Source organism: Herpetosiphon giganteus (assembly GCF_016907925.1).
GTDB lineage: Bacteria > Chloroflexota > Chloroflexia > Chloroflexales > Herpetosiphonaceae > Herpetosiphon > Herpetosiphon giganteus.
This window is the reverse complement of the sequence record NZ_JAFBCZ010000036.1, coordinates 1-57671: the sequence shown is the minus strand read 5'-3', so window position 1 is coordinate 57671 and position 57671 is coordinate 1. Positions and strand designations below refer to the sequence as shown.

Annotated in this window: 46 protein-coding genes and 1 tRNA gene (1 of these 47 running past the window's edge); 26 read left to right on the top strand and 21 right to left on the bottom strand. The window is 51.2% G+C overall.

Going from position 1 to position 57671, the window contains the following annotated elements:
• The 5 genes from JOD20_RS23105 to rpsF all read right to left on the bottom strand — a co-directional run.
• On the bottom strand, positions 1-650 hold the 5' portion of the coding sequence (locus JOD20_RS23105; RefSeq protein ID WP_204757540.1) for a PH domain-containing protein. The gene continues 265 nt to the left of window position 1, outside the view; 650 of the gene's 915 nt are visible here — the first part of the coding sequence; the start codon lies at positions 648-650; its stop codon lies beyond the left edge, outside the window.
• A 69-nt stretch (positions 651-719) separates the two neighbouring features.
• Complete coding sequence (locus tag JOD20_RS23100; protein ID WP_204757539.1) at positions 720-2120, bottom strand: SurA N-terminal domain-containing protein; 1401 nt, start codon at positions 2118-2120, stop codon at positions 720-722.
• A 97-nt stretch (positions 2121-2217) separates the two neighbouring features.
• Positions 2218-2478 carry a 30S ribosomal protein S18 gene (gene rpsR / locus JOD20_RS23095; RefSeq protein ID WP_012192483.1) on the bottom strand — a complete coding sequence of 87 codons (261 nt, stop codon included), beginning with the start codon at positions 2476-2478 and terminating at the stop codon, positions 2218-2220.
• 40 nt (positions 2479-2518) lie between these two features.
• Positions 2519-3016, bottom strand: coding sequence for a single-stranded DNA-binding protein (locus JOD20_RS23090; RefSeq protein WP_204757538.1), 498 nt, complete (start codon positions 3014-3016; stop codon positions 2519-2521).
• A 19-nt stretch (positions 3017-3035) separates the two neighbouring features.
• Positions 3036-3341, bottom strand: a complete 306-nt coding sequence (rpsF, locus tag JOD20_RS23085) for a 30S ribosomal protein S6 (RefSeq protein WP_164689323.1) — start codon at positions 3339-3341, stop codon at positions 3036-3038.
• A 755-nt stretch (positions 3342-4096) separates the two neighbouring features.
• Here rpsF and JOD20_RS23080 point away from each other — a divergent pair.
• From JOD20_RS23080 to JOD20_RS23070, 3 genes are all read left to right on the top strand, one after another.
• Complete coding sequence (locus tag JOD20_RS23080; protein WP_204757537.1) at positions 4097-5518, top strand: aspartate ammonia-lyase; 1422 nt, start codon at positions 4097-4099, stop codon at positions 5516-5518.
• Between the two features lie 193 nt (positions 5519-5711).
• On the top strand, positions 5712-6953 hold the full coding sequence (locus tag JOD20_RS23075) for a WGR domain-containing protein (RefSeq protein WP_204757536.1): 1242 nt from the start codon (positions 5712-5714) through the stop codon (positions 6951-6953).
• 23 nt (positions 6954-6976) lie between these two features.
• On the top strand, positions 6977-7570 hold the full coding sequence (locus JOD20_RS23070; RefSeq protein ID WP_204757535.1) for a hypothetical protein: 594 nt from the start codon (positions 6977-6979) through the stop codon (positions 7568-7570).
• 343 nt (positions 7571-7913) lie between these two features.
• Here the strand turns inward: JOD20_RS23070 and alr are convergent, their stop codons facing one another.
• The gene (alr, locus tag JOD20_RS23065) at positions 7914-10460 is read right to left on the bottom strand and encodes an alanine racemase (RefSeq protein ID WP_204757534.1); all 2547 of its coding nucleotides are present in this window, start codon (positions 10458-10460) and stop codon (positions 7914-7916) included.
• A gap of 215 nt (positions 10461-10675) precedes the next feature.
• On the opposite strand from alr, the gene JOD20_RS23060 reads away from it, so the two are divergent.
• On the top strand, positions 10676-10888 hold the full coding sequence (locus JOD20_RS23060; protein WP_110515608.1) for a helix-turn-helix domain-containing protein: 213 nt from the start codon (positions 10676-10678) through the stop codon (positions 10886-10888).
• Positions 10889-11058: 170 nt separating this feature from the next.
• On the opposite strand, the gene JOD20_RS23055 is transcribed toward JOD20_RS23060, so the two are convergent.
• Together JOD20_RS23055 and JOD20_RS23050 are read right to left on the bottom strand one after the other, a co-directional pair.
• Positions 11059-11826, bottom strand: a complete 768-nt coding sequence (locus JOD20_RS23055) for a DUF3800 domain-containing protein (RefSeq protein ID WP_204757533.1) — start codon at positions 11824-11826, stop codon at positions 11059-11061.
• Positions 11827-11957: 131 nt separating this feature from the next.
• A complete protein-coding gene (locus JOD20_RS23050) occupies positions 11958-14225 on the bottom strand; it encodes an ATP cone domain-containing protein (protein WP_204757532.1) in 2268 nt (755 codons plus the stop codon).
• A 634-nt stretch (positions 14226-14859) separates the two neighbouring features.
• On the opposite strand from JOD20_RS23050, the gene JOD20_RS23045 reads away from it, so the two are divergent.
• Positions 14860-17157, top strand: a complete 2298-nt coding sequence (locus JOD20_RS23045; RefSeq protein WP_204757531.1) for a sensor histidine kinase — start codon at positions 14860-14862, stop codon at positions 17155-17157.
• Here JOD20_RS23045 and JOD20_RS23040 read toward each other — a convergent pair.
• Together JOD20_RS23040 and JOD20_RS23035 are read right to left on the bottom strand one after the other, a co-directional pair.
• Positions 17154-21596 carry a GAF domain-containing protein gene (locus JOD20_RS23040; RefSeq protein WP_204757530.1) on the bottom strand — a complete coding sequence of 1481 codons (4443 nt, stop codon included), beginning with the start codon at positions 21594-21596 and terminating at the stop codon, positions 17154-17156. The genes JOD20_RS23045 and JOD20_RS23040 overlap by 4 nt on opposite strands.
• 134 nt (positions 21597-21730) lie before the next feature.
• Positions 21731-22408 carry a class II aldolase/adducin family protein gene (locus JOD20_RS23035; protein ID WP_204757529.1) on the bottom strand — a complete coding sequence of 226 codons (678 nt, stop codon included), beginning with the start codon at positions 22406-22408 and terminating at the stop codon, positions 21731-21733.
• 195 nt (positions 22409-22603) lie between these two features.
• Between JOD20_RS23035 and JOD20_RS23030 the strand changes: the two genes are divergently transcribed.
• The 6 genes from JOD20_RS23030 to coaBC all read left to right on the top strand — a co-directional run bounded on the left by JOD20_RS23030 (position 22604) and on the right by coaBC (position 29097).
• On the top strand, positions 22604-23167 hold the full coding sequence (locus tag JOD20_RS23030) for a hypothetical protein (RefSeq protein WP_204757528.1): 564 nt from the start codon (positions 22604-22606) through the stop codon (positions 23165-23167).
• A 5-nt stretch (positions 23168-23172) separates the two neighbouring features.
• Positions 23173-23868, top strand: coding sequence for an STAS domain-containing protein (locus JOD20_RS23025; protein ID WP_204757527.1), 696 nt, complete (start codon positions 23173-23175; stop codon positions 23866-23868).
• Positions 23869-24045: 177 nt separating this feature from the next.
• The gene (locus tag JOD20_RS23020; protein WP_204757526.1) at positions 24046-25497 is read left to right on the top strand and encodes an FAD-binding protein; all 1452 of its coding nucleotides are present in this window, start codon (positions 24046-24048) and stop codon (positions 25495-25497) included.
• A 398-nt stretch (positions 25498-25895) separates the two neighbouring features.
• Positions 25896-26057: a hypothetical protein gene (locus JOD20_RS23015; RefSeq protein WP_160319538.1), complete on the top strand. Its 162-nt coding sequence runs from the start codon at positions 25896-25898 to the stop codon at positions 26055-26057.
• 12 nt (positions 26058-26069) lie between these two features.
• A complete protein-coding gene (locus tag JOD20_RS23010) occupies positions 26070-27821 on the top strand; it encodes a M61 family metallopeptidase (RefSeq protein ID WP_204757525.1) in 1752 nt (583 codons plus the stop codon).
• 73 nt (positions 27822-27894) lie between these two features.
• Positions 27895-29097, top strand: a complete 1203-nt coding sequence (coaBC, locus tag JOD20_RS23005; protein ID WP_204757524.1) for a bifunctional phosphopantothenoylcysteine decarboxylase/phosphopantothenate--cysteine ligase CoaBC — start codon at positions 27895-27897, stop codon at positions 29095-29097.
• A gap of 92 nt (positions 29098-29189) precedes the next feature.
• Here the strand turns inward: coaBC and JOD20_RS23000 are convergent, their stop codons facing one another.
• Together JOD20_RS23000 and JOD20_RS22995 are read right to left on the bottom strand one after the other, a co-directional pair.
• Complete coding sequence (locus JOD20_RS23000; RefSeq protein ID WP_204757523.1) at positions 29190-30902, bottom strand: proline--tRNA ligase; 1713 nt, start codon at positions 30900-30902, stop codon at positions 29190-29192.
• Between the two features lie 120 nt (positions 30903-31022).
• A complete protein-coding gene (locus tag JOD20_RS22995; RefSeq protein ID WP_204757522.1) occupies positions 31023-32513 on the bottom strand; it encodes a DUF4153 domain-containing protein in 1491 nt (496 codons plus the stop codon).
• Positions 32514-32765: 252 nt separating this feature from the next.
• On the opposite strand from JOD20_RS22995, the gene JOD20_RS22990 reads away from it, so the two are divergent.
• Complete coding sequence (locus JOD20_RS22990) at positions 32766-33188, top strand: GNAT family N-acetyltransferase (RefSeq protein WP_204757521.1); 423 nt, start codon at positions 32766-32768, stop codon at positions 33186-33188.
• Positions 33189-33235: 47 nt separating this feature from the next.
• On the opposite strand, the gene JOD20_RS22985 is transcribed toward JOD20_RS22990, so the two are convergent.
• Positions 33236-34315, bottom strand: a complete 1080-nt coding sequence (locus tag JOD20_RS22985) for a s-methyl-5-thioribose-1-phosphate isomerase (RefSeq protein ID WP_204757520.1) — start codon at positions 34313-34315, stop codon at positions 33236-33238.
• A gap of 111 nt (positions 34316-34426) precedes the next feature.
• Between JOD20_RS22985 and JOD20_RS22980 the strand changes: the two genes are divergently transcribed.
• From JOD20_RS22980 to JOD20_RS22970, 3 genes are all read left to right on the top strand, one after another.
• On the top strand, positions 34427-35035 hold the full coding sequence (locus JOD20_RS22980; RefSeq protein ID WP_204757519.1) for a YdcF family protein: 609 nt from the start codon (positions 34427-34429) through the stop codon (positions 35033-35035).
• Positions 35036-35114: 79 nt separating this feature from the next.
• Positions 35115-36005: a hypothetical protein gene (locus tag JOD20_RS22975; protein WP_204757518.1), complete on the top strand. Its 891-nt coding sequence runs from the start codon at positions 35115-35117 to the stop codon at positions 36003-36005.
• A 121-nt stretch (positions 36006-36126) separates the two neighbouring features.
• Positions 36127-38109, top strand: coding sequence for an amidohydrolase family protein (locus JOD20_RS22970; RefSeq protein WP_204757517.1), 1983 nt, complete (start codon positions 36127-36129; stop codon positions 38107-38109).
• A 63-nt stretch (positions 38110-38172) separates the two neighbouring features.
• On the opposite strand, the gene JOD20_RS22965 is transcribed toward JOD20_RS22970, so the two are convergent.
• Positions 38173-39051 carry a LiaF transmembrane domain-containing protein gene (locus tag JOD20_RS22965; RefSeq protein WP_204757516.1) on the bottom strand — a complete coding sequence of 293 codons (879 nt, stop codon included), beginning with the start codon at positions 39049-39051 and terminating at the stop codon, positions 38173-38175.
• 14 nt (positions 39052-39065) lie between these two features.
• Positions 39066-39632 (bottom strand): PspC domain-containing protein, encoded by a 567-nt coding sequence (locus JOD20_RS22960; RefSeq protein WP_204757515.1) that lies wholly within the window; start codon positions 39630-39632, stop codon positions 39066-39068.
• Between the two features lie 312 nt (positions 39633-39944).
• Here JOD20_RS22960 and JOD20_RS22955 point away from each other — a divergent pair, with 312 nt between their 5' ends.
• Together JOD20_RS22955 and pssA are read left to right on the top strand one after the other, a co-directional pair.
• Complete coding sequence (locus tag JOD20_RS22955; RefSeq protein ID WP_054536559.1) at positions 39945-40607, top strand: phosphatidylserine decarboxylase; 663 nt, start codon at positions 39945-39947, stop codon at positions 40605-40607.
• A complete protein-coding gene (gene pssA / locus JOD20_RS22950; protein WP_204757514.1) occupies positions 40604-41296 on the top strand; it encodes a CDP-diacylglycerol--serine O-phosphatidyltransferase in 693 nt (230 codons plus the stop codon). The genes JOD20_RS22955 and pssA overlap by 4 nt, the downstream gene beginning before the upstream one ends.
• 56 nt (positions 41297-41352) lie before the next feature.
• On the opposite strand, the gene JOD20_RS22945 is transcribed toward pssA, so the two are convergent.
• From JOD20_RS22945 to JOD20_RS22930, 4 genes are all read right to left on the bottom strand, one after another.
• Positions 41353-42351, bottom strand: coding sequence for a patatin-like phospholipase family protein (locus JOD20_RS22945; RefSeq protein ID WP_204757513.1), 999 nt, complete (start codon positions 42349-42351; stop codon positions 41353-41355).
• Positions 42352-42437: 86 nt separating this feature from the next.
• Positions 42438-42932 (bottom strand): cyclic pyranopterin monophosphate synthase MoaC, encoded by a 495-nt coding sequence (moaC, locus tag JOD20_RS22940; protein ID WP_204757512.1) that lies wholly within the window; start codon positions 42930-42932, stop codon positions 42438-42440.
• Between the two features lie 15 nt (positions 42933-42947).
• The gene (locus JOD20_RS22935) at positions 42948-43445 is read right to left on the bottom strand and encodes a hypothetical protein (RefSeq protein WP_204757511.1); all 498 of its coding nucleotides are present in this window, start codon (positions 43443-43445) and stop codon (positions 42948-42950) included.
• Positions 43438-44325 carry an STAS domain-containing protein gene (locus JOD20_RS22930; RefSeq protein WP_204757510.1) on the bottom strand — a complete coding sequence of 296 codons (888 nt, stop codon included), beginning with the start codon at positions 44323-44325 and terminating at the stop codon, positions 43438-43440. The genes JOD20_RS22935 and JOD20_RS22930 overlap by 8 nt, the downstream gene beginning before the upstream one ends.
• Positions 44326-44465: 140 nt before the next feature.
• On the opposite strand from JOD20_RS22930, the gene speB reads away from it, so the two are divergent.
• The 4 genes from speB to JOD20_RS22910 all read left to right on the top strand — a co-directional run bounded on the left by speB (position 44466) and on the right by JOD20_RS22910 (position 52033).
• Entirely contained in the window at positions 44466-45368 is a 903-nt protein-coding gene (gene speB / locus JOD20_RS22925; RefSeq protein WP_204757509.1) for an agmatinase, read from the top strand.
• A gap of 159 nt (positions 45369-45527) precedes the next feature.
• The gene (locus tag JOD20_RS22920; protein WP_204757508.1) at positions 45528-49376 is read left to right on the top strand and encodes a CSLREA domain-containing protein; all 3849 of its coding nucleotides are present in this window, start codon (positions 45528-45530) and stop codon (positions 49374-49376) included.
• A gap of 168 nt (positions 49377-49544) precedes the next feature.
• Entirely contained in the window at positions 49545-51263 is a 1719-nt protein-coding gene (gene recJ, locus JOD20_RS22915; protein ID WP_204757507.1) for a single-stranded-DNA-specific exonuclease RecJ, read from the top strand.
• Entirely contained in the window at positions 51260-52033 is a 774-nt protein-coding gene (locus tag JOD20_RS22910) for a hypothetical protein (protein ID WP_204757506.1), read from the top strand. Before recJ ends, JOD20_RS22910 begins: the two co-directional genes overlap by 4 nt.
• Positions 52034-52083: 50 nt before the next feature.
• Here the strand turns inward: JOD20_RS22910 and JOD20_RS22905 are convergent, their stop codons facing one another.
• Positions 52084-52827 carry a phosphoribosylaminoimidazolesuccinocarboxamide synthase gene (locus JOD20_RS22905; RefSeq protein WP_204757505.1) on the bottom strand — a complete coding sequence of 248 codons (744 nt, stop codon included), beginning with the start codon at positions 52825-52827 and terminating at the stop codon, positions 52084-52086.
• An 85-nt stretch (positions 52828-52912) separates the two neighbouring features.
• Positions 52913-53491 carry a TetR/AcrR family transcriptional regulator gene (locus tag JOD20_RS22900; protein ID WP_204757504.1) on the bottom strand — a complete coding sequence of 193 codons (579 nt, stop codon included), beginning with the start codon at positions 53489-53491 and terminating at the stop codon, positions 52913-52915.
• Between the two features lie 109 nt (positions 53492-53600).
• On the opposite strand from JOD20_RS22900, the gene JOD20_RS22895 reads away from it, so the two are divergent.
• The 5 genes from JOD20_RS22895 (at position 53601) to JOD20_RS22875 (ending at position 57554) form a co-directional block, all read left to right on the top strand.
• A complete protein-coding gene (locus JOD20_RS22895; RefSeq protein ID WP_204757503.1) occupies positions 53601-54479 on the top strand; it encodes an MBL fold metallo-hydrolase in 879 nt (292 codons plus the stop codon).
• A 404-nt stretch (positions 54480-54883) separates the two neighbouring features.
• Positions 54884-55255, top strand: coding sequence for a DUF1304 domain-containing protein (locus JOD20_RS22890; RefSeq protein ID WP_204757502.1), 372 nt, complete (start codon positions 54884-54886; stop codon positions 55253-55255).
• Between the two features lie 79 nt (positions 55256-55334).
• On the top strand, positions 55335-56183 hold the full coding sequence (locus JOD20_RS22885) for a dioxygenase family protein (RefSeq protein WP_204757501.1): 849 nt from the start codon (positions 55335-55337) through the stop codon (positions 56181-56183).
• 462 nt (positions 56184-56645) lie between these two features.
• Positions 56646-56722: transfer RNA gene (locus tag JOD20_RS22880), tRNA-Arg, on the top strand.
• Between the two features lie 58 nt (positions 56723-56780).
• On the top strand, positions 56781-57554 hold the full coding sequence (locus JOD20_RS22875; protein WP_204757500.1) for a DUF554 domain-containing protein: 774 nt from the start codon (positions 56781-56783) through the stop codon (positions 57552-57554).
• Positions 57555-57671 lie beyond the last annotated feature (117 nt).

Genomic DNA, 57671 nt, shown 5'->3' with positions numbered 1-57671 from the left:
ACCGCAAAATTGAGCAACAGCCCAACAACTAATGTCCAACGGACTGCGTTATTCAGCCAAAAATCGTAGGCGATGCGGCTTGAGCGCACCACACCTTCGCTTTGAACCTGCACAACCCCCAAGTTGAGCCGACTTTCAAGCTCTTGGATAAAGCTCTCGCGTTGGGCTGGGGTAATGACATAGCTGCCGCCAGTTGTGCGCAAAAGCAGGGCTTGAGCGGCTGGCTGCGTGCTGAAGAAATTCAACACATGGTCATCAGCAGCTTGGCCAACCCCGGTTGTATAGGCAAATCTGGTCAAAAGGCCGGGCTTTTGTTTCACGCTGACACTTGGCTCAACCGCCGTAATCAAGTTCATCGGCACAACGGCGGTATTGCCAAGCCAGTGAATCGTTAAGGCATTGCGGTCGACCCGATAATGCAAGGTTAAGGCGCTACCAACCCGATAGAGCATAATTAAGCTAATCAAAAAGCCCGAAACTGCGCTTGCAAACCAAGCAAAGGTTGTTAAATCGATGCGCCATGACGTTGCAGCACCGCTGATATCGGCGAGTAATTGTGTGGTTGCCCAAATTGTTGCCGCAATTACTAGCAGCGTAATCACTAGCGCAACCCAGACTCGCAAAGTTCGTTTGGCCCACCATCGATTCATGGGAACTCCTCAGCTTAAACAACAAGTGGCGGGTCGGCATTGACCCGCCACTATTCTACCTGTTTTTGCTTATGGTGTTGGCGTTACGACAGGAGTTGAGGTCGTTGCGCTGGCAGGGGTTGCCGTTGGCGTAGCTTCGCTTGCTGGCGTTGCCGTTGCCGCCGCCGGATCGGTGGTTGGCTGCGGAATCGTGGTTGGAATTGGCTCAATTGTTGGAGGAATGGTGGTAGCGGTCGGTTCTGGGAACTGCTGCACATTCGATGTAGCTCGTTTCTCCTCGACCCACTTCGTCACCGCTTCATCACGCTTGGTTGCCAAATCGCTTTGGCTTGGGCGTAATTCGCGTTGATGCACCAACACAATGTGCCAACCTTCAGCTGATTGATATGGCTCACCAATGACCCCAACCTCTTGGGTTGAAATTGGCTCGGTGATGCCCAAGGCTGCATATTGGGTCAGTGGTTGCATCCCAGTGGTTGGATTATCGGTTGCATTATCGGTAGTATTCAACAACTGCACATCGGTAAAGACCTCAGTGCTGGTCAATTGAGCAGCAACATCATCGATTTTGGTTTTGGCTTGCGCCCACTTGGTCACCGTCAAGGGGTCGGTTGGATCGGTGATATTGGCGGTTACGAAAATTTGCTGGGCATCAGCATAAATTTCCTTGGTTGCCTGATCTTCGGTTACCAACTTTTCGCCTAGCTTTTTGCGGAGCAATTGTAAGCGTTCTTGATGCAACACAAAATCTTTGAAGGCAGCGCGATCGAATGGCAAGGTAGCCAAGCCATAGCTTGAAGTTTCTTCAATAAATTCGCGCAACGTGCCAAAGTAGGTCGTAATGGCTGAGTCAACCCGAGCGCTTGCTTCGCTCAAGGTTGGAGTTGGCGTTTGCGTTGGGGTCAACGAAGCGGTATCAGTCAAGCCATTAGTTGAGGTAACTGGGGCAACTGGGTTCATCACTTCGTTGGCGGGTGCAAACTTGGCGGCCAAACTTTGTTGCAATTCTTCGTCGCTTACGGTGATACCTTCAGCGGTAGCATTGCTTTCAAGCACCTTATCGTTGATTAACTGATTGAGCACAGCATAATCAAGCGGGGCATTTTTATCTTTCAAGCCAGCAATATAATTGGTCACATCAGTTGCAAATTGCTCGGTGCCTTGCAATTGATATTGAGCATATTGCTGAATTTGCTGCGCCAAGTTAACTGCTTGCTGCGCTTGCATAATTTGGCGATATTGTTGATATTCAGCGTTGCTAACTTCAACCCCAGCGACGCTAGCCACAGTTTTGTTGGGCACAATCACCTTTTGGATGACCAAGCCAATCCCAATTAACAACACAGCCAAGCCAACTGCGGCAGCGGCAATTAGCAATACCTGTGAGCTTTGCTTACGTTCTTGATCCCAGCGCGCTCGTTGCCGTTTGGTCATGGGCTTTGCGGGCTGCACGTTATCGTTCTTTGCCATAATCCTTGCCTACTCCAATGGGGGGTAATCTAAAGTAAAGCAGGCACAGCGCGGATCTCGCGACTGTGCCTGAGCTTCGTTAACCAACGACGCAGAATTAACCGCGGGTATTTTCTGAAACGAATGGCAACAGCGCTAAGTGACGGGCGCGTTTGATTGCAACATTCAATTTGCGTTGATATTTAGCACATGTGCCAGTGCGGCGGCGGGGCAAAATCTTGCCACGATCGGAGACCATGCGTTGCAAGCGTTTGATATCTTTGTAATCTGGCACAATACCTTCAGCCGTGAAGACACACACTTTGCGACGTGGTGTGTATTTGCGGCGACCTGCCGACTTACGGCGTTGATCTGACATGCGAACGGCTCCTTGTATGTTCTAGTAAGTGAATTTCAAATTAGAATGGGATATCGTCATCGCCGATATCTGGCTCGTTGGTGTAGCCACCGCCATAGTTACCGCCACGATTATAATCATTGGCGGAGTTATCGCGTGGCGGGCGGGCATTGCCGCCAGCTTGGTAGCCACCGCTGCGCGCTTGGCCTTGGCCCTGTTGCTGGTCGCTGCGATCAAGAATGATCATATCGCTAGCAACCACTTCGGTGCGAAAGCGCTTTTGGCCGCTATCGTCGTCCCACGAGCGGGTTTGCAGCCGACCCTCGATATAGACGCGGCTGCCTTTGGTCAGATACTGATTACAGATCTCGGCCAATTTGTTCCAGACCACGACCGAAAACCATTCGGTTTCATCGCGGGTCTCGCCATTGGGGTCTTTCCACTGACGACCAGCGGCGACAGTGAAGTTGGTCACGGGTGTTCCTTGAGGCGTAAAGCGCATTTCAGGATCTTTGCCCAAGCGACCAATAATCATCACTTTATTTAAATCTTTCGCCACGGTTTCCTCCCCGTTGGTTTTAGCGCTTGGTTTCGTCGCGGATCAACAAATAGCGCAAGATTTGTGGAGCCAATTTCAAGTGGCGTTCCACTTCGGTCACGCGATCTGCGTTCAAGGTGAAGTGGGTCAAGAAGTAAAATCCTTCGGTGTAGTCGTCGATTGGGTAGGCCAATTTGCGACGGCCCCAAGGAGCGCCTTGTTCGGTGCTAGCTACTTCGCCGCCTTGGGCTTTGATGTAGCTTTGGATGGTCTCGATGGTCGTGTTGAGTTCTTCCTCGCCACCCAAATCAGGGCGCAGGACGGTCATCATTTCGTATGCACGCACGATGTTTTCACCTACATGAAACATTAAATGCCACCGTTTCATGGCACGGGGCCGCCAATATCCAATTGAGTTATATGCATGGAGTCAAGGTGTTGCCAAGGCAACAAGCACCCAAGGGTGCGGGGAGGGTTCGCATGGAACCACTCGAAGACTCCTTCCTTCGGGTTTGCCCCGTTTTGGCGTTGGGTTTGGTGGCCGCAAGCCTACGGAGCAGAAAGGCCGCAGCAGTATAGCATAAAAGTTGCACCTAAGCAATGAGAACATAGAGCATAAGGATGAAGGATGAATGATGAATTATGAGGGATGAATTATGAGGAAGTAGGATTCAGGGCTTTGGGCTTTGGGCTATTGAAAAATAATTATTCGTGGCTAAAAATAAAGAACATAGAACATAATCCCACAAATCTGTGTCAATCTGTGGCTAAAAAACAAGCCTTCGAGCAATTCGTGGATCACTATTTTAACGCAGAGGCGCAGAGAAGAGTATGGCTATTGTCTATTGGCTTTTGGCTAGCGGAATTTTAGAGTGTGAGACCTAATCCTTCGTTCTATAGCCAATAGCCTAGAGCCAATAGCCTGAACTTCGTGCCCTTCGTGGATCAAAATTCACACCCAATCCCCAGCCCCCAACAACCGATCCCCACCATGTACGTGGTCAAACCCGCCACTTTTGCTTGGTAACTATCGACCAGCATTGTGAAAAGCATCGCGTATAATAGGCACACTATTGATTCGAGCTTTCACGTGGAGGTTTTATGTCGGCTGAGTTTCGTGTGGAGAAAGATTCGCTCGGTGAGGTACAGGTGCCAGCGTGGGCATTGTATGGAGCACAGACTCAACGAGCAGTGCAGAATTTCCCAATCAGCGGCCTGAAACAGTACCCTGCATTCATTTGGTCAATGGCGACAATCAAAAAAGCTGCCGCCCTTGTCCACCAAGATTTGGGCTTGCTAGATGCCAAAATGGCCGAAGCGATTGTGCAAGCAGCAGATGAAGTGATCGCTGGCAAATTGAATGATCACTTTGTGGTAGACCCATTCCAAGCTGGCGCTGGCACATCGCACAACATGAATATCAACGAAGTGATCTCAAATCGGGCTAACCAAATTTTGGGCTTCGACATCGACGATCCCAAAAAGCCAGTCAACCCCAACGATCACGTTAATATGGCGCAAAGCACCAACGACACCATCCCAACCGCCTTGCGCTTGGGTGCATTGTGGCGCTTAGATGAGTTGGTCAACACGGTTTTGGGCTTGGCCGATGTTTTGGCTGCCAAAGGCCAAGAATTCGACCACGTGGTTAAATCGGGCCGCACCCACTTGCAAGATGCAGTACCAGTGCGCTTGGGCCAAGAATTCAATGCCTATGCCAAAGCTGTACGCCTCGATGCCAAACGCATCCAAGCTGCTGGCGATCGCTTGCGCGAACTTGGCATCGGCGGCACGGCCACCGGTTCGGGTTTGAACGCGCACCCAGAGTATCACGCGCGTATGGTCACCAAACTGATTGGCCTGACCGGCATTGAATTGCAAACCTCAGACGATTTGTTTGAACGTATGCAAAGCATGGGCGACCAAGCCGATTTCTCAGGCTCAATGCGCGCCTTATGTGTCAGCCTGATTCGGATTGCCAACGACCTGCGTTTGTTGGCCTCTGGCCCAGCTACTGGCCTAGATGAAATTCGCTTGCCAGCGGTGCAGCCAGGTTCATCGATTATGCCTGGCAAAGTTAACCCAGTGTTGGCCGAAATGCTTAACCAAGCCTGTTTCCATGTGATGGGCAATGATCACGCTGTGACCTTGGCCGCCCAAGCTGGCCAATTGGAACTCAACGTGATGATGCCAATCATTGGCTATAACATTTTCCAAATGATGGATGTGCTGATCGGCGCAGTTAAAGCCTTTACCGAAAAGTGTGTCTTGGGCATTCAAGCCAACGAAGAAAAAGCCACTGGCTGGCTGGCCAAGAACGCGATTTTGGTAACGGCACTCAACCCAACGATTGGCTATCTCAAAGGCGCTGAAGTGGCCAAAGAAGCCATGGCCACCAACCGCACCATCCGCGAAGTGGTGGTTGAAAAAGGCTACCTAAGCGCAGAAGAAGCCGATACACTGCTCGACGTTCGGGCCATGACCGAAGGCGGTATCTTCGGTGGCGGCGGCGCTGGCGGCTAAACCGCAGCCCAAAATCAAATAGCATTGAACCCTTGCTTGAATTGAGCAAGGGTTTTTTTATTGCTGGACGCAAACATAAAACTGTGACTTTGTTTGACACAGCGGCTTGCTAAAGTAAGGCCAGCAAAACCAAGTGGCACAATGCACAGGTTTGAGCGTTAGACGATGGTTTGAGTATATGCGAGGTGCAATTGTGGGTACTGCAATCGGTGCTCCCCAAGGCGAACCAACCCAGCGCCGCAAATTCCAGCTGACCAACCTAGATGGCAATAACAACAAATACTATCTGGTTGAAATCTGGCAGCTTGCAGCGAATGATGTTTTTTTTCGCGCCACCTATGGCCGCGTTGGCTCCGCCGCCCAAGTGGATGAGAAAGTGACGAACCACGAATGGATCGAGCGCAAAATTCGCGAAAAGGTCAAAAAAGGCTATCACGAGGTGGCATTACACCGCCCAAGCGTTGTGGCAGCAGCACCAGAGCCGGTTGTGACCTTGGCCGAGCCAATTCGCAAGGTGATTGATTATATTTTCGATGAGGCTGGCGAGGGCATTGCTTCGTACTTGGCAGTTGGCCTCGATGCAATTTCGGCTGAGCAAATTGAGCATGGCCGCAAGTTGCTCAGCCTCGCCCATTTGCAACATAGCACATGGCAGCAAAGCCAAACGCCAGCAAATTTGGCCTTGCTCAGCAGCACAGTTCAACATTTTTATAACACTGTGCCAACCAAATTACCCAGCAAGATCAAGCGCGAAACTGTGGTCGAGAATTTTTGCAACGACTTCGACGAGCAAGAAACACGCTTGCATCAATTAGAAGCAGCAATCGCCACCATGACCGCCCAACAGCGCAATCCGCAGGTTTCACGCTACGAAACCTTGGGCGCTGAGCTGGATCTGCTGGCCCAAAACGATGATCGCTATCGCCAAATTTGCGATTACGTGGATCGCACCAGCGTCCATGGCTACAAAGTGTGGGTCAACAGCATTTTTACGCTCGATATTGGAGCCGAGCGCCGTAACTTTGAGCAAAATCAGCTTGGCCGCAGCAATACCCAATTGCTCTTCCACGGCACAGCGGGCCAAAATGTGCGCCACATCTTGCGCAGTGGCTTGGTTTGCCCACGCACGCCATCGAATGGCCGTATGTTTGGCCACGGGATTTATTTTGCCAATAAAGCCACCAAATCAACCAATTATTGCTCGGTCCGGCGCAATCGCCCGCTGTTTCTCTTTTTGGCTGATGTGGCGGTGGGCAAGCCCTTCGTTGCGCCAACTGCCCAAAGCGATTTTCGGGCAGCGCCCAAGGGCTTTGATTCGGTTTGGGGCAAGGCTCAGCACACCACTGCTTGGGGTGGCAAATTGCAATACGATGAATTTATTGTCTATCAATCAGCCCAACAAAGTTTGCGCTATTTGGTGCTTTTCGATCGCTAGCTTATTAATTTTTGGAGGCTTATATGCAACTCGGTGATTGGGTTGAATTTGAAATTATTGTCAGCAAACAATCAAAAGGCCCAGGCAGCAGCCCATCAACCCAAAATATGGGTCGGGTACGGCGGGGCATGGTGATTGGCGTGCGCAATGTGTATGATGTGGTTGGTGGCAATCCGCCCCAATTAGCCAACCCCCAGCCAGTTTTGATTGTGGCGGTTTCGTTGCATCGCGCGTATCGGGTTTTCCCCCATGATGCGACTCCAACCAGCCCACCAACGCCGCGCCGCAGCCGTCAACGGCGGGTTGCCTCGCCCCCAAACCAACCTGTGGCGATGAGCAACGACGACGACGATTGGCACGCGGTTGATGATCAACAATTAAGTTTATTAATTGCCGAGCAAATTGGCACATGGATCACCGCAGGCCAAATGTTTACGGCCTATGACATTACGATGGCGCTGCGTACGGCCAACCCACGCTTGATCATCAAGCATGATCGGGTACGACCACTGGTGCATAGCGTCATGAATTCGGCGGTGGTCAGTGGCTTGTACGAACGCGAAAGCGCCTCATTTAACACCAACCAAGCCACGCGCTACTTGCCAATCGAAGCCTAAGCAAAAGGATGAAGTATGAGGGATGAGGGATGAAAGCCAGAACAAAGAACAAAGAGCATAGAGCATAGAACATAGGAGTTGGGGATTGGGGATCGGAAATTTAACCCTGCGCCGCTGCGTTAAACGAACAGGTATTTAATGCAGCGGCGCAGAGCTTTTTTAGGATGGAGGCTAAACGAAAGAACATAGAACATAAGGAGTGGTTATAGGCTACAGGCTCTTGGCTAGCGGAACATTTTGTGGTGTTGCAATAGCCCATAGCCCATAGCCTTCTCTTCGTGCTCTTCGTGTCCTTCGTGGTTACCAACTCCTAGCTCCCGATCCCTGAACCCTAGCCCCTCGTTTAGCGCTCGGCAAAATGCTCAACTGGCTCACGTGGCACGCGCGGCAAGATCGCCGAAACCACTTCATAGGCATTTGTGCCCAACCACTCAGCCACTTCTTCGGCGCGAATCCGATCAGTGCCCTGTTGACCAATCAGCACCACCTGGTCGCCACGCTGAACATGATCAAGCTTGGTTACATCGATCATCGCGTAATCCATACACACCCGACCAACGACTGGCGCTCGTCGGCCATGAATCAGTACTTCGCGCCACGGCTGAGGCGCACGCCGAAAGCCATCGGCATAGCCCACCGGAATCGTCGCAATCTGCGAGGGGCGCTTGGTAACGAAGGTGCAACCATAGGAAATTGGGCTGCCAGCCGCCAATTGGCGCACTTGGGCGACTTCGGTCTGAAATTCCAAAACTGGTTGTAAGCCCAAACGCACATCGCTGCTTGGGTCGATGCCATACAAGCCAATGCCAGCCCGCACCATATCGTAGCGCGCACTAGGATGAACCATCGCTGCGGCACTATTGGCGGCGTGCACCACTGGCGGGCGTAATCCGCGCTCAGTTAATTGATCAAGCACATGCTGAAAGCGCTGTTGTTGCAGTTCAAAAAAGCTGGTATCAGCTTCATCGGCATTGGCAAAATGGGTGAAAATACCCACAACTTCAATGCCCGCCAAGCCATTCAGCCATGCGATAAAATCCACAGCGTGCTCGATCACCAAACCAAGCCGCGCCATGCCAGTATCAATTTTGACATGAACTTGGGCTTTAATCCCCAAGGCTAGGGCTTGTTCGTGCAACGATTGAGCAACATGACGATCAAACAGGGCCACGCTAATCCGATTGAGCAACACTTCGCGCATTTGCCAAGCTGGCGTATAGCCCAAAATCAAAATCGGCGCAGCAATATCTGCTTGACGCAAATGCAAGGCTTCGCCCAAAGTTGCCACTGCCAATTCACTTGCGCCATGCAACAACACCGTGCGCGCTGAACGCACTGCGCCATGGCCGTAGGCATCGGCTTTGAGCACCGCCATCAACGGCACACCAGCAGCTTGGCGAATCGCCTGCACGTTGCTCGCCAAGGCATCAAGATCAATTCGCACGGTTGTTGGCCGATCGGGTAGGCCAATTCGCACGTTGCGCCAGACATGTTCTTGCCGCACCAAGACTTGGCGCGGATCGCTTGCTGCAGACAATAATCCAGCCACCACATGTTCCATACGAGCTTCAGCAGCACCCTTAACCAGCACCAAATCGCCTGCGCCAAGATCGCTTGGCACTGCGGCAAGCGCTGCCGCCGCACTATGCACGCTAATGGTGTTAATTTGATAACCGTTGGTTAAGCTTAGTTCACGTGCCCGATTGGCCGCGAGCGCAGCTTGATCGCCTTTGGTAATTAATAGATCAACATGCTCGGCGGCGATTTGGCCCACTTGTTGATGAAAATGAGGACTGGCAACACCCAATTCAGCCATATCACCCAGAATTGCAATCCGGCGGCGGGCTGGCAACGAACCAAGGGTTTGCAGCGCAGCATACACCGATTCGGGGGCTGCATTAAACGTGTCATCAATAATTGTTGCGCCATTGCGACCAGCCACTGGGTTGAAACGACCATGAGCTGGCGCTAAATCGGCTAGGGCTGCCTTCATTTCGACCAAACTCAGGCCTGCAACATAGCCAACCGCAATTGCAAACGCCGCCGCCTGCACACTTGGCACGCCACTTGCTGAAAGGTGAATGCGTTCAGGGGCATGTTCAGGTATGTGGATAGTAAAACGGGTTGTCTGAACGGTGCTGGTCACATCGCTCCAACGAATTTCACACGCTGCATTCTGCCCAACCCGCAGAAGGCGAGCGTGCGTTTGTTCAGCCATCGCAGCCACAAGGGGATCATCGCCATTCAAGATTGCGTAACCGTGGGCGGGTAACTGTTGAATAATAGCGGCCTTTTCGTGGGCAATTGCGGCTTGTGAGCCAAAGGCCCCAATATGTGCCGAACCAACATTGGTGACAATGCCAATCTCGGGGGGAAACAGCTGACAGAGCTGGCGAATCTCGCCTGGATGATCGGCCCCAAACTCCAAAACTGCCCATTGCTGGGCCTCAAGCTCAGCCATCGTTACCGACAAACCTAAATCGGCATTGAACGAGCGCGGGCTACGCAGCACTGCGTAACGGCTCGCTAAAACTTGGGCAATCGCCCGTTTGGTCGAAGTTTTGCCAACGCTGCCAGTAATCGCCACTGTGCGCGGCGCGTGTTTGGCAAATTGGGCTTTGGCCCAACGCTGTAACAAGCCCAACGGATCATCACAAGTTAAGACGCTGATTGATGCAGGAATGGCGCTTGGTGCATATTGACAGACCACGCCGCTCGCACCAGCGGCAATTGCATCGCGAATAAATCCATGACCATCAGCCCGCGCTGTTTGCAGCGCAATAAATAGATCACCAGTTCGGGCGAGACGCGAGTCATAGGCCCAACCTGACCATTGTATTTGGTCGCCAGCCTGCGCTAGGTGCGCTCCGGCGGCGATTAAATCACTCATATGAATCATGAAATTCCTACTCAACATACAACCCAACCTGTGTGGTTGGGCTAGCAAGCAACAGCCGCGTATCCCACATGGCTTCCCTACTTATGGGGATGCATTATAGCCAAAATTGGCGACCTTCGTCCTATCAGGATATGTGCATAGCGCCAAGTAGAACGGTTGTATAATCGCAGTGTGTGTTGGTATTTTATCTCGTGGAGGGATGTTTTATGCAACGGATTCGAGTAGTGCTACGCGAAGTGGCGCAACAAAAGGGTTTCAACATCACATCACTAGCCGACGCAGCCAAAGTCAACCCCGAAACGGTTCGCAAACTGTGGCACGATGAATCGAAGCGCATCGACCGCGAGAACCTTGAGAAAATCGCGAATGCGCTCCAAGTTAGCCCGCTGATGCTTCTCTCAGTCGGCGGTAAAGACTAAGAAACAATGAAGGTCGGGATAACCCGACCTTCATTGTTTCTAGTAGTAGAATATTCAACACATTTCATTGACAGCGAGGGGTAGCCATGCTATGATCGCAGTATCTAAAAAATTTGCTCCATTATATGCGAAAGTCGGCTCCATGCCGTGCGCTCGGTAAACGAGCCTAGCTATAATGGAGCAATTTTATTTAACTCAAAACTATTTTTTCGATCATAAAATTTTTCACGTTCTCTTGCTTTTGTATCGTATAAATCGAAAATGAGGCTAATTTTTGAACGAACAATATCAATATACCGAATTTCACTGTAGATAAATGCTCGCTGCACAGCCCAATTCATATAATCAATAATTGATAAACAAGGCTCAGCACTAGGAGTTTGCGCATAAATCTGGCGTTGATTCTGCATAATTCGATTATTTTTCTGCTCAAACCTTGTAACTGCTTCGTTAATGGCACTATTGAGTGGCTCTTGGCGGGTACTGGAACCACGCTGAGAAAAATAAATATGATTTGTACGATGCAGATGCAAATTATTTTGAAATAAAACGCTAATAAGGTGATGATAAAATTGTGTTTCTTTGGCTTGAAAGTTATTGCGGAAAACTTTTTCTACCTTCCGCGCAACCACAAACTGGGCACTAAATTCCATCGTCGCAATTTCTTCGAAAAAGCTATTGCGAATTTGGGCCACATCATTTTTTGCATGCAGTGCCTTCTTGGTTTTAGCCAATGATGGAATCTGCTGATACTCAGGCTTATTCACAACAGACTGCTGAAATTGCTGAACATGGCTGCGCAATCGTGCTGGATCATCGGTTTTGATGAAACCAAGCAGCAATATTTTAGAACATCCCTGTTCACCAACAATTAAGTTACCGCGTTTATCGTAAAAAGTCGGATCGCCAGATTCATCCACGAAAAAAATAACAATCATTTGCTTTCATTTCGTCCATCCTCGTAATTCGATCGTTTACAATCATAGCTAAAGTTGCGGGCTGAACAAGCTATAGTTGTAACCCATAGTCATTCAGCCCGCAAAAAATTCAATTCAGTAGTATATTCAGCTTAAAGGAAATCGATTTCGCACGCACCTGACATACAGGCCAATTCTTGCGCTGCCGTGGTCAAATCTTCTTCTTCGTAGCGATAGACTTTCGAGAAGTCGATTGGCGGGAATTCTGCCGCCAGCTTTTCGTATTCTTCGCGGCCAATTTCCACATATGGCATTTGGGCATAATTGGCATCAAACGATGGCAAGAAGGCCATCCCACCAATTACTTCGCGATTTTCCCAAATCCACTTCATCACTTCCATCACTTCATCGGGCTTGTAGGTAATCGTCACCGATGGATTGTGCTCAGTCCAATTGAGTTTGTTTTGCAACCAATAGTTACATTGCTCAATCGCGCCCCGACTGTTGCGCGTGATGGCATTTTCTGGCGCTTTGACTGGGAAGTGCACAACCCAGGTCGTTGCATCATCACGGGTCTGTCCGTTTTCAGGGTCCATCGGCACGCCAGCATCACGCAACACTTTGTAAATTGGCGAGTGCGTACTGACCCGCACGTTGCGAATGTAATATGGTGCCCAGCGTGAGTGCAAACCTGAAGCACAATCCAGCAGTTGGCTGCTGTTGCCGCTTGGCTTAACACAGGTAATCGACACCGATTGATTGATGCCCAACTTTTCGGCATACTCGCGATTGACTTCAATTGCAATTTCGAGCAAACGGCGCTGCACTTCTGGATCTTGGGCCACTGTGCTATCCATTTGGCCAGTGATGTCTACGCCGAGCAAGCGTTCTTCTTGGCAATTTTCCGACCATTGAGGCCGCAAGCCTGGGAAGTGGGTCGCCATCGATTGGATCGTGCCGATAATTGTGGCAACTTCGACTTTTTCGCGCAAGCTTTCAAAGGTATCGTCGGCGCGAGCAACCGCTGCCGTCAAATTACAAAACTGGTAAGGCCGCAGAATAATTTCGCCACATGGATTCGTGCCAAATTCGGCGGGCTTACGACGAGCTGGGCGCATATCGATCGCGCTTTGGCGATTAAAAATGCCAGGTTCGCCACGACCAGATTTCACCATCGTCAAAACTTGCTCAATAATCTCGAGTTGGGTCAAGCCACGAGCTGGCCAAACCGCTGAGTTGTTGGCATTCCAGCGCTGGCTATTTTCGCGGTCGAAATCGCCATCTTTAGCGGTCAGCATATCGTGATCATCATAATCGAACAGACTGATCATTGCTGTTCTGCGGACCCCACCACTGACCGCAGCATTGCCAACCGAGCACATAATGTCGTGAGCATCGATTGAGCGCAGGAACGAGCCTTGGCGCGCCAAAACCCGTGAGCGGGCAAAATCGAGCATCTGGCGGAACGGCTCAGGCCCTGAAGCACGGCCACCTTTGATCCGCAAGGGTGCGCCAGCAGGTCGCAACTGCGAAAGATCAAAACTGACATCGTTGCCATCGAACCAGGTTTGCAAGCCAAAGCGTAGCGCGTCGGCCCAGCCCTCAGCTGAATCTTCGACGACATATTGGGTGGCAGGCGCGCCAGATTGACGCTTGACCCGTGGGAATTGCTCGATGTACTTGTGTTCGACTGAGAAGCCCACGCCACAACCGCTCATCGAAATAATCAAAGCCTCGACAAATGAGTCGATGCTATCGACTGGCAAATACGAGCAGTTGTAAATCGCAATATTGTTGCGGCGAGCAGCAGGCCCAGCCATCGCCAACAAGCGCATCGATGGCATGGCGCGCATTTCGAGAATCGCTTGGCGCACCCGATTGTAGTCAGCGTCAGCAAGCTTATTATCGGAAATTTCGCGCAAGAAATTCACCGAGCGATCGACGGTTTCGATCCAAGTTTCGCGGCGGCCCAAATCGTAATCGAAGCGCGAATACTTATCGAAGAATTGGAATTTTTGCAATGGCGAGGGAAAGTATTGGTCTGATTCGGCAAAGGCATGGCGAATCGCTTCAGGCACAGGTCGTTGTTCACGCTTTTTGGCATGTTCAGCCCGATAGAGAATATAGCTCTTGGCGGCATCAAACTCGCCAGCAGCTTGCAACATCACCTCAACCGTATCTTGCACGGCTTCGACAGTTGGGGTGGTGGTATATTTAGCTGCCAAAATATTGACCACCCGTTGGGCCAATTCGCCAACGGTAATATGTGGTTGACGGCCTAAACCAGCAAAACAGCGGGTTAAGGCTCGTTCAATGCGGGCTACATCAAAAGCCACTTCACGACCATCACGCTTGATAATCGTGGCTGGCGGCGTTACTTGGCGGTCATCGAGCGGGGTCAAGGTGACCTGTTCCGTCATAACCAAGTCCTTTCAAACATCCAAAAAATGAGAACAAAAAATTAAGCGTGCAATCAATCGGCGATTACAAGCGCAATTACAAGATTTTTTCGATTGGGTGCGTGTGCATTTAACGCAGAGGCGCAGAGCAATCCATTAATAGTGGCCGCATTAATTCGCAACCATGAATACCTAGCGATTGAGCCTTCCCATTAAAAAACAGCAAGCAAAAGATGAATACTCTTGCTTACTGTAGAAACTCAAAAAAAGATGCGTTACGCAATGTAACGCATGGGTAAAGCTCAATTGTAAAGGGTGCTTTGTTGAAAGCTAGGAAGCTTGTGCAATCCAATATATAGTATGTCTTTTTAGCTGTCAACACTACATCTAGTAATTTTTATGGAAAGTGAGCTAAAAAAACGAGTTGCAATCGTTGGCTATTTAGCAGATTCTAACGGTGCAAAACTTGCTTATCCACAAGCTATAAACAGTAGTCTAACCCATTTTAATGAAGATTAGAAAATCCTAAATTGCTCAAAATCACGCCTAAAGGTTAAACCAAAAGCGTGATTTAAACGATCATCATGCAACTGTAATGTACGCCCAACCACGTTTGGCTCTATAATGAGCTAGGGACTTTAGACAAGGTATTTTTATGGCGCACGCAAGCAAGCCAAAACCAACCATTGCATGGAGCTTGATCATCGGGCTGCTGCTTGGTCCAGCCTTATTGATTATCCTGCGCCTGTTTCCTGCGCTCGATCTGCGGGTTCAATCGCCAGCTGGCCATTTTTGGATTGTCACGATTGCCCTGCTGATCGGTTTAGGCATGATTGGCTTGATGATTCGGGCAGCCTTAGTGCGTCGCGATGGCCGGGCATTAATGCTTGGCTTAGGCTTTTTGGCCATGTCGCTAATGTTTTTGGTGCATGCGATCGCCACGCCTGGGGTAATGTTCAGCAACACCTCGGTCGCAACCCAATGGTCAACGCCATTGGCGCTCTTCGTGGCCTCGATTATTTTTGCCTTGAGCATGAGCCAACGGCTTGCAGAAGGCCTAATTCGCTCGTGGCAACGCTGGATGCTGGTTGGCTTTGGGCTGTGGGTAGGCTATGCGCTCTTGATGATGGCCTATATTCCGAGCACCATTACTGAAACTGCGCCCGCGCCAACCAGCCAGCCAACCCAGCTTAGCGCTGACACAGCGCCTGTGCCAGTTACCACGCCGCAACCAATCACCAGCGCTAACCCCCATTCGTTGCATAACGAAATGCGTAGCCTTGCGCCAAACGTCTTTCCGTTTATCGTTTGGCTTACGGTGGCCTTGTTTGGCTGGACGGCGTGGTTTTATGCCAAGCAATGGCGAGCCAACCCAACCTTGCCCTTAGCAACGTTTATCATTGCGGCGATTCTCTTGGCCGAAACTGCCTTGGCTGCCTTGTATGGCGAGCTATGGCAATTATCGTTTTGGAGCTATCACGTGCTGCTGCTGGCAGCGATTGGCACCATTACCTATGGCGTGATTCGCGGCGTGGAGCGCACTGGCTCGTTGACCAGCGCCGTCGAGGGCCTATTGCTCAAAAGCACGCTGCAACGCCAACAAGCAGGCTTTCAGAACGCCATGAGCCAATTGCTGAATGCCTTTGAAGCAGGCGACCGCAGCACCAGCCCAAGTTTGCGCCGCGAACTCAGCCAACAATTTGCCTTGGCCGAAGATCAACTCGACCTTTTGCAGCAAGCTGTCGGCTTGGTGGCCCAAGATCGCGAGCAAAGCCGCCGCTTGCAAGCCTTGGTCGACATCAGTTATACCGTGACGCTCGAATTAGAAGCTGATGCCTTGATCAGCCGCGTAGTTGCCAGTTTGGCCAATATGCTGCAACCAGCCTTGGCCGCAGTTGGCTTGCTTGATGCAGAGCATTTGCAAATTCAAGCTCAACATTATTTGATCAAAGGCGAGCCATCGCACCAAGCCTTGAGCCTGCCGCTCAGCGCCTTCCCGATGGAATGGTTAACGGTCACCGATTTACCCTATATCAGCGCGCTTACCGGCCCACTCAAGCCCTTAGCGGTCAATCAACAACAAGCCTACTTGATTCCATTACAACACCGCACCCAGTTGATTGGGATTTTGTTCTTGCAACTCAACGCCGATCAACAGATCGATGCCCGCAGCGAAGGCGTGTTGCAATCGGTCGCGGCCCACCTTGCCAACGGCATTATCAATAGCCGCTTGTATAGCGCCTTACAAACCGAGCACCAACAATTGCAGCGCAGCGAGCAATTGCGCGAACAAATGAATCAGATGGTTGTCCACGATCTCAAAAATCCGCTGACGGTAATTATCAATTATCTTGATTTGTTGCGTCGCCAAAACTTGCCTGAGAGCCAACGCGAGTTGGTCGAGGGGGCACGCCGCTCGTCGCGCACGTTGGTGGGCTTGGTTTCCGATTTATTGGATACAGCGCGCTTGCAAGAAGGCCACATGAGCATCAACCGCGAACATGTGCCAATCGCCCCGCTTTTGAATAATGTGGCCAACGAGTTGCGTTCGTGGGCAGAACAAGAAGCCAAAGTTATTTCAATTCAGGCAGATGCAGAGCTATATGCGACGATCGATGGCGATTTGATGCGGCGGGTTTTGAGCAATCTGCTTTCAAATGCCATCAAGCATACGCCAATCCAGACCGAAATTAAATTAATTGCCTATCAAACAGCTGGCAACATTAATTTCCAAGTGATTGATAATGGGCCTGGCATCCCTGAGGCCTTGCAAGACTCGCTGTTTGATCGCTTTACGACGCTAAGCGAGCAGCAATATGCCCGCCAACGCAGCACCGGCTTAGGCTTGTATTTCTGCAAATTGGCGGTCGAAGCTCACGAGGGCACAATTGGGGTGGTCAGTAATCCAGAATCAGGCACAACCTTTACCATCACCATGCCCGACCATAATTAAGCACCAGCAACTTTGAGCGCCACCAGCGTAATATCGTCGTGTTGGGGATGATCGCCGATAAATTGGTTGATTTCGTTAATCACCAAATCAACCCATTCAGCGCTGGTTAGGCTATGCTCGTGTTGGCGCAGCAACTCCTCGAAGCGCTCAAAGCCCCACATATCACCTGTGTTATTCTTCGATTCAACCACGCCATCGGTATAGAACAACACCATATCGTTTGGCTCAAGCTGATAGCTGGCGGTTTCGTAGGGCGTGTTGGCCATAATTCCCAGCGGAAAGTGCGGGCCGGGCGCGGTTGCATAGACCAAATCGCCATTCGCGCGCCGAATAATTGGATCAAGCTGGCCTGCATTCGCCAAAGCCAACTTTTTATCGCCTATATCAAAGGTCGCATAGGCCAAGGCCACAAAGGTATGGCGCGGAATATCCATCGTAACCCAGCGATTGGTTTCTTGCATGACGATTTGCGGCGTTTCGTGATCCCACGCTTCCGAGCGCACAATCGAACGTGCCACCGCCATCAACATCGCGCCTGGAATGCTCTTGCCTGAAGCGTCGCCGACCATCAAGGCCCAGCGGCCATCGCGTAACTCGGTTACTTCGTAGAAATCGCCGCCAGTTTCGCGGGCTGGCAAACAGACGGCTGCCAACTCCACGCCGTGGGCCACCGGCAAACTCCGCGGAAACAAGTTGCTCTGAATTTGACGCGCAATCTCTAATTCTTGCTCAACCCGCGTTACCGATTCTTGATACAAGCGCGCATGCTCAAGTGCGGTTGCTGCTTGATTAGCAAAAGTCATGGCCAATTCGGTATCGCCTTGGGTAAAAGCATTGGGCTGTAACGAATTAATATTCAGCACACCCAACACAACCCCTTTGCTAATCAAGGGCACGCCAATCCACGAGCGCACGACGCTGGGCATCGGCGAGCGCGTCCATTGCGGGTCGCTAACCGTATCGGGAACCACCAACGGCTTGCCGCTCAACATCACCCGTCCAGCGCCACTGCTCAGATCAAGCGGGAAGGTCAATTCGCGCCATTCAACCGCCAATTGCTCATCTTGGGCTTGGCGCGCGACAATCCGCAACAAATTATTCGATGGCAACATCACCGAAGTCGAATCGAAGGTAATAACTTTGCGCAATTCACGCAAAATCAAATCGAGCACTTCATCGGGATTAAAGGTTGTGTTGAGCACGCGGGCAATTTCGCGCATGGTTTCGGCGGTGCGGTGGGCAGTTTGTTCAGCTGCATACAAGCGGGCGTTGCGCACACTCAAGGCTAGTTGTCGCCCAACATTAAACAAAAATTGCTCGTCGCTTGGCCCAAAGGCTGCTGGCCGCGTTGCCCGCACTGCCAGCACACCCAAAGGCTGGGCCGAAGCAATCAGCGGCACGCTCAGCCACGAGTGCATAAAACCAGAATTGGTCGGAATTGGCGGCTCAACCAAATCGGGGTGCAAGGCCCAATCGCGATAAATATCGTTCATGCGCAGCGGCTTGACATGCAGATACGTCCAGCGCGTCAGCGAGCCATCGGGCAAAGGATGGCCAATCACCGCAGTTTGAACTTCGTGGCCTTCTTCGAGCACAACCGCCGTTTCAACCCGATCGGCGCTGCCAATCACCACTTGGAAGGCATCGGCATTCAGAAAACTGCGCAACACCAAATCCAACGAACGCAGCATTTCATACAAATCGAGGGTCGACGTGACCAATTGCGTGATTCGTTGTTGGGCATCAAGCTCGGCCAATTGGCGCTCGCGTTGGGCAAACGAACGCGCATTTTGAATTGCCAAGCCCAATTGATGGGCCACTTGCAACATAAATTGCTCGTCGCTCTCGCTGAAATGACTGGCACTCATCGATTGAGTGGTGATTGCGCCCAGCACTTCGCCACGATGGTTGATCAACGGTGTGCCAAGCCACGACAGGGCCACCTCATCGTTGACCTGCACCGTTTTCAATTCAGGGTAAAGCGTAGGAATATCAGTGACGGTGTTGTTGAAGCGCAGCGCTTTGGCATTGCGCAAAATCCAAGCAGTTGGCGTGTTTGGCGGGAGCGATGTACCAACCATCGAGCCATAATCAAGCAACTCACCACGCTCAACCACACACAAATCTTCAATTACATAGGTTTTGGGATTATTTAATAAGATATAAAAGCCATCGATTTTGAGAAACGAGGTCAATAATGGATTCAGCCCACGGAACATCTCATGAATATCCATGGTGCGGTTGAGCAATTCGCCAACCAATTTGAGCGTATTCAGCTCGTTTAATTGGCGTTCACGTTGGGCAAATAAGCGCGCATTTTGAATCGCCAAGGTCAGCTGTTGGCCAAGCTGCGCCATAAACTGCTCATCGCGGGTACTAAACACATTAGCCTGAAAACTTTGGATCGCAATCAAGCCAATCACGTTGGTGGTTTGGTCGTTGAGCGGCACGCCGAGCCACGCCTTGGTGCGCTCGGAGGAAATTCGCACATTATTATCTTCAGGCGCAACAGCGGTTGAGGTTTCCTGCGAAATATCGCCAAAGCGCAGCGGCTTGCGGGTATGCAACACTTCCCAGGTTGGCGTGTGTTCGGGCGGAATCAGCCCAATCATCCAACGAAAATCGCCCTCGCCCTCACGATTCAAAGCATAGACCGCCTCGACCATGTGCGTTTTTGGCTGATTCAGCATCACAAAAAAGCCATCGATATGCAAAAACTCAGTTAATACTGCATCGATCGCGCGCAGCATTGCCTCAATTTCAAGCGTCGAGCCAAGCAAACTGCTAATTCGTTGCAGGGCGTTGAGTTCGGCCAATTGGCGCTCACGCTGCTGATAGAGCTGCACATTCAGCACATGCAAACTAACTTGGCTGGCTACCGATTGCAGAAAAAAGCGGTCGCGGTCGCTGAAGGCATAGGGTTGATAATTTTGAATCGCAATCACGCCCAAAGGCCGACGATTGGCATCGAGCATCGGCACGCCCAGCCAGCTTTCCGAAGGCGCGCCTTTGATCGTGCGCCGAATAATCGTCGGATAATGGCGAATATCCCGCGAAACATGGCGCAAAAATAATGGCTCGCATTTGCTCAGCACCCAATCAGTAAACGAGCCTTTACGCGGCATCGCCTCTTCGCTCAAATAGGTCGCTTCGTTATCGTCCTCAATCGCAATGCTATCAGTCAATAATTGGCGTTCAGGATCGTAAATCGCCATATAAAACACATCGACTGGCAAAAACGAGCGAATCGCATCATTTAATTGATGCAGCAAGGTTGAGAGGTTGAGGGCGCGTACCGTGGCGGCGCTAATCGCGCTCAGCGCCTCTAGTTCGGCAATTTGGCGGCGTTGCTGGGCCAGAATATTGCCATGCTCCAAAGCCAAAGCCAATTGATTGCTGACTACTTGCAGCAACTCAACTTCTTCAGTTTTAAAATCCCGTTGCTCAGTTTGACCAACCAAAAGCACGCCAATCACGGTTTCATGGCGACGCAATGGGATGGCGAGCGTCGTCGCGAGGTGGTTGAGTTGGGCCATTTGCCAATATTTGGATTGGCTCTGATGATCGACAATTGCGCTATTGCTGCTAATTGCAATTCCAAAAATCGAATCCAGCGCCACAAACGATTCGGGCAAGCTGCCGTTGGGCAAACCACGCTGCACAATCGGCTGTAATTCGTTGGCGTTGAGCGAACAGACCACGCCAGCATCGAGATGCATCAATTCCAGCATAAAATCGAGTGCCAGCCCAAACATCTCAGTTAATGGCAGCTGCTGGGTTAGCATCGCCGCAATATCGCTGATGACGAATAAATCGGCGTTACGCAGCTCAATTTGGCGCTCTAACGAGCCAGTTAATTCAGCTTGGCGATGCGAAAGCAGGGCATTTTCCAGCGCCACCGCCATGGAGTTAGCAATCCGCGTCAGCAGATCAAGATCAGCTTCGTCGAATGCGCCAACGGTATAGCTTTGCAGCGAAATCACGCCCAGCGCCGAGGTGCCAATCACCAAGGGCACGCCCATCCAGCCGCGTGAGAGCTTATCGCTGCCAAATTGCAACAGTCGGGGCAGGCCAATCGATTCACGCTCAGTCGTCAGATCGCGAAACAACAACGGCTGGCGCTGGCGAATCAAATAGCCAGTCAGCGGGCCAATTGGGTCGTGTTCGCTAAACTCAATCACCCCTTCATCAACCAACATAGCGATGCGATAAGCGCTATCGTCATATTGGTCGGAAAGGGCGATAAAACAGGCATCAAATTTCCAAACCGTCTGCAATTCTTGGTAGATAGTACGCAACAACTCGAACGAATCCTGTTGCCCACGACAAGCAAGCCCAATGCGATAGAGCGCATCGAGAGCACGTTGAGTTTGATGGCGTTCAGCCTCAAGGGCTTCCACCCGACTTTTGAGCGTGGGTTTACGAGTACGTTGGGTCATAAGCAGAACCGCAGCAGTTTTACCAGCGCAAACATAGCACAAAATAGCATGCAGATCAACCAACTCCAAGAGCAAACATAGTACCAACAGCCTAATCTGCTTGGGGGCACGTGGGCTAGCCCACGAGGTTAGGCTTAGGGTAAGAGCGGCTCAGCCTTGGGGTTACCTCCGCGAGCACGCCGCACCGCCAAGAGATCGGCCACATGTTCAGCAGCTAAGGGGTACAAATGGCCCATGCTGAGGGCAGTGGAGATGATCGTGGCAGCTTGTTCGACTTGCTCCGTTCGATGGAAGGCTTTCGTTAAGCTGCTAGCAACGGTCAGCGAGCCATGATGATCCAACACCAACGCATCGTGATCGCGAATAAAAGGCTTGATCGCCTCGCCCAAGGCTGCCGTGCCAGTTCGGGCATAGGGCACAGTTGGAATTTTGCCCAAGGTCAGAATAATATCTTCTAATAATGGTTGGGTCAGTTCGATGCCAGCAATACTACAGGCAATCGTACGTGGTGGATGGGCGTGGACACAGGCGCGCACATCGGGGCGTTCAGCATACACCGCCAAATGCATCAACAATTCGCTTGATGGTAAGGGGGTCTGTGGGTCAAGCGGGACACCTTGACGATCGACGATAATTAAATCGGCTGGTTGGAGCAAGCCCTTGCAATACCCGGTTGGGGTGGTTAAAATTCGTTGTTCATCGAGCAAAACCGAATAATTGCCACTATATGAAGGAGTCCAGCCGCGTTCATAGAGCCAGCGGCCAATTTGCACCATTTCGTGGCGATAGTGCTGTTCTTGATCAAAATTCATCCGAAAAATCCCCTCAAAGGTGGATCAAAGCCTGCTATCTCACCTGATATGGCAGCGCAATCCTCACCCGTACTAGCCAAAAAATAGGAAAACATAACTAATAAAAGCCAAAAATTCAGTTCAGGAAATATTGCAAGAGCGCGTATAATGGCACTGTTCAGGCTTTGACCTCCATTGCAACTGAAAGGCACCCTAATGTATCGTTTTGAACGACATGCACCATTTGACCTGACTGCCTATGCTGACCCTGGTCAAGATCGGAGTGGCCCGCCATTAACGCAAGGTGGTATTTTCTTATTAATTTCGACGATTGCCTCCGAACATTGTACACCGGAGATGCTTGCTGTCTTGGACGAGATTGATCCGGATAAATGGTATCATGGGCAACTCCTAGAAACCATGCTCAACAGCTTTGAAGATCAAGATCAAGCCTTGGTGATCGATGTTGGCAAGAATATTTATTATTCGCTGGAAGCCCAATTTCGCGCGGTTGGCATCGAAAAGCCCGAAGACGTAATCACAACGATTCCGATGATTTGGCTCTACGCAACCCGTGGCAATGGTGGCGAATGGCGCAGCCGAATAACTGGCGACAAAACCGCAATCATCGAAATGGAACAACCGTATAATTGTATGTTTGAACAAGGGGCGATGCGTGGAGCACTTGAATGCTTCAATGCCCGCGATGTTCAAATTGACCATTCTAAGTGTATCCGCAATGGCGCTGCCTTTTGCGAGTTACATGTTTCTTGGAAATAACTTCTATGGACCAACCAGAGCGCCCAGAGCAACCTACAACTCCTGCATCGACCAACCAACCGCGGCTTTCGCGTGAAGATCGGGCGCTGATTCGCACGATTGGGAGTACCTTGCGCAAAGTTATTCAAGGCGAGGCCGCTGAACACCTCAACATTGATCGGCTTGACGAACTCGGAATCTTGGCCAATATGGTCAATCGGGTCAGCAAAGAACTAGCCATTTCACGCGAACAAGATCAAAAGCACTTGGCTGAGCTTGAGGCTCGGGTCGAGGAATTGAAGGCGGCCCGCGAAACTGAAGAGCGGCTGCTGTATACAATCGATGAAATTTCAACCCCGATTCTGAATATTTTTAGCAACGTGGTGTTGATGCCCTTAATCGGAGCCATCGATAGCAACCGTGCTCAACGAATGATCTCGCTCTTATTGGAGCACGTCGTGCGTACCCGATCTTCGGTCGTGATCTTGGATATTACGGCAGTTTCATTAATTGATACCCAAGTTGCAAATGTGCTGATTCGAGCAGCGCAATCGTGTAATTTGCTGGGAGCTGGCGTTATTTTATGTGGCATGACCCCTGATGTTGCCCAAGTGGTTGTAAGCCTTGGGATTGATCTTTCTATTTTTCAAACCTCCAGCGATTTGCAAGAAGCACTCTCGACAGCCATGCGTACCCTTAAGTACCGTATACAGCCTATGTAAAGCATAGACTATTGGCCTATTGAGCCTAGTACTATCATCATAATAGAATAGATGCAGTCAGGACAGATGCAAAAGCTGACGCGCAGATTCACGCCAAACACCTCATTCCAGCCCTTCGTCATAGCTATTAGGTGGTGAATTTGCGGTCAGTTTTTTTTACCGAAAACGAGGGACGTTATGACGCAACTTAGCCGCCGTACATTCTTGAAAAGTCTCGTTGCAGGTGCTGTGGTAGTCGGTTTTGATCGGGCTACCAGTTCGTGGGTCACTTCAACTCACGCCGCCGAGCAACTCGCGCCAAATTTCCCAACGTTCGATGGTGTGCTCTACACCGATACCGCAACTCGCGCCGAAGCTGCCGAAGATTATGGCCACATCATTCACCGCACGCCAAATGCGGTGTTAAAACCTGGCTCAACCAATGATATTGTCAAACTAGTGCGCTTCGCCAAAAATAACAACATCAAAATCTCAGGCCGTGGTCAAGGGCACTCAACCTATGGTCAACCCCAAATTCAAGGCGGGGTTGTGATTGATATGAGTACCTTAGATACGGTGCACGAAATTGGCCGCGATTATGTCATTGCCGACGCAGGCCTGAAATGGCACCAACTGCTTGATGCGACCTTAGCCCAAGGCCTTACCCCACCAGTCATGACCGATTATATCGAGCTGTCAATTGGCGGCACGTTGAGCGTCGGCGGGATCGGCGGGGCCAGCCATCAACACGGCGTGCAAATTGACAACGTGCTTGAATTGACCGTTGTCACTGGCGAAGGCAACTTAGAAACTTGTTCCAAAAACCGCAACAAAGATTTATTCGAATCGGTGCTTGGTGGCTTGGGCCAATTTGCCATTATCGTGCGCGCCAAGCTCAAATTGGTTCGCGCCGAAACCAGCGCTCGCGTCTTCAACCTGTTCTACGATGACATCGAAACCTTCACCGACGATCAAATTCGTTTGATTCGCGATGGTCGCTTTGAATATGTCGAAGGCCAAGTTGTGGCCAAAGCTGGCGGCGGCTGGAACTTTATGCTCGAAGCTGTTAGCTATTATTCAGCCAATAAATTGCCCAATAACAACCGCTTGCTGCGCAATTTGAACTACACCCAAGGCACGGAAGTTATTAGCGATACCAGCTACTTTGATTTCTTGAATCGCTTGGCTCCAACCGAGGCCTTCTTGCGCCAAATCGGTGCTTGGTTCTTGCCACACCCATGGTTGGATCTCTTCATCAAGAGCCGCCATGTCAACAACTTTGTTGGCAATATCTTGGAAACCTTGACCCTCGAAGATACTGGTCAAGGCCCAATTTTGCTCTATCCCGTCAAAACCAAACATTTCACCAAGCCATTCTTCCGCGTTCCCGATGGCGAAATTGTCTTCTTGTTTGATATTTTGCGCACCGCGCCAAACATCCCTGAAGTAATCAACGCAATGTTGGCCGACAACCGCGAGATGTTTGAAACCAACCGCGATCTCGGCGGCAATCGCTACGCAATTGGCGCAATCGAGTTTAGCCAAAACGATTGGAAACAACATTTTGGCGAGGTTTGGAACGACTTCCGCCGCGCCAAGAACCGCTACGATCCATGCAATATCCTTGGGGGTGGCCAAGGTATCTTCTAAAATAGCGAATCCAATCGTCCCAACGCCTATCGAGCATTTCGATAGGCGTTTTTGTTTGTTGCGATTTGGCTATGGGCTATGGGCTTGGCAATCAGGATCATTCCCTCACCCCCAGCCCCTCTCCTTTCAAGGGTAGGTTTTGAGCGATTGGGCGGCAGTGGGGCGATCCCTCACCCCCCAGCCCCCTCTCCCACTGAACGCGGGCGAGGGGAGCAGGCCATGGTTAACGAAATAAACCAGTACATCTCTGTTCTCTAGTTCTTACGCTTCATCCTTCATCCTTCACCCTTCACCCTTCATCCTTCATCCTTCATCCTTTATCCTTTGCCCTCACCCCTTTGTTGAATAGGTTTTTTAAGCTACACTGATAGCAACTCACTTTTAGAGGAGTGCTGCTCATGCGTCGTGAGGCTTTATTACTTGCACGGATCACTTGGTTTGCCGGGGTTTTGGGCTTGGTGATTGCGATTATCACCAAACACGACACCATGCTCACCACCGCTGGTCTCTTGATTGCCGGAAGCACGGTTGGCTATGCCGTTGCTGCTGATAAAGATTAAAGGAGTCTGCCTGTGTCTGTTGTCCTTGATTACACCCTCGCAATTCCTCAACCTGAACGCCATATCATCAACGTCACATTGCGGATTGAGGGTTTAACGGGTTCTGAAACGTCATTGCAATTGCCAGCATGGACACCAGGCTCGTATCTACTCCGTGAATATGCTCGCCATTTGCGCTTTGTCGAGGCCCATGCCGATGGCCAAGCGCTGCCAATCAGCAAAACTGATCGCTTAACTTGGCAGGTGCAAACCAATGGAGCCAGCGCCATCACCGTAACCTACCAAGTGTATGGTTATGAACTAACCGTGCGCACCAATCACGTCGATGCAACCCACGCTCACATCGTGCCAGCCGCCACCTTGCTTTATTTGCCCGATTATCAGGATTGTAGCTATCGCGTACAGCTGGAATTGCCGAGCCATTGGGAAATTGCTACCGGCTTGCCGCAATTGGCCGATGGCCGCTACGCCACCAACGATCTTGATGAATTGATGGATTGCCCGTTTGAGGTCGGCGAGTTGCGGCGCTATCGCTTTGAGGTGGCCGAAAAAGCTCACGAGGTGGTGGTTTGGGGCCATGGCAACGAGGATATTGAGCAAGTTTTGGCCGATACCAAGCAAATTGTCGAAACTGAACACGCCTTTTGGGGCGAGTTGCCATACGATTATTATTTGTTTATTGTGCTATTAGCTGGAGCTAACACGTATGGCGGCTTAGAGCATCGCAATTCAACTTCGTTGCTGCTGCCACGCCATGTTTTTAAGCCCAGCAAAACCTATGAACGCGCTCAAGGCCTGATTGCTCACGAATTTTTCCATACGTGGAATGTCAAGCGTTTGCGGGCTGCGCCACTTGGCCCCTTCGATTACACCCGCGAAAATTACACCCGCTTGTTGTGGGTGATGGAAGGCTTTACCGAGTACTACACCGATTTGATGTTGGTGCGGGCTGGCTTGATGACCCCGCAGCGCTATCTTGAACGCTTGGCTGATGATATTGCCACCTTGCAAGCCACACCTGGCCGCTTGGTGCATAGCCTCAGCAGTTCATCGTTCGACGCATGGATCAAATTCTATCGGCCAGATGAATCAACGCCCAACAGCACGGTTTCATATTATCTCAAGGGCGCGTTGGCAGCGCTGGTGCTCGATATGCAATTGCGCGAGCGTAGCAACGGCCAGCAATCGCTCGATGATTTGATTCGCTATCTGTATCAAAAATATCCCATCACAGGCCCGGGCATTCCCGAAGCCGATGGCATGCAGCAAGCACTGCAAGACCTAACAGGCAACGATTGGAGTGCTTACTTCGCCAACTATATCGATGGATTAAGCGAATTGCCCTATGCAGAAGCCTTTGCCACCGTTGGCATCAACGTGCAATGGAGCTACAAAGATCGTGATGCGCAAGGCAATCCACGGCCCCAACTTGGCATTCGCAGCAAGGCTGTCGATGGTCGGGTGCAAATTACCCATGTGCTCGATGGCGGCGATGCTGATCGAGCTGGTTTAGCGGCTGGCGATGAAATGATTGCGCTCGATGGCTGGCGCATCGATGACGATAGCTTGAACAAACGGCTCGCCGATTATCCGATTGGCGCAACCGTACAACTCAGTTTCTTCCGCCGCGATGAATTATTACACTTGCCCGTGAGCTTGAGCAAACCACAGCCCGATCACTTGAGCTTGAGTTTGGTCAGCCAACCAAGCGCAAGCCAACGCCAACAAGCAGCCTCGTGGCTCGGCACTCCTTTGTTCAAATAAGTTTGGCGGCTCTTATGGCCATTGTTGCTGTTTAAGCACAGCGCAGTGGCCATTGTTAATTGAGGTATTTGCTATGTCATTGGTTGATCGGCGGATTGTGCTAGGCGTAACTGGTGGCATTGCGGCCTATAAAGTGGTGCAATTGGCGCGCAATCTGAGCTTGGCCGGAGCGTTGGTCGATGTCGTGATGACCGAAGAAGCGACCAAGTTTGTCACGCCCTTGACCTTTGGCGCATTGACCCATCGCCCAGTTTATACCGATATGTGGCAGCTTTCCGAGGGAAGTGATATAGGCCATGTGACGATTGGCGATCGCGCCGATCTTATCATCATTGCCCCAGCCACCGCCAACACCATCGCGCGCCTCGCCATGGGCATGAGCGACGATATGCTGACGACCACGGTGCTGGCTTCGCGTGCGCCGATTTTGCTTGCTCCCGCCATGAATGTCAATATGTGGGCCAATGCCGCGACCCAAGCTAATGTTGCCACCTTGCAAAGCCGTGGCGTGCAGATTATTCCACCAACTGCTGGACGTATGGCCGAGCCAATGGTTGGAGTCGGCAGGCTCGCCGAAATCGAGCAAATTGAGGCTGAAATTCGCTTAGCGCTTGGCAAAAAGTTTGGGGCGTTGGCTGGCAAACGCTTGGTCATTAGCGCTGGTGGAACCCACGAGGCGATCGATCCAGTGCGCTTTATCGGCAATCGCTCGTCGGGTGCGATGGGCTTTGGCTTGGCCGCCGCCGCTCGTGATGCTGGCGCAGATGTGCGCTTGATTATCGGCGCAGCTAGTGCCACGCCGCCGCTTGGCACGCAGCACATCTATGCCGAAAGCGCCGCCACCATGCAAGCTGCAATCGAGCACGAAATTGATCAAGGCTGCGATATGCTAATTATGGCTGCCGCTGTGGCCGATTATCGCCCAGTCAGCGTAGCCGATAACAAAATCAAAAAAACTGAGCAAGGCGATCAATCGCTCACACTGCAATTAACCCATACCACCGATATTCTGGCCAGCCTCAAAGATCGCACTGGCTTTGTCAAAATTGGCTTTGCTGCCGAAACGCATGATCTTGAGCAGTATGCCCAAGCCAAGCTCACCCGCAAAGGGCTTGATGCAATCGTTGCCAACGATGCCCGCACCGCGCTCGGCGCAAGCGATAACGCCGTCACCGTGTTTCGCCGCGATGGCCAGCGCTGGGATTTCGCGCGCCAAGCCAAAACTGAGTTGGCACAACAATTAATCGCCTTATTTAGTAGTTTTTTGAGAAGATAAGGGTTAGGAGTTATGATCCACGAAGGACACGAAGAGCACAAAGTAGGGCTAAATAGTGCTTAGTGCTCTTCGTGCTCTTTGTGGATCAAAAATTAACTGAGGCTGGCAAACATTGCTTGGCGCACGCCCAAAACGTGGCTCAGCAGATCGGCCAAAGCAACCATGGTGGTTTCGCCAGTGCTACGAATTTTGACCTCTGCTTGGCCATTTTTCAGGCCACGCGAGCCAATGATGACCTGAATTGGATTGCCAATCAGATCAGCATCGCCAAACTTGTTGCCAGCATTCACATCGCGATCATCCAACAATACCGTCACGCCTTGGGCTTGCAAATCAGTATAAAGCTGATCAGCGACGCTCTTGGTTTCGGCGTTGCTTTGATAATCGGTGCCAACCACATGCACTTGATATGGCGCAACGGTGATTGGCAACATCATGCCGCGGGCATCGTTGAATTTCTCGATCAACGAGGCCAAAATCCGTTGCACACCGATGCCATAACAGCCCATGATTGCTGGCTGCATTTCGCCCTTTTCGTTGGCAAACATACATTTCATCGCTGCTGAATATTTGGTGCCAAGTTTGAAGATATTGCCAACTTCGATGGCACGGGCAATCGTCAATGGCGCACCACAGCGGCTACATGGCTGGCCTTCGAGCACATCGGTGAGGTCGACGACCTCGCCAGTAAAATCGCGCTCCCAATTCAAATTGAGATCGTAGTGGCCAGCTTTGCCAGCAGCAGCAACCAAATTACGTTCAGTCGTCAAGGCGCTATCAACCAAGATCCGCACCTTGTCGCTGGCCTTCAGGCTGCGGGGTGCAACGCTGGCAAAGCCACTCAAGCCATAGGTGGCAAGTTCGGCTTCGCTAACGTTTTGCAGCTCTGCTCCCACCGCATTTTGCAATTTGATATGGTTAATTTCGCGGCCTGCTGGTGTGTAGGTCACAACCAACACCCCGTCGGCGGTTTTATAGAGCTTAATTTGCATGACGCGGCTTGGCGCAACCCCAAAGTGGCCAGCCAAATCTTTGGTGCTAGCTTCGCCTTGGCTCAACGCTTCGAGCGCAGCCGTTGAAGTTGGGTTGGCTCCCACAGCCACTTCACGATTAGCCGAATAGCCACAGCTTGGACACAAGATCAGCGTATCTTCGCCAGCTGGCGTAACTGCCATAAATTCGTGGGCAATCTTGCCGCCCATCATGCCAGGGTCAGATTGCACAATTTCAACTGGCAAGCCACAGCGCTGATAAATGCGCTTGTAGGCGTTCAACACTTGCTCATAATATTGGTCGAGATCTTCGATCGTAGCGTGGAAGGAATAGGCATCCTTCATCGTAAACTCGCGCAACCGAATAATCCCGCCGCGTGGCCGTGCTTCGTCACGATATTTGGTCTGAATCTGATAGACCATCACGGGCATTTGGCGATACGATTTGATGTAGCGGCGCATGATGTCGGTGACCACTTCTTCGTGGGTCATGTTCAACACCATATCTTTGTTGTTGCGATCTTTGAAGCGCAGCAATTCTTCGGTTACGCCGTCGTAGCGGCCAGTTTCACGCCACAAATCGGCGCTGGTAACGACGGGCATCAACAACTCCTGGCCATCAATCGCATCCATCTCTTCGCGAATAATTTGGGAAATTTTTTGGGTCGAACGCACACACAAGGGCAGCAACGAGTAGATGCCTGCTGATTGTTGCTTGACGTAGCCAGCCCGCACCAACAGCGAGTGACTAATTAATTCGGCATCATTTGGTGCTTCTTTGGTGGTACTCGTTGCCAGTTTCGACATTCGCATACGAATTAGTTCTCCATTTTGGTGCTGCTGGCAACAATTGCCAGAGTGCGCTGATTGCATGGTGCTTCGCGGTTGGGCGATAGCGAGGGCAATTGTACCACTTACCACCAGCACCCACGATCACATTGAGCGATCAATTGGACAACTGATTTGGGTCAAGTTCTGCGCATTTCGGCGCACAAGCTCCCGCGCTTTGTTGCGGCTCAAATTGGTACTGCGCCAATCAGCATCAGTTTCGTCAGGATTATTCCAAGCGCCTAAAAGTTGGGTCGCAATTTGGCAGCTTTGCTCAGCAGGCAAGCTTGGCAGCACATCGATAATTGCGGGCACTGCATCAGCATCATCAGCCAAACTACCAATATAATAGCCATCAAAGCTGGCAACTCCACGATGGCTAGCGTTATAGCGCACAATGTAGTTGCTTGGATTCAGCATAAGCAAGCCAATTAGCACAAGCATCGCCGCAACCAACGCGCCATTGGCAAAATATTGACCGTGCTGACGCAACACAGTTGCCACAAACCACAGCGCTACCAGCACAATCCAAATCATCAGCGCCGTCGCTTGAATCCGCGATTCGGTCAAACCATAGGCATCGATGTACAAGAGCATGCGCGAAACCGCCGAAGCCAAGACAATCCCAACTTGCACCAACAACACCAGCGCCAAAACCCGAAATAGCGGTTGGGCTTCAGCCCGTTGTTCGATCAGCCAACCGCCAAGCAGCAGCGTTGGCAAGACCAACAATGCCACCGTTACCAGCTCAAAAAAGCCGCGTCGCGCATAATCAGCATAGGTAATGCCTTCGGCAATTTGCTGCTCGCCGCCAAACAGATAGCGAATTTGAATGATTACAAACAAGCCAAACAGCGCATTCAGCAAGCCCAAAATAATCCCAACTTCAACTTTGCCAAGATTGAGCAAACTTGGCCGTTCACTAAACGAAATATCAGGTTTTGGCGAGGCAAATAAAATCCAGCCACAGCCAAGAATCGCCCACGTGGCAAACAGCACCACAAACACATGCTCAAACAGCCAATCCAAATTCCAATTAAACAAATCGGCAAAGATATTTTCAAATACTGCATCAGCCGAGGCAAATAAGCCGCCAAAAATACACAATAACGGCAAGGCCAATCCCAAGCCAATCAGAATTGGCCGCAATTTGGCGCTGGTACCAGTACCACCTCGCAACGGAAGATTCAGCGCTGCGCCAAAGCTGGCAAATGCCGCTCCCAAACCAGCGACCACGCCCGAAACAATCCAGCCGCGAATTGAGTCCAATTGCCAAGCGGCGCGATAGGGCTGGGTAAAAATCAACATCCACGCCAACACCCAGCACAAGCCCAGCCAAACCAATAGTGCTTCATTATCGCGGACGAAAAAGCCCAAACTGGCCAGATTGGCGATGCCCAGCCAAAGCCAGGTTTCTTTGGCCAAAGGCTGAGCCTGCTTGAAGCCAAGGCCAATAATCGCCGCGCTGGCGAGCAACGTCCAGAGGCCGAAATTAATTCCCCACGCTTGGTGAAACAAGCCTAGCAAATCGGCAATTAATCCTAAACCAAATGCAACTGGTAAAAGCGCCAGCGCAATTCGTTGTTGGCGTGACATACAGTTTCCTCGCAATGAATCGAACCCGTGTGTTTGGATTGTAGTTGCCTGGGCTAGCACCCAAGTGCCAGATTATCTGCACTCAAGTGCGATGCAATGTACCCTCTCCAGCAAGCGTTTTCATCACGGAGTGCAGCAGAATCACGGCATGAAAGCCCTCGCTCGTTCGACGGGAGAGGGGTTGGGGTGAGGGGAATTCGTGGCGCAAAAACCTGCGATAATAGCCCCAATTGTGCTATTGTGGAGAAACCTATGCAGATCAAACAGATTGAAAGTGCCGCCGAGATTGCCAGCACCTTTGCAGTTATGCAGCAGTTACGCCCGGCCTTAGTTGAGGCAGAATATGTTGCCCGCATTCAACGCATGCAACAGCATGGCTATCACTTGGCAGCTGTGGTGGTGGCTGGCGAAGTTCAAGCGCTGGCAGGCTATCGTTTTATTGAGATGTTGTATGCTGGAATGTTGTTATATGTCGATGACCTCATCACATCAGCCAGCCAACGCTCAAGCGGCCATGGCAAGGCGTTGTTGGATTGGCTCAAAGCTGAAGCCAAAGCCCAAGGTTGCAACGAACTGCATCTTGATAGTGGTGTACAACGCGAGCAAGCGCATAAATTTTATTTTCGCGAAGGCCTGACGATCAACGCCTATCACTTTCGGATTGCCCTCGATTAACCAAAAAGCCCAGTGCGGAGTTTTGCGCTTCGCACTGGGCTAATTATTTATCCCAACAATGGAATAACGTCTAACGGAGCATCGCTGCTATCATCCAAATAGCGTTCAATCATGGCTGGGCGATAAATTCCGCGATCAGTCACAATACTGCTAATCAATTCTGGCGGCGTAACATCAAAGGCTGGATAATAGCCACGCACGCCTGCTGGAGCGATGCGCTGGCCATTCATCATCAACACTTCATCGCCATTACGTTCCTCAATTGGAATCTCAGCACCGGTTGGTGTGTTAATATCGGGGCCATCGTAGCCCAGCACATAAAACGGCACGCCATGGCGTTTGGCTAACACAGCATTGGTATAGGTACCAACTTTATTGGCAATCGAGCCATCGAGCGCAATCCGATCAGCAGCGGTGATATAGACGCTAATCATATCGCGGCTCAAGCAAAAACCCGACATATTATCGTTAATCACTGTCACCTGCGAGCCAATTTCCAAAGCTTGCGAGGCGGTCAAGCGAATGCCTTGGCCATATGGGCGAGTTTCGGTTGGCATCACCGCCACTTGTTTGCCCTGTTTCACCACAGCCGTGTAGAGCATCCAATTGAATGCAGCGCCAGGATAGCACACCGTCAAAATAGTATCGCCATCGGTCAGCAACTCAGCAGCGCGCACGCCACAGCGCTCCGCCGAACGGTCGCCACGTTGAATTTCGCCAGCAACATAGCGATAAACTACGTCGTTTGGCGCTTTATTTTGATTAAGTGCCTGCAAGGCCAAGCGTTCTGCTTCGGCCAAAATGGTGTGCAAATCGTCGGCAGTTGGGCGAGTGCGGCGCAAACGCTCCAGCGCTTGACCTAAAACCGCTTGTTGCTCAGCCAACGAATAGTCACTAGCGCGATCGAGCGCCAAGGCCAAACCATAGCCAGCAGCGTAGGCCAAGGGCGGGCCGCCCTGAATCACCATCGTTTCAATTGCTTGCGCTACGGCTTCAAGATCGGCGCAATCGACCCAAACAGTTTCGGCAGGATACAAACGGCGATTTAATATGGAAACAATGCTTTTTTCGCGGTCGTAGCGCAAGGTATCGCCACGGCGGGTCAGCAAAGGTAAACGTCCAGTCATCGGCAACCTCATATTTCGTTGATGCTAAAATTGTAGCAGAGATTGCACGCCAACTCGCGTGAGCGTGGTAGTATAGGGCCAAAATCAGCAAGCATAGGGCAAAGGATCGCAATGCAATCACCAGCAAAACAATGGCTCCGCCGCAGCCTTCGTGGGCTATTCGCCAGCATCTGTTTGGCAACTGTGCTATTTATCAGCACTGGCTATATTGTGGCGCGCCAAGCTGACCGAGCAGAATTGCGCCCAGTTGATGCTTTGTTGGTGCTCGGCGCAGCCCAGTGGGATGGCGAGCCGTCGCCAGTGCTCGAAGCCCGTTTGAGCGAAGCAATTCGGCTGTATCGCTTGGGCTATGCCCGCCGCATCATCGTTTCTGGCGGCACTGGCCTCAACGACACCCGCTCGGAAGCCTCGGTAGCCTATGATTTTTTGATTGAGCAATCGATCGATCCAACCTTGATCATCAGCGTGGCCCAAGGCAGCGACACTCGCACCACCTTGTTGGCAGTGCGCGATGAAATGCAGCGCCAGCAAATCGATAGCTTGTTGATTGTGACCGACCCGCCACACATGTTGCGCGCGCTCAAAATGGCTCACGACTATGGCATTACCAGCTTTGGTGCGCCCGTCAAGGCCAATACACCAACTACGAATTGGGCTAGTATCAAAGCTACCAGCCGCGAAACATTGGCCTACTTAGCCTATGTACTCTTAGACCAATAAGATCGTGACTTTTGGCATACCAAAACGTGAGCATCCGTGCGTCAAAGTCAGCGTATGTGCTTTCAGAGGAGGCCACGCGATGATGACAGTACACTCTTTGCCCACCGCCATCCAAGCTGTTTACCATAGCTTGATCGACCACCCCCGTTGGCACACCTTCGGCAAACAAACCTGCGGTTCATGGCGCGATTTATTATTAATCGAGTCGGTTGTTCGCTATCCCCGTCAAACCTTGCACGGTTATGTCAATTACCTCCATTATTACACCCCGTTGATTGTTGCAAGTGTGCTCGAAAAGGCCTTGCAGCAAGGGTGGCTCGTGCTTGATCATGGCAAATACGAGCCTGGGCCGCGCTATCCCAGCTATTTGCTCGAACGCGCCGATTTAATCCAAGAATTATTGAATCTTTGGCCAACTGCCGCTGCCCAAGCTGTCGCCGAATATGGCGAACGCTTATGTGCCACGATTCCTGCTCAAGCCTGCCTTGACCATCTTCTGTATGCCTATGGCCCACGCCCCAGCGCCAACAAAGCAGCAACCTTTGAAGAACGGGCGTTGTTGGTTTGCACGGCGCTGAGCAACTATCGCGCCGATGCCAAGGCCTTGGCATGGCATGCCTGTGGCATTAGCCCAGCCCAAGGCATCATTTTGCGCACAATTATCAAACAGCATAGCCCAATTTCGCGCTGCAATTTGCTGATCGCGGTCGATCCCTATTTGGGCATCTGCGCCGAAAGCGCCATCGAAGCCCTGTTGGCCCAACAATGGATCACCCGTGACGATCGTGGTTTGCGCCTAACTGCCACTGGTTGGGGCTATTGGCATGCTGGACGCAGCGCCTTGCGCCAACGCATCGCCCAACTCTATGGCGTGCTGAATTATCAAGAAACCCAAGAGTTTATTATGGGCGCACAAACTCTGGTTAACACAACCAAATATGTCTTTGCTCAACATTTAGCACTGGCTTGATCCACATTTAACCAAAACCGTGGTACAATGACCTGAATACCTCCCGCCAGACGGGACTCAAATTTGCCATCTAAGGCACAAGCGATGATGCTTGTGCTTTTGTGCAACATAAGGAGGCCAAATGGCTTTAGAACAAATTGATACCCTGCTGCTTAATGGCATCGTCGTAACAATGGACGCAGCAGGAACGATCATTCGTGATGGTGGGGTGGCAATTCAGGCTGGTGCGATCGTTGCGGTTGGGTCAAGCAGCGAATTACGCGAGCGCTATACCGCCAATCAAACGATCGACTGTACCAATCATGCCATTGTGCCTGGCTTAATCAATGGCCATGCTCACGTTCCAATGAGCTTGTTGCGCGGCATCGTCGCCGATCAACAGCTGGATGTGTGGCTCTATGGGTATATGTTTCCGGTCGAAAGTCGCTTTGTCAACCCCGAATTCGTCTACCATGGCACGCGCCTCTCGTGTGCCGAAATGATCAAAGGCGGCATTACTAGCTTCGTCGATATGTATTTCTTCGAGGAAGAAGTTGCCCGCGCCGCCGACCAAGCAGGCATGCGCGCCATCTGTGGCCAAACCGTGATGAAATGGCCAACTCCTGACGCAGCCTCCTACGATGAAGGTTTAGAGCGCACTCGGCGCTTTTTTGAGCAATGGAAAGATCATGGGCGTGTGATTCCGGCGATTGCCCCACACGCACCCTACACCTGTAATAGCACCATCTATCGCGCTGCCGCCGATTTGGCCCGCGAATTCGATGTGCCGTTGGTAACTCACCTCAGCGAAACCGCTCGCGAAGTTGAAGAAGCTCGCCAGTTGGTCGATAAATCGCCAATCGCCTATGTTGCCGATTTGGATGCTTTCACAGGCAAAGGGATTGCAGCCCACTGTGTGCACATCGACAAACGCGATATGCAATTGCTCAAAAAACATAACGCTGGCGCAGTGCCCTGCCCAACCAGCAACCTCAAACTGGCCAGCGGCGTGGCCAAGTATAGCGAAATGCTCCAAGCTGGGGTGAATGTTGGGCTTGGCACCGACGGCCCCGCCTCCAATGATGACCAAGATTTGTGGATGGAAGTTCATTTGGCGGCAATTTTGCCCAAAGGTGTGACTGGCGACCCAACCGTGGTCACCGCCAAACAAGTCTTTGCCATGGCTACCAGCATGGGAGCCAAAGCAGTGCACCTTGAGCATTTGGTCGGCAGCCTTGAAGTTGGCAAACGCGCCGATGTTACCATTGTTGAGCTTGGCGGATTACACGTTGTGCCAGCCCCAGCCTACAACTACAGCAACGATTCAATCTACAATCACTTGGTCTACTCAGTCCGATCAGGCGATGTGCGCCACGTGTTGATCGATGGCGCGTGGGTGATGCAAGATCGCCAATTATTGACCCTTGATGAAAACGAAGTGCGGGTCAATGCCATGCGCATCGCCGAAACCATCAATCAATTCCTCAGCCAACGCGAAGTCAATCTATTGGATAAAATTTTGGCCATCGGCGGAGTCAAGCAGGCCGAAATCTTCGAAGTTCAAGTCAAAGCGCGCTTGGAAGATGCCAGTGGTGTCGAAGCCTTGCTGGCCTCGCATGCGGTTCAAATTACCAAAGCCAGCGAACGCAAGCAATACGATACCTATCTGCTCTTCGATGATGCAACCCGTGGCCGCATTCGCTACCGTGAAGATCATCGGGTTGATGGCTCGCGGATTGAGCCAAAATATAACTTGACCTTGACGATGCCCAACGAACGCGAAGATTTGCCCTCGGCAGTGTTGCTTTCCCGCGCTCGCTACACCGCCCCAGCTGATCGCTCGTTGCGCTTCTATCGCGAATATTTCTCGCCCGACCATGTGCTTGAAGTCGAAAAATATCGTCGCCGCTGGCGGATTATGTATGGCGAGGTTGATTTTGCGGTCAACATCGACATGATCACCAGTGGCCCAGCCAAAGGCACCTATTTGGAAATCAAGAGCCGCACCTGGTCGGCTCGCGACGCTGAAAGCAAAACCCAAATTATCAGTGAATTGCTGCAATTGGCCGGAGTCAGCGCCGATCAAATTATCAAACAAGAGTACGTCGAATTAGCTCAAGCCTAAATCAAAACCCCGCAGCCATGAGCTTCATGGCTGCGGGCTTGATTCGTTCGGTTGGCACGCAGGCTATTTGATGTTGATGCTCGAAGCCGAGCCAGAAAGATAAATATCTAAGCGATAGGTTTCGTCGCTCTCTTCCCAACCTGGGCTGCTATACAGATCATCATCAATCAATTGAATATCCAAGCTTTGGTCGAGGTTGAAGGCCGTAGCCGTATCATCGCGATGAATTCGCACCGGAACGCCAAGCGGCAAGGTCAGGTCTAAAGTCGTGGCATCGATATTAAAATGATACTCCCCGCGCTCAGCCAAGGAAATCGTTGCCGTGCCAGCCTGCAATTTTGCATCAATTTTGCCAATTTGCAACGACGTTAAATCAGCGTTTAAGCTTACATCGCGCAAATCCCAATCGAAATCAACCGCATGATTCATCGAGACCAAAATTGTTTGATCTGATCGATTGGTACCTAATGGGCTATCTTGGCCTAAGACAATCGTTATTTGATCGCTGTCTGGTTGCAATTCGCGCACATTGATATTACTTGCTTGAACAATTCCAGCGATCGACGCTTGGCCATCGAGCATTTCTGGCTTAATTGTCAGCGTGCTGGTGCGTTCCTTCACGATAATATGCGCCGTTTCGGGCATTGTTGCGCCTTGAGGGTAGCTAATAGCGTAATTTGGCTCGTTGTAGGTAAGCCCATAAACGCCCATAATTGCCAACACCAGCAGCGCCAAACCAAGCCCCAACTTCGGGCGATTGCGCACCAACAACAAATCAAGGCCAGCCCCGATCAACAAGACTGGCCAAAACTGTTCAAGGATGTCGAACAAACTGGCCTCAAACACATCGATTGCTGAAAGCGCGCCCAGCAAACCGAGGCCAATCAGCAGACAGGGCCAGAATAATGAACGGCGCGGTGTTTGCTCCGTTACAGTTGTCATCGCAAACCCCTCTCTTATCCGCGCCGACGAAACAGCATGATCCCTAAACCAATCAAGAGCAATGGTGTAATGAATTCGGCAGCGCCGCCAAATTTATCGATCATCGTAATCATGCCGAATGCCAGCAGCAACAAACCAAGAACATGCTTGTTGTTGCGGGTTGAACGGGGCGCTGGCGTTGGAGCTGGCGCTGGTTGTTGGCCTTGGATAAATGGCGGCATATATTGGTCTGGCCGCACTTGGACGGTTGTGCCAGTATAGGCCTCTGGTTGCTCAGCGATTGGCTGGCCCGTAAATGGGTCATAGCGATACGGCGGGCGGGCAGCGTTGATTGGTTGCTGTGGTGGTGGCACAACGCCCGCTTGCTGGTGTGGCATAAAAGGTGGTGGCATAGCCCCAGGTTTTTCGCTTGGCATAATTAACCACAATACAGGATAAATAAAGAAACTTAAGCCTGTAAAGATGAGTAAAATCATGACTAAACGCACCAGCGTTGAATCAATTTCAAAATAAGCACCTAACCCTCCACATACGCCAGCAAGCTTGCGGTCGTAGTAGGAGCGCAATAACCGTGGTTGCATTGTTTGCCTCCGAACCTTGTGTTCTGTATTTGCTACCGATATGACGTGCTTTGTGGTTCAATTGTTGCAAGCAATCTCTGAACCAACAGCCTAATCGTTGAAACCTTTTTTTGCAGGGTTCGTACGTGCTAAGTTCAAGCCTTGGTGTGGGGCTTGCAAGCGGTTGGCATTGTATGCAATCAAGCCAAGTCTGTCGAATTTTGATTCAAGCTAGCATTAATAAAGCACGATGGTATAATTACGCCTCAATTCAAGCATGTCTGTTACAGCGCCGATTAAGGCCTGTCTAATAGTTTTTTAAGGAGTCGCTTCATGCCTTCTACCCGCGCTCGTGTTCGCCGTTCACTGCCAGGTATTGCCATCGAAGGCATGCCTTTCATCGGGGCCGGCTTGGGGTTAACTGCCCTAACAGCGTTATTTAGTCGCAAGGCAGCGGCACTACCCCTCGCACTTACCGCGTTTACCAGCTATTTCTTCCGCGACCCCGACCGCGAATGCCCCGCCGATAGTTCAATTCTCTACGCCGCCGCCGATGGCCATGTCACAATGATTGATGAGGTCGATGAGCCACGCTTTATTGGCGGTAAGGCCACCAGAATTGTTACATTCTTATCGGTGTTTGATGTTCACATCAATCGCACGCCTTGCGCTGGCACGGTGCAGTATCGCGATTATGTGCAAGGCGAATTTCGCGCAGCTTGGGATGGCGAGGCCGATATTGTTAACGAACGGGCTTATATTGGGCTAGAAACTGAGCATGGCCCTGTTTTGATCAGCCAAATTGCTGGTTTGGTGGCCCGCCGCATTGTAACTTGGCCTGTGGTTGGCGAAGAATTAGGCGCTGGCGAACGCTTTGGCTTGATCAAGTTTGGCTCGCGCACCGATATTTTGGTGCCAAGCGGCTCAATCAACGTCTTTGTCAAAAAGGGTCAAGCCATCAAAGGTGGGCTGACTCAGATTGGAGCATGGCTGTGAAATTTCGCCGTTCATGGGTTCCCAATCTGGTTACGTCGGGCAACCTGTTTTGCGGCTTTTTAGCAGTTATTGCTGCTGTTGATGGTCAGGCTTTCAGAGCCGCAGTACTAATTTGTTTGGCTGCCATTTTCGATACACTCGATGGGCGAACTGCGCGCATGCTGGGCGTAAGTGGCGAATTTGGCAAGGAACTTGATTCGCTGGCCGATGTGGTTTCGTTTGGCACGGCTCCGGCGCTGCTGATTTATCAAGTTTCTTTGCGCGAGGTCGGCTGGCTGGGCACGATTGCCGCAGGCATTTTCGTCTGTTGTGGCGCTGGCCGCTTGGCTCGCTACAACTTAATCACCAGCTCGGATAAGCGCTTCTTTGTCGGCATGCCGATTCCAATGGCGGGCATGACCGCAGCCTCGTTGGCGCTCTACACGGGCGCGCTCGACCCCTACGTTGCCACCGCATTAATTGGCTTTACGGGCTTTTTGATGGTCAGCACGTTGCGTTTTCCCAGTGTTGAGCAAATTGCATTTGAAGCCTTTTTGCCGATTCGCATCGCCTTTATTGCGATTTTCGTCTTGGCTCTGTCGCGGCCAAGCCAATTTCTGTATGTCTTACCGCTAAGCTACATCTCCTATGGCTTGATTGCCAACATCGTTTGGACAATTCGCGGGCGTGGCTCGCGCACAGCTGCTTAACGACACTTGGGCGTAGTTGTTTGCTACGCCCAAGCATTCTAAAATGTCAGCAATACCTAATTTGGTGGAATAACCGAATCTTGCGGCAGGCCTTGGCGGCGCAGCAATCCACGCAGCATGCCAAAGCGTAAGCGGGCTAATTGGGCTTGAGCAGCAATGCTAGTGCGCAAAGCAGCCTCTAGTTTGCTGCGGCGGGCTGGCTCGATTGGCGCAGCAACTGGCGCTAATTGGCTTTGCTCATTGAGATAGGTTTTGGCACTTTGATAGCCCAGTTCCATCAACTGGCCGCTATAGCGAAAATCGCGTACATCAAGCCCACTATAATGCAACATTTGAATATGATGGACTTTAACTCCCGCTTTGGCTGCCAAGCGCACTAATTCGCGTTCGTGGGCCATTTGACGACGCATCAAGGCATCAAACGTGCGGGTCAACGAGCCACGCATGCCAAATGGCGGCACCGTTGAAGCAGCATCAAGCCCAATTTCCAAGGCCCAAATTTCGCTTGCACCTTGCTGTAAGGCTACACCGATGGGCAAATTTGAAACAAAGCCGCCATCAAGGTAGGTTTCACCGCGATAATGATAGGCTGGCAAGTAGGGCGGCACGGCGGCACTCGCCATCAAGGCATCGACCAAACGCTCGCGCGGATCGTCGCCAAACAAATGCATATCGCCAGTACGATAATTGGTAGCGGTCACAAAAAAGGGCATTGCCAAATCGCTGAAGCGGCGAATATTCGGTGGCAGCAATGAGAGAATAAAACGGCGTAAGCCATGATTATTGTGCAGCGAGCCACGCCCACGCATCACGCGCCAAGCAGAGCGCAACGAGCCACCAGGAAAAATATCCTCGCGTTTAACGGTTTTCCAGCGCTGAGCAATGCGTTGAATGCCAGCCAAACTGGGATTACATGCGAGAACTGCTGCATTAATTGAACCAACTGAAGAACCAACCACTAAATCGGGGGTAATGCCTGCTTCGAGCAGGGCAAGGGCGGCTCCTGCTTGGAGTGAACCGCGATTGGCACCGCCACTAAATACAAGTGCGCGCATAGAGACAACCTTTCATGACCATTCTGCCGCGTCGTTGAGACAAATGTAGGTCACAGGCAAGGCGCTCTACGCTCGATAGTCAAAGCTTACTCTGAGGTATCAAGCGGAGTGAGGGGATGCTGGAAGTCGCCCCGTGCGCCGCCCGTTTTATTGCGAACAAAAACCTGCTCAATCACCATAGCACGATCAACAGCTTTGACCATATCGTAAATGGTCAAGGCTGCGACTGATGCTGCCATCAGCGCCTCCATTTCTACGCCAGTGCGGCCTGTACAACGCACCGTGCTGATGATACGCAATAACGATTGGTCGGGATGCGCCTCGATCTCAATCGCGACTGCACTCAGCGGCAGTGGATGACACAAGGGAATCAAATCGGCAGTGCGTTTGGCGGCCATAATGCCAGCGATGCGGGCAGTTGCGAATACATCGCCTTTGGGCAATTCTCCGGCCACCAATAATACGAGGGTGGCTGGCAGCATACGCACATCAGCTTGCGCTTGGGCTTCACGCTGGGTCACATCCTTGGCCCCAACATCAACCATATGCGCCCGACCATGATCATCAAGATGGGTCAACATGAAATATGTGATTCCTCAAGCAGCGAAACGGGCAAGGGTCTGTTCAAGTTGGTCAACAACTTGGGGAATTAAGCCAGTTTCGCGCACATCGATCAATTGGGTAAAGCGACCTTGTTGGCTGCGTTGCTGTGCCCAACTATGCACCTGAGGCCGAAAGCCATCTTCGATCCAAATAATTGGCTTTTGCCACTCGGCTAGGTGTTTGGCCACACTATTGAGTTTCCACAAAATTGCCTTTGGATTGTCGGCCAATGGCTCAATTAAGGGTAATTCTGGCAAGCCAAGGTCGCTATGCAAGCCAAAATTTGCTAATTGCAGCCACGTCGAACACCAGATAAGCTGGCCAAGTTTGGCTAAGCGGGCGATTGAAGCATGAATCTGCGGCGGATATTGCACTGGAATGCCTGGCGGAATGTGCTGTTGGGTTGGCCCTAAGCGTCCAAACATATTAATCACGCCATCAATATCCAATAAAATAATTGGCCGCAGATCGTGCCAATCGAGCTTATCCACGGCGTTGCTCTTGCAAGGGGCGAATGCCAAGCCCAACTTGCTCCAGCGCATATTCGATACCATCTTGCAAGTTGGCGCGAACCGACAATTGGCGCAGGTCGATTTCAAGGCCAACGATGGTTTGGGCCACTTCGGCGCTAATCCCGACCAAAATGACTTGCGCACCCAACAAACTCACAGCTTTGGTGGTTTGCACTAGGTAATTGGCGATATTGGTATCAACAATTGGCACGCCAGTAATATCCATAATCACAATATCGGATTGGCGGGCAACGATTTGCTCAAGCAGATCTTCGGTGAGCATTTGGGCACGGTTGGTATCGATCGAACCAACCAACGGCAGCACCAAAATATTATCGTGAATTGGCGCAATCGGCGCTGCTAGCTCACGCAACGCAGCATTAGCTTGATCCAATTCGTTGGTCATTTGGTGCAAGGCTTGCTCGCGCTCGCGAATGCTGGCCTCGCGTAAATCAACAAAGGTTTGATAGCTGGCTTTATTGGCAATAAACGTCACTTCGGCAACAACCGCTCGTGCCAAGGCATAATTCAATTCATCATCGGCAAAAGCTTCGCGGGTTGCCACTTTGAGGGTTTCGTAAATTGCTTCGCCCACTTGGGCCACAATGTCGCTGCTTGCATTTGGATTTTCCACCACCGACTTAATCGATTGCCGTGAAAAATCGATCAGGGCTTGCATATCGCCGCGCAAGGCTTCAATGGTGGCGACAAACGGTTTTTGCATGCGGGGAATCAACTCTGCGTCCGAGATTTGCGTGTAGGGCGAATTGGGCACTTGACGCAGCAATTCACCAGCGTGTTTGGCGAAGCGCGCAAGATTGGCTTCGAGAAAGTCGGCTAATACATGTTCGACGCTCATTGGTATCCTCGTTATTGACTAAATTGCTGATCGTCAGCGCCCGTTTGTCTCGTACAATGGTGATTATACCCGTTTCTGCGGCGCGGTTCTATGGTTCTCTTTACGGTTCTTAATAGTACTTTTGTGGAATGAGGAAAACGATGACACATACCACTCCGGATAATTTTTTGGGCTTAGACCAGCAGTATAGCACGCTCGAGACCAGCAAGGTGGTAGTTTTGCCTATCCCCTTTGAGGCTACGGTAAGCTATGGTGGCGGCACAGCCAATGGGCCAGCAGCAATTATCGAGGCTTCGCAACAGGTCGAATTTTACGATCGCGAATTTGATAACGAGCCAGCCAAAACCTGGGGCGTGCATACGCTGCCTAGTGTCGAGGTGAATGATCAAGACCCAGATAGCGCTATGGCCAGCATTGCCCAAGCAGTTGAGCAAACTGCGCGTTTGGGCAAATTGGTGTGCGTGCTGGGCGGCGAGCATTCTGTTTCTGGCGCGGTAGCCCAAGGTTTGCATGCTGTTCATGGCGATTTTGTGACGGTGCAAATTGATGCCCACGCCGATTTGCGCGACGAATATGAGGGCAGCAAGCACTCGCATGCCTGTGCCATGCGCCGAATTCTCGATGTTGGCGCTGGCGATTTGTTGCAATTGGGCATTCGTTCGTTGGATATTAGCGAAGCCCAAATGATCAAGAGCGATCAACGAATTACGACCTTCTATAGTGAAAATGTGCATGATGGGCTGCATCTGCAAGCCTTACGCGATTTTGTGCGGGGCAAGCAGGTCTATTTTACAATCGATATTGATGGCTTGGATGTGGGCCTTGTGCCTGCCACCGGCACGCCTGAGCCAGATGGCTTGACATGGCGCGAAGTACTCGACATTACCCGTATTCTAGTGCAAGAATCCTCGAAGGTTGTGGCCTTTGATGTTATGGAATTAGCACCAATTGAACAGCTGCATGCGCCAAATTTTGTGAGCGCCAAGCTCACCTACAAGGTTATGAGCATTATCATGGCCCAACAAGCCAATTTGTGGCAATAAACCCCACATATTAGCCCCAGTAGTTTGGAGCAGATCACAACGAACACCAAGCATCAGCATTTGGTGTTCGTTGTTGCAGCATTGGCAATTTCCCATCAGCGCTAATTCCAATAGTGTGTTTTGTGTGAGGTCGTCAATGCTGATGCCAGAGGTAGGTGTATGAAGCATCCATTCTCGCTCCGTTTTACTCGTTTGCTTTCATTGGGTATGGTTGGTTTTTTAGGCTTGAGTGGCTTGCAGCTTAATCAGCAAGCAGCCGCCCAAATTGGCAGTTCTGCTCATTCCACAGCAGCGCTTGATCAAACAATTCTGCAATGGGCTGAGCAATTAAATCAAGCGCCAGCCCAACCAGCACTACCACTCAGTGTAAAACGCTTGCGGGCCTTGAATTCGCCGCCCGCAGCGACCATGCCCGCGACTCAACCCAAGCCATTTGCCACCCAAGCCAGCTTTATCGTCAACACGGTTGCCGATACTGATGATGGCGCGTGCGATGCATTTGGTACTGGCACTGGCAACCAAGATTGTAGCTTGCGCGAAGCGATTAATGCGGCTAATGCTAACGTCGATGCCGATACGATTAATTTTGCAATTGCTGGCGCTGGCGTTAAAACGATTGCCCTCAGCAGCAATCTTCCCGCCTTGCAAACCCAAATTCAACTTGATGGCTGTAGCCAACCAGGCAGCGATTGCAGCGTTTGGCCAATGAGCTTGCAGATTGAAATCGATGGTGCTGGCTTGAGCGATCCCGTTGGGCCAACCAGCACCCAGATTCTCGCCGTAGAAAGCAATGGCTCGGTTATTCGTGGCCTTGTTTTAAATGGCGCACGTAGCCCAAGCTTTTATATGTGGTATGGAATTAATGTTAAAGCTGCTAATGCGTGGATTACACAGAATATTATTGGCCTCGAAGCAGATGGCCAAACCGCCAATGGCAATAATGCAGGGATTGGCTTGAGTTCTGGCAGCAGCCAAACAATTATTGGCACCAATGGCGATGGCACGAATGATTCAATTGAAGGCAATATTATCGCAGGCCAAACATTCGATGGCATCTATTTCTCTGCTGGAGCCAACAGCCGAGTGGCTGGCAACTATATTGGGGTTGCCAGCGATGGCACGACCGCACAGAGCAATGACACTGGCATCCGATTTTTCGGCCCAGCACTTGGCAATGTCACCATTGGTACTAACAGCGATGGCGTGAGCGATCTTGCTGAACGCAACATCATTAGTGGCAATACTGCGAGTGGCATTCAAATCGATAGCTCCTCGAATAATCGGATTAGTGGCAATTATATTGGCCTCAATGCCGCTGGAACTGCTGCCGTGCCAAATCAAACTGGCATCAATCTCAATGGCAATGCGAGTAATAGCATCGTTGGCACAAACGGCGATGGGATTCGCGATGCAATCGAAGCCAATGTGATCAGCGGCAACAGCGCCGAAGGCGTGCAAATCGGGCAATTTAGTGGCGGTGTCAACACGTTTCCAACTGATAATGTGGTTGCTGGCAACATCATTGGGCTTGCTCCCACGGGCACGACGGCAATTGGCAACCAGCGCGGCGTGGTCGTGCGCTTTGGCCCAGTTCGCACCCGCATCGGCACCAATGGCGATGGCACCAGCGATACATTAGAGCGCAACATCATTAGTGGCAACAGCGATTTGGGGATTGGGCTTGGTGGCGGCACTGAGTACACAATTCCCGATACAATTATCAGCGGTAACTACATTGGCACCGATCACACTGGCTTAATCGCCCGCCCAAACCGAGTTGGCATTCAAGTGCAAAATTCGGTTAATCGGGCCGATATTGGAATTACTGGCACAGCCACAAATGGCGCAGCCCAAGCCAACTTGATTAGCGGCAATGATGGCCATGGCATTGCCTTCGTATTTGATCCCAAAACAGTCCGTGTGCGCGGCAATCGGATTGGCGTAGCGCTTGATGATAGCCCGCTTGGCAACCAAGGTGATGGGATTAGCATGGTGGAGTTGAGCCAATTGGCTCCAGCCAACATTCGGATTGGCGGCGATGGGTCATTCGGCGAGAATAAAATAGCGTTTAACGGTGGCCTCGGCATCGATATTAACAACGATGGCCCGACGGCAAACGACCCGCTTGATGCTGATGCAGGCCCAAACAACAGCCAAAATTATCCAGTTGTGACAAATGTGGTTGATAATGGCACGACCGTCACCGTACAGGGCTATCTTGAAAGCGTGCCGAACCATAGCTATCGCTTGGCGTTCTATAGCAACGCAACGTGTGATCCTTCTGGCTATGGCGAAGGCCAAACGTTCTTGGCAAGCAATGAATGGAACACGAATGTAACTGGCTTGCTTGCCTTTACTCAGATATTTGCCAGCCCAGCCCCGAATATCACAATCTTGGCAACTGATACCAATGAGAACCAAACCTCGGAGTTTTCGCAATGCTGGGTTGCGCCGCTGCCAACCGAAACTCCAACCTTTACGCCAAGCAACACGCCAACCGAAACTCCAACCTTTACGCCAAGCAACACACCGACCAACACGGAGACTGCGACTCCAAGCAACACACCGACCAACACGGAGACTGCGACTCCAAGCAACACGCCAACCAATACGGAGACTGCTGTGCCAGTTACGCCAACCACGCCGCCAAGCGCCTGTGTTCCTGGAAGCAATTTGCAAGTCTTGTTCAGCGATAGCGTTAACACCAGCACGCAATGGAATGTCAGTGGTACAGGCCCAACTTGGGGCTTGGATGGTAGTAGTTTCAATAGTCCTAACTTTTCGTGGCACGCCGATGATCCTGCAGCAATCAGCGATCAACGGCTAACTACGATGGCAGGCATCACGATTCCTGCGGGGGCCAGCGACGTAACCCTGTATTTCAACCATAACTATAGTTTTGAGTTTGAGTTTGGCGGCGGTGGCGGCGAACCAACACCTATGCCAGAGCGCTCAAGCAAACGCAGCAACACCCCATTCGAGAGCTATTACGATGGTGGCGTGGTTGAATACAGCACCGATGGTAGCAATTTCAACGATCTTGGGAGTTTCTTTACCAGCTCGGGCTACGATGGCATGATTATCAACGAGGGTGATAATCCCTTAGCAGGACGATCGGCCTTCGTCGGCATGAGCGGCGATTATCCATTTTATATCGAAGAAACTGCCGATTTGACCTCGTTGGCGGGCCAAACAGTTTGGTTGCGCTTCCGCCTTGGCAGCGATAGCTCAATCGGCGATCTTGGTTGGAACATTGACGATATTGTGGTTGCTGGCTGTGTCGGCAGTGGCAGCACCAACACGCCAACCGCGACCAGCACCGCAACCAATACACCAACCGCGACATCAACCAACACGCCAACCGCGACCGCCACGGCAACGGTTAGCACGCTAACCAATACGCCAACCGCGACCGCCACAGCAACGGTTGCAACCCCAACCAATACGCCAACCGCGACCGCCACAGGCACACCATTTGTCGGCACGAGTCGCAATTTCTTGCCCGTGGTGATGCGCAATTGCTACCCCGATTTGGTGGTGAGCAGCATTACGGTTGAGCAGCAGTTGGAAGTTATCGTGACCAATCAAGGCAATTGTGCTGCCAACGAAGCATTTTGGGTCGATTTGTATCTCGCGCCCAATCCAGCGCCAAGCCATGTCAACCAGCAGTGGTGGGATGTTGCGCAGCAAGGGATTGTGTGGGGCGTGACCCAAAGCCTTGAGCCAGGTCAATCGATCAGCTTGCAGCCGTATGATCAATATTATTCAGCGCGCCGCAGTGCATGGTCGAACCGAATAGCGGCCCAAACCAAGCTCTATGTGCAGGCCGATGCCTACAATGCTGCAACCAATTATGGCGCAGTCTTGGAAGTGCACGAAGCCTTGAATGGCGAATACAACAATCTCCATTCCATCACGACGAGCAGCAATTTCAGCCAACCAACTGGCCAACGCCAGCAATTGGCAAATGAACATGGCTTACCTGCTCGCCCTGCAACAAGCAAATAATTAATTTCAACCGCAAAGGCCGATTAATCACGTTGATTAATCGGCCTTTGACTATGCCAAAAAATGCTTGCTTATGGCTCTATAATGAACTATTCAGCCAAACCAAATTTGACGATTGCTCAGCTTATCTCTACAATCGCCAAACCAATCCAGCTCATGAGGGATTTTATGCTCAATCAACGTGTTATGCGCCATTGGCAATTGCCAACCAAGGCCACGCCAAGCCAACTTCGCAGCCTCGGCGAATATCATCCATTGCTAGCAACTATTTTATGGAATCGCGGCTGGCGCGATGCAGCAGCGGTTGAGCAGTTTCTCAATATCGAGTGGAAACAACGCCATGACCCGTTTTTGCTCCACGATATGGATCGCGCAGTCGAACGAATTAAGCTGGCAATTGAGCACAAACAACGAATTGTGGTCTATGGCGATTTCGATACCGACGGCGTGACTGGCGTTACCTTATTAATGCAATTATTCAAATCCTTTGATCTCGAAGTAAAGCCGTATATTCCCAAACGCGAGGGCGAGGGCTATGGCCTGAATTTGGCGGCAATCGAAAAATTGCATCAAGCAGGCATTGATCTGCTGGTGACAGTTGATTGTGGCATTAGCAATGCAGCCGAAATTAGCCGCGCCAACGAGCTTGGCTTCGATACGATTGTGCTTGATCACCACCAACCGCCGTTGCATTTGCCCCCAGCTTATGCAGTCGTTGACCCTAAACGCAGCGATTGCCAATATCCGTTCAAGGGTTTGTGTGGCGTAGGTGTAGCTTTCAAGCTTTACGAGGCTTTGTGGCGGGCAGGCATCCAGCCCAACAACCTGCGTGCTCGCGAGATTCTCGATGTGGTGGCGCTTGGCACAATCGCCGACATGATGCCCTTGACTGGCGAGAATCGCGTGCTGGTACATTTTGGCTTGCAGGCCATGAACGAAAGCCAACGACCTGGATTAAAGGCTTTGTTGCGCGTTTCAGGCGTTGAGCAAGGCAAAATCGATGCCAGCAGCGTGGGCTTTCGGCTTTCGCCAAGGATTAATGCTGCTGGCCGTTTGGTCGATGCCAGCATTGCCTATAGCTTGTTGTTGGCTCCTGAACAAGCCCAAGCCGATGGTTTTGCCGACCAATTGAATAGCACCAATATTGAGCGCCAAGCCTTGACCCGCGATGTGCAACAGGCAGCTCGAGACTTGGCCCAAAGCAGTGGCCAACTTGATCAACGAATTTTGGTGATTGTTGGCGAGGATTTTCATCACGGCGTGGTTGGGCTAGCCGCAGGCAAATTGGCCGAGGAATTTGCTCGCCCTGTGCTGGTGATGGGCAGAGAAGAACATACCAGTCGCGGTAGTGCGCGTTCAATTCCAGGCTTTAATATTGTCAATGCCTTGGCCGAATGTGCCGATTTGTTTGAAAAATATGGTGGCCACGCCGCCGCCGCTGGCTTTACGATTGCCAACCAACACATTCCAGAGCTTACGCAGCGTTTGCAGGCGATTGCCAACCAACAGATTAGCGACGAAATGATGGTGCCGCAATTGGCGATCGATGCTGAGGCCAGTTTCGACCAACTGAATCTTGAGATGCTGGCTGTGCTCGAAAAAATGGCTCCATTTGGGCTTGAAAACCCACAACCACGTTTTTGCAGCCGCCGCGTGACGGTCATCGAAGCCAAGGGTGTTGGCGCTGAAAATCAACATTTGCGCTTGCGTTTGCAACAAGGCCGCCATTATCAAAATGCAATTGGCTTTAATCTTGGCGATTGGCTGGCCGAATTGCATAATGGTTCGCAGATCGACATTGTGTATACGGTTGGTCTCAACGAATGGAATGGCCGTAGTTCGGTACAACTGACGCTGGTTGATTTGCGCTTGAGTGAACAGCGATGAGCATCGTTTTAGCCTCAGCTTGGCAACCACGTGGCGAATTGGCCCGCTTTGAACGGCTCTTGCCCCAATTAAACCAGCTCTATCGCTCGATTGTGATCAGCACGCCGCCAACGATTGAGCCAGAGCTATTGCAAACGCTCAACAACTTGCCGAATGTGCGCGCCGTGCCAACCAGCGAGTGGGCGCAGGGCAGGCATGTGGCCTTGGCGGAAGCGCTCAAAGCCCAACCAAATTATATTCATGCGATTGATTTTGATCGGGCTTTGCGCTGGATCGAAACCCGACCCAGCGAGTTAACCAGCATCGCTCAGCGTTCGCAAACCCATTGTTTGATTATTGGCCGCACTTGGCAAGCCTATGCCACCCATGCTCGCGCCTTGATCGAAACCGAGCGCACCAGCAATACGATGGCCTCGTTCTTTTTGGGCACGCCAATGGATTTTAGCGCTGGAGCACGCGGCTTCACGCCAGTTGCGGCGCATTTTATTTTGGCCAATAGCCCGCCAATTGATGCGCTTGGCACCGATGCTGAATGGCCAATTTTGCTGCATCGCGGTGGGTTTAAGCTGAATTATTGTGAAGTTGATGGCTTAGATTGGGAAATTCCCGATCAGTTTCAAGCCCAAGCCGCTGATGTAGAGGCTCAGCAAAGTGAAGCAGCAACCTATGATACCAAGATCGAGCATTGGCGCTATCGAGTTGAGGTGGCACAACGGATTGTGCAAGCAGGCATTGCGGCAGCGCGGCGGCCATTGCAATTTCTCTCTTAACGTAAAACCGCGCTCCAAAATAATGGAACGCGGTTTGGAACAGCAATAATTTAGCGGAAGCTCTCGGTAATATCGCGAACTTCTTCATATTTGGCTTTGAGATTTTGCAACGCTTCGTCGGTGACAGTTTGCAAATTACGATAAATTTGCTTATCGAGCATTTTGCTCTTATCGCCATCGGGCCACAAGCGCCATGAATCGTTGTCGATCATATCGGCCACGATCAGCGTGCCATCGGGAGTGCGGCCAAATTCAATTTTAAGGTCGACCAATTGCACGCCGCGTTCGGCCCAGGTTTGTTCGAGCAATTCAAACACGCGCGTGCCTTCTTGCTCAATAAAATGCACTTCCTCAGCTGTTGCCAAGCCCTTTGCCACAATCCCAGCCAAATCAATTTGCGGATCGTGATTGGCATCGTCTTTATAGAAAAACTCAACCAACGGTGGGCTAAAGCGCGTGCCTTCTGGCGTTTCAGGGTGGCGACGGCAATATGAGCCAGTTGCCAAGCGCCGCATCACAACTTCCAAGGGCAACATATCGCAGCGTTCAACCAGCATCAACCCAGGTTCAGGATCAGCTTTGTAGTGGGTGCGCACGCCACTGCAATTGAGCAAAGCAAAGACATTAGCCGAGGTGCGACCGCTGATCGCGCCTTTTCCTTCGATTTCATTGCGTCGTGCCCCATCGCCAGCGCTAATCGAATCCTTTTGCAGCATATAGGCCAAGCTTTGGTCTTCAGGGTGAGCATAGATAATCTTGGTTTTGCCTTCGGCTAATTTGGTGCCGTATTGCATTGAAAACGCTCCTTCATGCGTTGTTGAGCAAGCAAATTCAATGGCAAACCCGCCAAATGGAGTCTGCCCGCCCCATTATACATGCTTATGCGCTTTCGCTTTTGATGCCCTGCAACACAATTGCCAAATAGCGTTCGCGCTGCTCAGCCTGATCATCACCGATCGGCAAGCCCGCCAACAAGCCCGATAAATCGCCCGCTTGCAGATCGGCGCGCACCACCCCAGCCGCTTTGGCGCGGTCAATCAGGCTTTGCATTGCTGGATTGATGCCCTGTTTGGCTTGGCTGCTGGCTTCAATTAAATTTGTATGTTGCTGAATCATGGTTTTAAACGCCCGATCTTTGAGCTGGCGTTTGGCCATGCCGCGCACCAGCTGCTCGACCGCCCACCAAGCGTCATCCGAATCCTGCAAGCCTGCCAGAAAATCCATCACCACCTGAAAATGCTCATGAATCACCAGATTCAGCAAGCCTTCTTTGGAGCCAAAATGATGATAGAGCGTGCCAACCGCCACGCCTGCATCCCGCGCAATCGCATCCATCGCGGCGTTTGGGCCGTCGCTGGCAAAACGCACTTTGGCTGCCGCCAGAATCCGTCCATGGTTTTGTTGGGCATCGGATCGTTGGGCTGTTGGTTTTTTCACAGTTTTGGAATCATCAGCCATTATTAATTTCCCTCTTGACAAATTGAACTATAGTTCAATATAATCAAGTTGAACGCTAATTCAACATATTCAATCAGTATAGCATACCAACAAAAGCAAGGAGTCATTGATGGCAACAGCGCTTCAGCATCGCACAATTCAGCTTGGGCCAAGCACAATCACGGCAATCGTCGATGTCACCACGCCATGGCCAATACTGCCGGTCAACGGCGACGTTTGGGATAAAGTTCGCGAAAGCTATCCCAGCTCGTTTTACAATGCGGAAACCCTACTAGGCCGCGTGCATTGCTACCTGATTCAACAAGCAGAGCGCACGATTTTGGTTGATACTGGTTTGGGCAAGGCTCCAGCGCCAACCCAACCACTCAGCAGCCAACAACTTGAAGCCCAATTGGCATTGCTGGGCGTTGATCCGGCAGCGATTGATACCGTCTTTCTAACTCATTTACACGTTGATCATGTTGGTTTAAATACCCATTATGTCGATGGCACGTTGCAGGCGCGATTTCCGAATGCGCGTTATTTGGCGCACCAAGCAGAAAAAGGCCTGATTGCCTTTATGCAACAGCACAGCCCTGAGCGCGCTGGCTACTTACAGGATCAAGTTTTATGGCTCGAAGCCCAAGGTCGGCTTGAGTTTTTTGATGCAGATTTTGAACTGGCAGAAGGCATCACAACTTGGTTTACCCCAGGCCATAGCCCAGGCCACACCGCGCTTGTCATTGATCATGGCACTGGCGAACGAGTGTTGCTTGCTGGCGATATATTTTTCAACCCGATTCAAATGTTCGAGCCAAGCTTTGCAACTGGTTTGGATGTTGATAGTGATCAAGCACATGCCACGCGGCTGGCGGTTTTAGGCCAAGTAAGTGATGGCAAAACCTTGGTTGCGCCATGCCACTTTCCAACTCCAAGCTTTGGCTATGTTGTGCCCGAGGGTGCGGCCTATCGCTGGCTGCCAATCGAGGATGAACTAAGCAGAGGCTAAATAATTTTAGAAAGGGCATTGGAATCACCACCCCTCCGCCCCGCCTCAAGGCGGGGAACACAGGGGGTTTTCATCCCCTGTGTTCCCCTAAAATATGCTTTGTTGTTATCAGATCCACGAAGAGCACGAAGGATGGAAACCGCGAAGGGCGCGAAGAGCGCGAAGCAATCTTTTTAGCCACGAATTGCACGAATTCCACGAATACTTATTTTAGCCACAGATTGCACAGATTTTTCTGATTATCTTCCCATAACCTATAGCTTAATCACTTATCCCCGACCCCTGATCCCTATGCTCTATGATATTTCTTCATCCTTTGCCTTTTGCCTTCTGACTTTTGACTTTTTGCGGTACTATAGCTAGCTAGTTGTCAACAGTTGGCAACCAAGGAAAGGCGGTAGGTCATGGCAATCGTAAGTTTAATTTTGGTGGGCTTGGTGGCGGTCGAACACATCTATATTTTGTATTTGGAAATGTTTGCTTGGACCAAGCCACGCACTGCCAAATCGTTTGGCTTGACCCCTGAGTTTGCCCAACAAACCAAATCGTTGGCGGCCAATCAAGGCTTGTACAATGGTTTTTTGGCGGCGGGCTTAATTTGGGGCTTGGTGCATCACAATCGTGATTTTGGCTTACAAATTCAATTATTTTTCGTGTGTTGTGTGGTGGTAGCGGCAATTTATGGCGGCTTGACGGCCAAACGCTCGATTTTATTGGTCCAAGGTGGCCCAGCAATCATCGCCTTGGTGGCATTATTAATCCACATGTTTAGCTAATTACTTATAAAATCTTTAAGTTTTCTTCATTATTCTTTGCTATGCTGCTTGGGCGGTTTATGCACAAGGAGTTATTGCCATGGATAATGATGATCAACCAGTTGGCCGGATTTTGAGTCGCCGCGAGGTGCTCAAGCTGTTTGGGTTGGCTGGATCGGCAGCGGTTTTGGCTGGTTGTAGCAGCGAGGTAGCGCCAACTGCAACCAGCGTTGCGCAGGCCAATGCGCCAACGACAACTGCCACAACAGCAGCAACCAACACAATCGGCGAGGTTGCAACGGCGACCAGCGCCGCAACCAGCACAGTCGAGGCAACCGCCACCAGCGAGGCCGTTGCAGCCTTGCCCAGCTGTATTGTACGGCCCGAACTAACCGAAGGTCCTTATTTTGTTGATGAAAAATTAGAACGCTCCGACATTCGCTCTGATCCTAGCAATAATGCGGTGAGTGCAGGCACGCAATTGGATGTTAAAGTGGTGGTCAGCCAAATTGGTGCTGGCACGTGTACGGCCTTAGCTGGGGCAATTGTCGATTTGTGGCATTGCGATGCTGATGGAGTCTATTCGGATGCGACTGATCGCAGCTTCAACACGGTTGGTCAAAAATTCTTGCGTGGCTATCAGCGCACCGATGACGCTGGCGTTGCCAATTTCACCACCATCTATCCTGGCTGGTATCAAGGGCGGGCGGTGCATATTCACTTTAAAATTCGCACCGATGCAGGCTATGAATTCACTTCACAATTTTTCTTCGATGAAAGCTTGACCGATGTGGTGCATGCCCAAGCGCCATATGTTGCCAAAGGCGTGCGCACCCTGCTCAACGATGGCGATGGCATCTATCAACAAAGCGCCGGCCAAACAATTTTGACGGTTGTGCCAAACGGCCAAGGCTATAGCGCAACGTTTGAAATTGGCCTACAGATTTAATTTTTAACCACGAAGAACACGAAGTGATTAGGCTATTGGCTATTGGCATTTGGCATTTGGCTTTACAACCAAATGCATGCCCTCACCCCCAGCCCCTCTCCCACTGAACGCGGGCGAGGGGTGCTGGTTTAGTGGTTCGCTGAGATTTGTTGGCAATGCAGCCAGCACAGCAACAAACTATTTGTGCCCTTCGCGCTCTTCGTGGTTAATATGCTCTATGCTCTTTGTTCTATGTTCGCTCCTTCATCCCTCATCCTTTTCTATGCGCTCTCGGTTCATTTTGCATTTTGCCTTTTGCCTTCTCCCTTTCATCCTTCATCCTTCATCCTTCATCCTTTTCTATGCTCTCTCGGTTCATTTTGACTTTTGCCTTTTGACTTTTGACTTTCATCCCTCATCCCTCATCCTTGTTTATACGGGGTTGACATTTCGGGCGGGCTTAAGCATAATTGCCGTTGGTACGATCCCGTAGCTCAGGTGGATAGAGCAACAGTTTCCTAAACTGTGTGTCGCGCGTTCGAGTCGCGCCGGGGTCACCATATGCCAAACAACCACGAAGCGCCAAGGCTTCGTGGTTTTTGTTTAGGAGTACGCAGGATGGATCTCAGTCTGTGGGCAAAGCTCAATGGAACAATCATCAACATCGTGACGGTAGCACTCGGCACGGGCTTAGGTTTGGCGCTACGCGGGCGCTTGCCAGAACGCATGCAAACCGTGATTATGCAAGCATTAGGCTTGGTAACGCTGTTTATTGGGTTATCGATGGCTGGCAGCATGAATAAAGCAGGCGCAACCTTGCAAAGCACGGCCCAAGCCAGCCAACCAATTGTCGTCGATGGCGTGGTGATTGGCTTGGTGGGCTTGGTGGTTGGTGGCTTGCTTGGCGAGTGGTGGCGCGTTGAGGAGCGTTTAGCGGCGCTTGGCGATTGGCTCAAAGCCAAATTTCGCGGCAGCGGACGCTTTACCGAGGGCTTTGTCGCAGCTTCGTTGCTCTTCTGTATTGGCCCAATGACCTTGATTGGCAGCATCAACAATGGCTTGGTTGGCGATTCGCAGTTGTTGGTGATCAAGGCAGCGCTTGATGGATTGGCGGCTGTCGCTTTGGCCAGCAGTTTTGGCATTGGCGTGGGCTTTTCGATTCTGATTATTTTGATCTATCAAGGTGGCGTAGCGCTCGCAGCTGGCTCCTTAGCCACAATTTTGCCCAATCCAGCGGTCGATCCACGTGTGCTGATCATCACGGGGGTTGGCGGTTTGATGGTGGTTGGCGTGGGCATCAATCTGCTTGATCTGACCAAAATTCGGGTGGCTTCGTTGCTACCAGCATTGCTCATGGCTCCGTTGCTGCACTGGCTAATTAGTTTGCTGTAAGGTTCCCTCACCCCCTAGCCCCTTTAAGGGCGGACAGGTTGGGAAATGGGTATTAATGGATGTTAGGGCATGGCCGTCCCGAGCCGGCCACCCCGCGTCACGGTCGTTGCCCATCGT

Excerpts from the sequence above, each read along its gene's own strand:
- JOD20_RS23055 (WP_204757533.1), bottom strand. The coding sequence starts at position 11,826 with ATGATTGTTATTTTTTTCGTGGATGAATCTGGCGATCCGACTTTTTAC.
- JOD20_RS23015 (WP_160319538.1), top strand. The coding sequence starts at position 25,896 with ATGCGTCGTGAGGCTTTATTACTTGCACGGATCACTTGGTTTGCCGGG.
- JOD20_RS22890 (WP_204757502.1), top strand. The coding sequence starts at position 54,884 with ATGGCAATCGTAAGTTTAATTTTGGTGGGCTTGGTGGCGGTCGAACAC.
- JOD20_RS22895 (WP_204757503.1), top strand. The coding sequence starts at position 53,601 with ATGGCAACAGCGCTTCAGCATCGCACAATTCAGCTTGGGCCAAGCACA.
- JOD20_RS22875 (WP_204757500.1), top strand. The coding sequence starts at position 56,781 with ATGGATCTCAGTCTGTGGGCAAAGCTCAATGGAACAATCATCAACATC.
- recJ (WP_204757507.1), top strand. The coding sequence starts at position 49,545 with ATGCTCAATCAACGTGTTATGCGCCATTGGCAATTGCCAACCAAGGCC.
- JOD20_RS23045 (WP_204757531.1), top strand. The coding sequence starts at position 14,860 with ATGGCGCACGCAAGCAAGCCAAAACCAACCATTGCATGGAGCTTGATC.
- moaC (WP_204757512.1), bottom strand. The coding sequence starts at position 42,932 with ATGTTGACCCATCTTGATGATCATGGTCGGGCGCATATGGTTGATGTT.
- JOD20_RS23020 (WP_204757526.1), top strand. The coding sequence starts at position 24,046 with ATGACGCAACTTAGCCGCCGTACATTCTTGAAAAGTCTCGTTGCAGGT.
- JOD20_RS23060 (WP_110515608.1), top strand. The coding sequence starts at position 10,676 with ATGCAACGGATTCGAGTAGTGCTACGCGAAGTGGCGCAACAAAAGGGT.
- JOD20_RS22900 (WP_204757504.1), bottom strand. The coding sequence starts at position 53,491 with ATGGCTGATGATTCCAAAACTGTGAAAAAACCAACAGCCCAACGATCC.
- JOD20_RS22930 (WP_204757510.1), bottom strand. The coding sequence starts at position 44,325 with ATGAGCGTCGAACATGTATTAGCCGACTTTCTCGAAGCCAATCTTGCG.
- JOD20_RS23040 (WP_204757530.1), bottom strand. The coding sequence starts at position 21,596 with ATGACCCAACGTACTCGTAAACCCACGCTCAAAAGTCGGGTGGAAGCC.
- JOD20_RS23000 (WP_204757523.1), bottom strand. The coding sequence starts at position 30,902 with ATGCGAATGTCGAAACTGGCAACGAGTACCACCAAAGAAGCACCAAAT.
- JOD20_RS22985 (WP_204757520.1), bottom strand. The coding sequence starts at position 34,315 with ATGACTGGACGTTTACCTTTGCTGACCCGCCGTGGCGATACCTTGCGC.
- rpsR (WP_012192483.1), bottom strand. The coding sequence starts at position 2,478 with ATGTCAGATCAACGCCGTAAGTCGGCAGGTCGCCGCAAATACACACCA.
- JOD20_RS23035 (WP_204757529.1), bottom strand. The coding sequence starts at position 22,408 with ATGAATTTTGATCAAGAACAGCACTATCGCCACGAAATGGTGCAAATT.
- JOD20_RS22905 (WP_204757505.1), bottom strand. The coding sequence starts at position 52,827 with ATGCAATACGGCACCAAATTAGCCGAAGGCAAAACCAAGATTATCTAT.
- coaBC (WP_204757524.1), top strand. The coding sequence starts at position 27,895 with ATGTCATTGGTTGATCGGCGGATTGTGCTAGGCGTAACTGGTGGCATT.
- JOD20_RS22975 (WP_204757518.1), top strand. The coding sequence starts at position 35,115 with ATGATGACAGTACACTCTTTGCCCACCGCCATCCAAGCTGTTTACCAT.
- JOD20_RS22965 (WP_204757516.1), bottom strand. The coding sequence starts at position 39,051 with ATGACAACTGTAACGGAGCAAACACCGCGCCGTTCATTATTCTGGCCC.
- JOD20_RS23070 (WP_204757535.1), top strand. The coding sequence starts at position 6,977 with ATGCAACTCGGTGATTGGGTTGAATTTGAAATTATTGTCAGCAAACAA.
- JOD20_RS22995 (WP_204757522.1), bottom strand. The coding sequence starts at position 32,513 with ATGTCACGCCAACAACGAATTGCGCTGGCGCTTTTACCAGTTGCATTT.
- JOD20_RS22990 (WP_204757521.1), top strand. The coding sequence starts at position 32,766 with ATGCAGATCAAACAGATTGAAAGTGCCGCCGAGATTGCCAGCACCTTT.
- JOD20_RS22970 (WP_204757517.1), top strand. The coding sequence starts at position 36,127 with ATGGCTTTAGAACAAATTGATACCCTGCTGCTTAATGGCATCGTCGTA.
- JOD20_RS23025 (WP_204757527.1), top strand. The coding sequence starts at position 23,173 with ATGGACCAACCAGAGCGCCCAGAGCAACCTACAACTCCTGCATCGACC.
- JOD20_RS22945 (WP_204757513.1), bottom strand. The coding sequence starts at position 42,351 with ATGCGCGCACTTGTATTTAGTGGCGGTGCCAATCGCGGTTCACTCCAA.
- JOD20_RS22910 (WP_204757506.1), top strand. The coding sequence starts at position 51,260 with ATGAGCATCGTTTTAGCCTCAGCTTGGCAACCACGTGGCGAATTGGCC.
- JOD20_RS22960 (WP_204757515.1), bottom strand. The coding sequence starts at position 39,632 with ATGCAACCACGGTTATTGCGCTCCTACTACGACCGCAAGCTTGCTGGC.
- JOD20_RS22980 (WP_204757519.1), top strand. The coding sequence starts at position 34,427 with ATGCAATCACCAGCAAAACAATGGCTCCGCCGCAGCCTTCGTGGGCTA.
- JOD20_RS23030 (WP_204757528.1), top strand. The coding sequence starts at position 22,604 with ATGTATCGTTTTGAACGACATGCACCATTTGACCTGACTGCCTATGCT.
- JOD20_RS22955 (WP_054536559.1), top strand. The coding sequence starts at position 39,945 with ATGCCTTCTACCCGCGCTCGTGTTCGCCGTTCACTGCCAGGTATTGCC.
- speB (WP_204757509.1), top strand. The coding sequence starts at position 44,466 with ATGACACATACCACTCCGGATAATTTTTTGGGCTTAGACCAGCAGTAT.
- JOD20_RS22885 (WP_204757501.1), top strand. The coding sequence starts at position 55,335 with ATGGATAATGATGATCAACCAGTTGGCCGGATTTTGAGTCGCCGCGAG.
- JOD20_RS23100 (WP_204757539.1), bottom strand. The coding sequence starts at position 2,120 with ATGGCAAAGAACGATAACGTGCAGCCCGCAAAGCCCATGACCAAACGG.
- JOD20_RS22920 (WP_204757508.1), top strand. The coding sequence starts at position 45,528 with ATGAAGCATCCATTCTCGCTCCGTTTTACTCGTTTGCTTTCATTGGGT.
- JOD20_RS23050 (WP_204757532.1), bottom strand. The coding sequence starts at position 14,225 with ATGACGGAACAGGTCACCTTGACCCCGCTCGATGACCGCCAAGTAACG.
- alr (WP_204757534.1), bottom strand. The coding sequence starts at position 10,460 with ATGAGTGATTTAATCGCCGCCGGAGCGCACCTAGCGCAGGCTGGCGAC.
- JOD20_RS23080 (WP_204757537.1), top strand. The coding sequence starts at position 4,097 with ATGTCGGCTGAGTTTCGTGTGGAGAAAGATTCGCTCGGTGAGGTACAG.